The organism is Blastomonas sp. AAP25 (genome assembly GCF_001295965.1).
GTDB classification, from domain to species: domain Bacteria; phylum Pseudomonadota; class Alphaproteobacteria; order Sphingomonadales; family Sphingomonadaceae; genus Blastomonas; species Blastomonas fulva.
In genome coordinates this window covers 1-56,605 of record NZ_LJHP01000047.1, presented here as the reverse complement: position 1 = coordinate 56,605, position 56,605 = coordinate 1, and the positions used below count along the sequence as shown (strand labels likewise).

Below are 56,605 nucleotides of genomic sequence, written 5' to 3'. Positions count from 1 at the left end.
AATTTGCGTATCGATGCACTGCACTTCGAGACCCTTAGAGCGCAGCCAGGGCAGCGCCAGATACTCGTTCACGAACGCGTGGATCGTGCCAACGAAATGCGGGTAGCGGGTCAACGAGATTCCTGCAGCCGAATTGCCGAGCTTGACACCGATTTCGTTGCGCGCCGCATTGGTATGCGAGAGTACGCAGATTCCTTGCTGCCGGTGCGGCCACCTCGTTGCCAACACGGCGAGCTTCGCAACCAGAAGCGTGGTCTTGCCACTGCCAGGACAGGCCTCGAAATCGATCGTGTCGAGATTGAGCATTGCCCGGAGACGGCTATCGTCATCACCGACCGGCGCGAAGCCGTCCGGCCCAAGTCCCATGAGCTCGGCCGCCCAAGCCACGTCCTGCTCTCGGATAAGATCGTCGAACATCGGCTTCAGGCCGCCGCCGTCCCCGCTGCCGCAGCGCCGTTCGGCTCGGGCGCGGGAAAGGCTGCTGTGACGTGGGCGATCGCTGCGACGACATAGGGCGGCAATAGCTGCCGCAACGCTAGATCGGTGAGGGTTCCGGCTTCCAACTCCTTCTCTAGCAGCTCCGCGAGATACTGGGCGGCGATCGCCTTCGATGCCCTCTCGACCTCGAACAGCGCATAGACGTGCGAGCCAAGCGTCTCCGGGTCATGACCGGCATCAACCAGTTGCTGATAAGCCGCATCGGCCCCTGCGAGCACTTCGGCTTGCGCTGCGCGGTCGGCCGCGAGTGCTTCGTCCTTCAGCGCGAGCGTAGCGGCGCGATAAACTTGTTTGCCAAGCCCGTGAAAGGCAAGGTCATATTCGAGCGTCCATTCGTCGGAAACGAAAGTCTCTACCCGCTGGCCCGAAGCCCTAGCGCTTCGTTCGACACGGCGCTGCGCAAGCTGCCCTACAGGAAAGTCCGCCTTTATCCGCCATTGCCGAAGCGAGGGTGGTCTTGCAGGCACCTGCTCACCGGGTCGGAGCTTTCCGACGATCCATGGAGCGACGTCTGGCATCACGTCCATGTCGGTGACGCAGGCGACGGGGATGCCGATCTCGCCCTCCGTTTCAGGGTCTTGGCGGAGGAAGATCCGCGCATAACGCCCCAACCCGACGCCCCCAACGTTGACGAGCGACACCCCATGTTCATGAAAATCGCGGCCAAGCAGCTTGGCGATGACTGGCATGAGGATAGTCTCGGCATCGCCTTCGACTATCATCACCGCGCGCGCGAAGAACAGGTTTGCCTTGGTCACATCGAGAAAACGCTCGAGAAAGCGATAATCTGTGCCGCTGAGTTGGGTTTTGCCACGACACAAAGGGAAGGCCCGCCCGCCTTCGATCAGCGCCAGATTATTGAGATCCAGGTCAGAGGCCAGATTCGGGCTGTGTGTCGTGACGATGATCTGGATTTTCTGGCCATCAGCGCGAGGCTTGCTTGCCTGTGCCTGCAGGAACGACATGAGCCGAAGCTGACGCTGCGGATGGAGATGCGCCTCGGGCTCCTCGATCAGTAGCAGCGGAAAGCCGTCGCTTTCTGCCGCGAGCAGCAGCAGCTCGCAGGCCATGAAGAGTAAATTGTTCGATCCGAGCCCGCGGCTGTATGCGGTGTCCGCGTCGGCCGATCCTGTCAGGGCCAGCTCAAGCTTTTCTAGAACCTGCCGTAACCTGACATTGTCTTCCTGCGCTTCGGCGACGCCGATGCGTGCCAAAAGCAGATCATCTGCGAACGACAAGGGTGCAAGGTATTCCTCATTGAGTCGCTTGCGCGCCTGCTTGATGCCTTCGTTTTCGCCGAACAGGTAGGTCGCATAGTCGCCGAGCCCGAGGACACTTAGGTCTTTGGCCTCTACCGGAGGATTGGCGTTGCGGTCGAAGCCGACGCCGGTATTCCGGATCTCGGCGGTGTACTGGAGGATCTGCGACAGACGCGATCCCCGCCCGGCCCTCATAGCGCGCTCCGCATCGCGCAACGGACGCAAATACGTCGCGGTCAAAAGCGATCGCGCACCCAAGTCCATAGTGGGACCATCGCCTTTGGCGCCGGTGCGCCACTCGGGCGGAAGCACACGCCGTGAGCTACCTTCTTTTGCATTGCGCTTGGCGATCCAAGTGATGATTAGCACGGTCTCAACCTGCTCGCCGATCATCTCGTAGGTGAGGAACTCGGCAAAGGCGGCCCGGTCGGCGACCGTGAGGCCGCGGAACGTCAGTCCGATGGTAACATGGTCGGCGCGCTCAATACCCGGCGCGCTCTGATGGAAATCAGCGAAATCGACACGCAGCATATCCTGATCTCGCGTACCGAGTACGAGACGGAGCGCGTCTATGATCGCGGTCTTGCCTGCGTCATTCTCGCCAACGAGCGCAGTCAGGCCGGGATTGAGTGGCAGACGGAAAGCGTGCTCGCCCGAACCGAACAGCCTAAAGTTCTCGATCTTGATTTCAGCGATGTACACGCGAGGCCCCTTCGCCAGCAAGATTAGCAGGCAATTAGTCCGCTAGATATAGTTTCCCTGATGTGGGAACGGTTTAGCGTCCTAGCATTCCTCCTTGCCGAGAAAGATTTGCAAAATTAGAGCGTCCGTTCACGCCGAAAGCCGTCATGCAAGCGGTGCGCAAGGCTCCTCAGGTTTGGCCGAAGAACTACCCAGCTGCCGACCCAAGACCAGTCGTTAGATCAACCACTGCGAACATCTGCTTCTAACGGAAAGTGTCGAAGAGGCGTTCAGAAGCGGATTGGCAGGAAGACGCCTCAAAAGTCGCCGTGCGGAGCGTACCGACCGTTTCCCGTTAGCTGCCTTTAGCAGTAGCATGACGCATCTCACTTCAATATGCGTCGCCGACATGCCGAAGCTCAAGAAACCTAGCGCCCCAAGATATGATAAGCGCATAATCCTCTTCATCGATTTCCTTGGGTTCAAGGAAGTAGTCGAACGCACAAAAACGGATGTCGATGAATTCTCAAGGCTTATTGATGCGCTGGAATCGATAGGTGTTGCCGGAGAGCTTACGACCAATGCGAGCCAGCAAGTAACGCAGTTTTCCGATTCCTTGGTGATTTCCTATAAGGTTAGCGAAACCTCGGGCGTATTCTGGATGGTAAATGCGATCGCGTTGACACTGATCCAGCTCGTTGGACAAGGCTATCTGCTGCGCGGCGCGGTGACGATTGGGAAGCTCTATCACACCCAGCGTCATCTGGTCGGCCCCGCTATGCTCACCGCCTACGAGATGGAGTCGAAGGTCGCGTGCGTCCCGCGCGTCATTTTCGACCCAAAAATCATTAAGGCCGCGCGGCGCCATCCTCAGCCCGGCCACACACCGGACGAGGAAGAATCCTATGTACGGCACTTCGTCAAGACGGATCTCGACGGGCAGCTCTATCTGGATTTTGTCACTTGGAAGAGTGTTGTAGAAGTCGCGGGATTGGATAGCGATGCCTATCCCGAATATCTCGCGAAGCTCGCCACGCTCATCGAGACAGGTCTCAACCATGAAGACGTTCGTGTGATCGAGAAATATCTCTGGCTCCACCGCGCCTACGCCGCCGAGCGTGAGCGCTTCGCGGCCATGCCAGCGCAATACGTGCACGATCCCGAGTATGTCGATGCCATAACGGCGCTGCCGAGCTTCAGCGTTCTGGCGACCAAGGCTCGCAAACGCCTCGGAGCCGCTAAAAATTCGTAATATCTCTCTCAAGCGCGGGCAAGCGCCCGCCGTTGGATAGACAGACGCGCGCAATTCTCCAGCATTAGGAAAGGATTACGGCACGTCAGACGGAACAACCGGACAGCCCGTCTCACGTCTCAAAACCCTCCCTCTACGCGCCAGCGGGCGATCAGCCGATGTGGCAAAATCGCTTGAATTCAAAGGCTCAAAGACGCTTGGTGCCCATTGATACGGTCTTGACACTGGGCCTGTAGCAATGCGACCGAACAAGCGGTCGAAACGAGAACCAAATGGCAAACTACGACGACGCCCTGAAAGTAATGGACGCGGTCGCAAAGTACCGTGAGGACGAGAGTTTGCCCGACGACCCGCACGAAATCGACCGCCTCTGCGAGCGGTTGTTCACCGACGATGGATTTGACGAAGTCGCCATCGCATGGAAGCGTATTTCGAAATACGAGCGTGAGGTACACGGAGGCGATTGGCCAAAGGCCGATTGATGAGAATTGCCGTCATGCTACTATTACCGCATGGCGAAACGGATCGAGCTCTACCAGGAAGCGTCCAAGCGCATGGCGATCAGCCCTGACGCTTGCATTGAGCGGATTCGACGCTGCAGCATCAGTACCAAGTTCGGATATGAGAGCACTGACCCGGCGTCGCTAGCCGCGATCGTGGGATTGGACGAAGACTGGGGTGCCACCGCTTTTGCGGAGCTGCGGAGCACGGGCTTCATCAATACGGACTGGTCCCGTTTCAAATGGTACCAGCCCAGCGGCAAGGAACTCGATGATAAGATAGCCGAGCTAGCGGCAATCGAAGCCGCGGCAATCATCAGACTGTCGTCCATGGACTGCGCGCCGGCACTACCTGCTATCCGCGCCTTGGTTGAGAACTTCCTCGAAGAAGCGGATGGCGGGGACACGATTGCGACGAGCCTTGCTCATAACAGGATGATGCTGGCGATCGTCAGCGCCACCGGCGAGCTTCGCCTCATGGAAGATTACGTCAAACATGCCAGTGTGGCGGTCGCCTATGCAGTTGCGGCTCGACTTGAGGCTGCCGACCTCGATGGCATGAAACGTTCAGCTAATGTCATTGTGGACCTCATCGGGACGACCGAACCGCGGGACTGCGCAGCCGAAGCTGTCGCCATGCGGCTCCACCCGAGAGAGCCCGTGAACGCGTAAGGCATCCCACTCAGCAAAGCGGCAAAGCTGCCTGACCGACCTCCGTAAGAGGCTCGATGATCGGCGAGAAAGTGCGGGAGCTGCCCGCATAGGTTGGATACCCAGCGATGTTGTCCTCGATCGTCTGGAATCCATCCTGGCGGTCATTGACCGGATAGATGCCCTCGCCCATCTTTTCGATGAGCGTCTGAAGCGAAGGGGCGATGCCATCGAAGAAGATCCGGCTAGCTGCGCGAACGCCCGCAATATCGCCTGTCCTGGCGGCATCAAGAAACCGGTCGCTAGCCTCCACCAGAAATCCTGTGCGGACAGAATAAGAGTCTGCCATCCAAAGGAGGCGGAAAAACGCCTGGGGGATGAACTGCGAGACAAGGTTGGCAAGGGTGCTTTCCTTGCCACCCAGGACGATATGCGTGAGCCCCATTGCACCGAGAAAAAAGTCCTCGTGTTTCACAGGGACGTTTCGAATGCGTTCGTCGATGAATGCCGCGAGTGGGCCCAGAGTTCCGCCCCCGGACTGCGCCAACCGGACTGCCCCGATCTCGACGATTGCGCCCAACGAAAGGCGCCATTCCTCAACTTGGCTCTGCGAGAATGTTGAGATGACATAGGACGTGCCCGAGCGGGTAAGATAGCCGCCGACCTTCAAGGCGACCAGCAACCTGCGCGCCATATTGATATGAAGCCCGTAGTACGCAGCCATGTCCTGGGCAGAGTACGGCGCTCCAGCCTTGAGCTCGCCAAATAGAATGCGCTCGCGAAGATCGAGATATGTCGCGTCAGTCTTCGATAACATGCTCTCAACGGCTCGCTTGAATTCAGCGTAACCGCTCCCCTTCTGGTATGATTCTGGCACCCCACGCAATCGCTGATACAAATCGAATCGGCAATCGACTCCTAACCCCTCGCAGCGTTGAACCTATGATTGTCTTTTTGGCGTAAAAACGCTACGGAAAGGCTAGGAGAACGCCGATGGACGATTTCAACAACAGATCGAACATGGATCCGATCACTTATGCTGTCGTCACTGGCGATATCTCACGCGGCGCATCCCCAACTGATCTCCCTGGCCGTTTCGGCAACCCTAGGATCCCGGAAGAGTATCTCACCTACGGAGGGAAGCCTTCGAAGGGTGGTTCGCTGATTGCACTGGCGCTTTCGATTGCCTTCCTCATCGTGGCCGTCCTTAGCTGGTAGGCTTTCCGGAATAGCGGTCGGGTTCAAAAGGTCACCGCTGATCACGATCATAGAAGCGCTCATTGAAGCGATCGTCGGCACTGTCCTCGCCTTTGCGATCCTGCTGAAAATCCTGACGGCGCTGGCCGGATCGCGTGACATTGGTCTCATAACGCTGCCCGAGAGACTGACCGCCTTCCTCAATTCTATCGCCGATCGTGCTGTCTGATGACCCCTCGACAAGATTGCGCGGCGATACGGCTGAACGACGGGGCCTCTGTCCGCTTAAGTCTGTCTCGGTAAATGAGCCAGGACCCGAGACATTGCCGACAAGCGAACCGGGCTGCGGGATCAGATCGTTGAACGGCGCCACTCGCTGATCATAATAGTCGGCGATGATCGCCCGCGCGACCACTTCAGCAGTCGCCTGCTCCTGGGGGCTAAGATCAGTACGTGCCAGACTGGGTGCTGTCAGACCCAGATCGGCAGCCTTTTCCTGGTACCGGCTTGCGATAATCTGGCTGAGGTCAAAGGAGAGATTGGACCCATAGCCATCCCTGCTCGAGGTGTTGCTGCTGAGGGATTTCGAGACCTCGTCGATCGCCGCAATGCGCTTATCAATCCGCCGAACGTCCTCAAGAGCCTGTTCCCGGGAAAAGGCCGCCTCCGAGTACCCCTCGCTCCGGCTGAAGCTGCCGCTCTGCGAATAGCTGCCGCTGTCCTGCGTTGCGTTGGATCCATTCGAACGATTGTCAGATGTCGATGAGTCGAAGCCTTGGCTCTGGTTGGCTTCAGTTCCTCGGGTAACCGAATCTAGCCGCGAACGGCCGCCACTAATCCCCGCTTGAACGTTGCCGCCAATGGCACCATTCGCCCCACTTCCGCCCTCGCCATTTGCAGCGCGATTACCGCCGCGTCCCGCTGAACCACCAACGCTCAGCGAGCCACCCTTGGTTGTTTCGAGGCGATCCGTATTGCTTTGCTGGGCACCCTGCGAGGAACTTACACGATCGCTCTCCGAGACCGTGTCGCGTGCATCAAGCGACTGGTTGTCAAACCGCTGAAGGTTCTCGCCCGACCGGAACCCTGCAGAACTCTCGGAACCGCTGGAATTGCGGGTGCCGGTCGTTTGCCGGCTCGACGTTCGATCAGCCAACGATAGCGCGCGGGAACGCTCTTCGCTCAGCGTATTGCGTGCAGTTTCCAGTTCGGACAGCGTCTGCTGGCGCTCAGCATTCGCGAATTGGCTGACAGAGGATGCAAACGCGAGGCGGCTCATCGCAGGTGAGGTATCGTAAACCGTCGACCCATCTGATGTTGTTCGGGTGATCGCGGCATTCGCACCTACGCTCGACATGATCGGCGCGCCCCCCGAGAAAGATGGCGCCGTGTTCCACTGGTCAGACTGCCGGTTGGAGCTCGAGAGGTTCATGTAGCTCTCGTTGCCGTAGGCATAATTCCCGGTCGTGCGCTCCACTGCGGCAGCCTCGGCCGCAGACTGGGCAGGCGCCAACATCGAAGTTGCCTGAGACGAAACCGCCATCGCGCCTTTGGCCATGCCCGCAGCCAGGAACGGGATCGACATCATCAGGAAGCCAGCAATCGTTGCCGTATCCGTGTTGACGGCATCGATGCCTGCCATCCCGGCCATCGTCACCCCGCCAGGCGAGGTCGCGTTCATCGCATCAGCCGTCCGGTCCATGATGAACATGTGCAGGACCACGTAGAGCGGTCCCCAGGCGGCCAGATAGAAGAAGCCGGTAAAGTATCCCTTCAACGCAGGCGTGCCGCTGCGCGGGATGAGGAAGAGCGGGAAGATCACCGGGAACATCGCATAAAAGACGACCGTCAGGACGATGTTGAGGAGCGGGACCCAGGTCATCGCCTGCTCCGCTATCGACGTATAGGTGTTGCGGGCCTGCTCCTCGGCACGCAGGACAGCGAAGGTGTCACCATCGGCCGCGCCGAGGTTGGCGCGCGCCTGAAGGAAGGCGTTGACGAGCGAGCGCTGTTGGAAAATCTGCTGTGCGGTCTGCGAACTGCCATGGAAATGGTTGGCGACAATCGGAAGGTCCGCAATCAGCTTCGAGCGCGCGAGCGCAGGGGTTAACCCTGGGAAAATCTTGCGACCTTCTTCCTCAAGTGCCGTGTCGGAATAGGTCGTAACGCCGGTGGCGATCGCCGTATAGCCGGCCTGACATGTGATGATGGTGGGAGCACCGCTTTCGGGGATGAACTTCATCCCCCGCGCAGGCGAGCCCGGTCCCATCTCCGTCAGAATATCGTTGGAGTTCGCGATCGTATCGAAGGATTTGAAGCCGAGCAGAATGTCGTAGAAGAGGCACTGCTTCATGTACTCTTCAAGATTGGCGCTGATGCGGGGATCGCGGATCCGGAAGTCCTGGGTGCGGTCCCAAAGGCGCGCGCCGTAGATCATGCCATTGCTCGACATCTGCAGCGAACCTGGCATCACAAAAACCGTCTCAGCCGTGCGCGTGAGCCAATCACCAGCAGTCGAACTAACAGAGGCTATCATTGCCAGTCCCAGAGGGACGTTTGCGACCGTAGCGGGTGCCAAGGATGGATTGAGGCGGTCGGTAACCCTCACCGTCATCGTAGGTACGATGAGGGCACCGTACATGAGCGTCGCCCCCAGGAACCAGTTGAACCAGGCACGCCAGTTGAGGCTGAACGCCACCACCAGCAGCGTGTAGATCAAGCCCATGACCATCACGACGCGCAGCAGCGAGCGAAAACCCCCTCCCCCTGTCCAAGCGGATACCGCGTTGAAGACATTGACGATGTATTCGCCCCCGCCGATCGTGAAGATCTCCATCATTGCACGCGGTCCCTACTGGATGCCCTGACGCGAAAGCGACGTGCTGAATGACAGCGCGGCCGACATCTGCGGCGACAGGTTGTTCCTGAGCGTGCCCTCAAGAAACACCGCTCGCTGAACCACATGCTGGGTCCGGTCGAGGCGCAGCTTCATGCCTTGCGAGTATGTGTCGAGGACCTGTCGGACCGAATTGATCTGATCGCGCCACTGCGAAAGAGCTTCTTCATTAGCGTTCTGGAAGGTCCCTACCCCGTGCGAGGCATAGCCATAATATTGCTGCGCAAGCGCATCGAGGAGATCCATAGCCACGATTTCGGCGAGGTCATTCATGTCGTTGCTGGTCATGCCGCCAAGGGTTGCGGCAGCATTGACCGTCATGATCTTGTAGAGCGGTATCGTGGTCGCCCCGAGCAAGCCGATCTCGTCACTGGTGAGCGCGGCATTGCTGCGAACCTTCGCGTTCATGCTCTCGATCATCGCCCGGACCCTCGGTTTCAACGCCTGCGATGCCGAAATCGACATGGCCTGCGTGGTCGGGTTGAGGCACTTGTCGTTGGTATCGCAATTCAGCATCGTGACCGAGCTGGTACCGTCCAGAAGCGCAGTCAAAAGGGCGCGGTCGCCCTGCCCCACGAACTGGAACCCGCGTTTGCCGCTGGCATCCCCATCCTGGTAGAAGATCACCGTTCCGACGAAAGTCATGAGGTACTCACGAAACTCGGTCGAGAAACTGGGGTAGCTTTGCTTGAGCATCTCCCACGTGAAGTTGTAACTCTGTGCAGGAATGTCGGGATCGCTGTTGGCCGCGATCGTCGAGGCACGCTGCCCCCCTGTCCCGCATTCATGGCGGCTCTTGGCCCAATCGGAGAACAGCCCCTGGCTGTTGCCGACCGACTTGCAAATCTCCGAGGACATCCGATCGGACTTGCCCCACAAGCCGCCGACGAGGTTCTGCGCCACTTCGCAGCTGTTCATGTTGAACTGGTTCATCTGCTGAACCTTCTGTGCCATCTCCTCGATGGTCGAGGCGATCTGCGGGCTGATCGACTTGATCGCGAGCTGGAAGGCAAAGCCCAGCGCGTTGTTGGCAGTCGCTTTGAGCATCGCCACGATCTCATCGGTGTTGATGAAGGAGAAGCTGCCGGAGAAGACGTCGATGCCCCCGCATCCGGCCTTGACCCCGGGCAACTGGAGATTGACCGGGGTCATGTTCTTTTGCGGAAAGCGGGTCCAGATGTTGCCGCCCGAGTAATAGCCTGCCGACTGGCCCTGATAGGCGACGGGGCCGGTGGCATTGGCAGCGGCGCCCATATCGTCGAAGAAGTTATTGAGCTCCGAGCCGACGTTGGCACTGACGGGGGCTGCAGCGAAACTCGCTGCGGCAAGTACGGCAAGTGCCGTCCCCGACGAGCGGAAGAGGCGGGCGGCAACGCCGCGTTTGGTCTGGCGGGCCATCAGTAGTCACTCCCGGGCTCAATTTGGGTGAGGTAGAAAATGCGCTGCATCACATCGTCGGCCGCCATCACGCCGTAGCCGATCGGAATCGGCTTGCGTGTCTGGGTGTCGAAAAGGACCAGGGCTGGAACAGCGCCGCCCTGAAGGCCCATGCGCTGGTATTGGCCGCTATCGACGACATAATTGGGGAACGCTTCGTTGGGCCCGCCATCCATCGAGACCGCGAGCACCTCTAGCCCGTATGTGTCGGACAGTGCCCGCATTACCGGCGAAAAGGTTCGGCAAGCCGAGCAGGACGAGGAGTAGAAATAGAAGACCCCGTAGCGCTCGGTGAGCGCCGCCATCGAGCCTTCACGCTGGGCTTTGCGATCTTCTGCCCAAGTCTGCTTTGCGAGAGTCGAAACAGGCCGTTCGAGCGTATAGTCGAGATCGGGGTTCTGCCAGATCGAGCGACCCCACACATCCGCGAATGTCGAAGCGCGGTCGAGCTGCTCGCGCTGGAACCGGATATAGCTGACGATGTTTTCTGACGTTGGCTCAAGAATGGCCCGTGCTTTGAGCTCATCGAGCTTCGCCGTAATCTGAGCCATGCGCTCGGTCGCAGGAATGGCTGGCGATGCGGGCCTTGCCTGCTCGCGTGCCTTACGCTTTGCCTCCTCGGAGTTGCAGTAAAACCAGCTCCCAAGCTTGCGCTCGTCGCAGTAGAACGCATCGCGATTGGCATCAGCCGGTGGCTGGGCGAGCAAGGGGACAGCCGCCGCCCCGAGGGCTGATGCAAGGCTCAGGAGCGCTAATCTCGTCATGGGCATTTTCCTTTTTCAAGGTCGAGCATCTGCAAGAGGAAGGCAGTCTTGAAATAACCGCGGCCCCGGTCGATCATCCGGATCATTCCCCCCGACAGGGTGGTGGTCGCCTCCACACCTGCTGGCGTGAGGCAAAAGTCGAAATCACCATCACTCATCCGAGTGATGGAGCCGCGATCAAGAAGACGCTTGATCGATGCTGCGAGCTCACCGACCGTCGCAGGCCGCAAGAACCAGTCTTTGATGAGTGCGAACATCTCGGTCTCGCTGCGCGCCAGATCACGACCGATGGCGACGCTGACCGCGAGATCGAGCACCTGCGCGGGCGGAAACGGCTCGCTATGCGGGAAGGCAAGAATTTCAGCACTGCTCATGGGTCAGGTCCCACCGTTCGTGTTGTAGTAGCTTTGGATTTTCTGCTGGATCTGGATCGACATATCGATCTCGTCAGGCAGCTTTGCCGCATCAACGAACTCGGCATAAACTTCCCGAAAATCCATGCGGCTCAAGTCAAGCTGCTGGAACTGGGCGATCAAGAAACCTTCGCAGTCAGGGCGCTGCGGCGTCCCCCACCGCATCCCAAGCTGCGCCTTGCCTTGCTCATTCAGAATCCGGACGAGCTTACTGCCGTAGCAGCAGTATGACTGCTTGCGGGTCACGCAGACGCCGAGCACGCGGGCTGAGCAATAGGTCCCGATAAAGCGGCACAGACCCTCATCATCCCGCTTGTCGACCTCACGGTCCTCGCGGTCGCAAAGGAACGGCGTGAGAAGCGGCACGCCCTTGCCGCTGCAGCAGTTCGAAAGGCCAAAGACCTTGCGGGTGCAGCGCAAATGCTCGCCGCTGAAGATCTTCAGCCGGTCGGGATCAAACCCGTCCCGCAGCTCGCCCATGACGTTCATGGCGACCATGGCGTCCTTGAACTCGGTCGATGCCTCGCGCTCGACCTGAGTGCATTCCCCATTGATGCAATAGAGATCCCCTGCACAGACATAGGCCGGCGGGGGCGGCGATCCCGCGCCGGGAATGGCGCACTGATACCAGCGATCATGGACGTTGCAGGTCACACCATCTGCGTCAAAACTCAGGCACTCGTCATGGCTGAACCTGCAATCGCCACGCGCTTCAAGGGCTCCACAGTCATTGGCAGGAGCCACCCCTTCACATTGATAGGTACGCTGCCACTCCCAGCAGCTGCGCGTCACCGAAAGACCATTGATGACCCGCGTCTCTCCAGGCGCAGTGCAGACCTCGCTTGCAAGCGTGCAGGTGGCACCATTCGTGGCGCTCTGGCAGGCGGCCTCGTCAACGCTCTCGCCGACGATCCGCGAGGTATTGCGTTCAATCCCCCCCGGTACGCCGCTTAGCCGAGAGGGGCATTGCCAGAACTGGCGGAAGAAGGGCTCACCCGGCTCAGCACACCACCTGCGACCAAATTCCTCTTCGACCCACTGCAGGCACCTTTGCCCTACCCGAACGGTGCGCTCGAGAGTGCAAGAGCTGGAGCCCGGTGCTTGCGCAAGCATCGGACACATCTCATTGCGATCAGCAAACGCTTCGGTTTCGCAAGAATACTCCCAGGTGCGTCGTCCCTCGGTCTGGATCTGCAACGACGCATTACAGCTGCGCGCCTCCGCAAAGGGCTGCGAGCCGGCATTGCAGCTTTCGAGATAAGTCGTGGTGCCCGTCCCTCCAGGAGGCAAGGGGTTGCAGGCTCCCGCGGCTCCTCCGGGCCCACCACCAGCGCCTAGGTAAGCGTCAGGGTCAGCTTCGATCAGACGACCGGCAGACAGGTCGACAGTCCCCGGATCGAACCGGGTCCTGTAGGGATCGACGATTACGCGGTACTCATCGCGATACCGCTGCGCTTCTCCCGCCGCCGTCAGCCCGACCGGATCGTCGACATAATCGCGCGAAGGAATATCCGTGCCCTGAAAGCCTGGCACGTTTGCCGCCGAACCATTGCCAAGAATGCCCGATGACGTGGTGTCACGGACACCCTTTGCGATTGCTTCGCCTTCTACCCTCGCATCGCTGGCTGCCATCTGAGCGTGCGCAAGATGACCGCAAGCCGCAAGCGCAAGGGAGACCGCAAGGATGCGCAGGCCATTCACCTTTTCCCCCTCAGATTGGCAAGAGCGAGACGGGCAACCGGGGCGCCCGGCCCGCCCGCCCCGGCGAAGGTCTCGAGCACATAAGCCACACTGGTATTGCCTGAGATGCGATCATGCGGCGGCGGCGCGGTCACACAATCGAGCTGATCGCAGGGCTCGAAATCGGTCGCGAGAGCCACATAGGTCGGAACTCGGTCGACACCGAAGGATCGAAACAGCCGCGGATCGATTGCCACATTGCTTGCGCCCGACTGGTCGACAACCTTGCGGATACCGCTGATGAAGGTCTGCGGATTGCCGGTGGAGAAGCCGCGGAAAACAACAACGCCGCCTGCCCTGGTCGTGTCAGCGATCATCTGTGCGAGCGCCTCTTCGGGCATCGACAGGCTCGCGAATGCCACAAACAGTGGCGCACCCTTGGGGCGGGCCATGCCGGCCCTGGCGCCAGCCACCATCTCGTCGAAGTCGATGGGGCCATCTTTCCCGGCGATTTGCGACACATCCAGGCCTTCAACCGCCTCATAGCCTTGCGCGACAACCGTCTGCGCCTCTTCGCCTTGGGTTTGCGCGTTAGCGGTAGCGTAGTCGAAGAGCGCTTGGGCGTCGGCCTTGAATGTATCGGCCCGCGCCTCGATCGCTTTCGGGTCGAAGTCGGTCAAATCCTGAGCAACGACGGCAGTCACACCAAGCAGCAGGCTGGCAGCGAGAGCGGGGAAGAGTCCTCTGCGGTTCATTGGCGCGACCTCACAGCATGCAACAATTGCGTTTGCGCCAGAGGAGGAAGCCGACATCCTCGCCTTTGACGGGATAGACCTGCCCAGATTTGGGCAAGATCGTGGTCGCTCCAATCGGAGAACAGGCTTCGCGGCCACTCACCATGGGCGTCGGATTTACCTGCTGCATCCGGTACTGGCTCTTCTTGAGGATCGGCATGATGTACTTGGAACACAGCGCTTTCGATCCGCTGGTGCCCCAGGCGAGACCCTGACGGTGGAGCTTGTAGACCATGCGCTCGGCCGCGAGCCGCGCTGACTGCTTGATGCCGATATTGGCACCAACATTGCCGTTCATCGGATACATCGAACCCTGGCAACCAGAGCACCAGAACAGCTCGTCCATTGGCAATCTGGTCGTTGCCGAGATGCAATCGGCCGAGCACGCGGCCTGTGCGATGACTGAGGTGAAAAGGGCGGCCTCGGGATTGAGGAGAGATGCCAGCTCGTCGTCCTGCCAAAGCGGATCGATCTCGCTCATATAGGCAACGTCGAACGAGCTCGCCTCGAGACACAGGAAATCGGTCACCACTTCGAGCCAGTACAGAAGCGGGTAGATGTAATAGTGCACGTGGTATTTGGCGGTGCGCTGGGACTGGCCCCCTAGCTGCGCGCCGTCCGAGGCATAACCGTTACCGATCGGAAAGCCGGGGTCGAGCTTGATGCCGCCAAGGTTCGGAAAGCACCACGGCTTGGTCGAGACATCAATCAGCCGGACCGGCTCCCAGAACCCGATCGCAAGGCCGATGCGCGGCACAGGCGTGCCGCAGGCGCAGATCGGAAGATCCGGATTGTCGGTGTCGGCACGCGATGATGGCCAGATCTTGAGCGAGCCCAGCGACAAGGGGAACATGCAGCCCCAGCACACATCGGTCACCGGATTGACGAAACTGCCTGAGCACCGACCAGGCCCGCTGGGAAGACCCTGAGCCAGAACCGGGGGAGCCAGCACGGATATCGCCATGAACAGGGACGCAAAGCCCAGGAGGAGCGCAAGGAGCCTAGAGCGCATCGTCTCTCTCCCTCATCAACCAGGCATCATCCGCCGCGTTTTTGGCCCGGACCCAAAGGACCCCCTGAACCAGAGCGAAGGTCGTAGCGCCTGCGAACAATGCGAGAGCAAAGATGCCGGTTAGCGCCCGAAGTGCCCCGAACGAGACGATGAGGGCAGCGACCAGAAAGAGCCCTGTCATCGTGCGCAAACGTGCCGCCTTGAGCGCGCGCGTTTCGGGGGCAGCAAGGGGTGCCGGAACCAAATTGCGCCAGGAGTTCATGCCCCCCTCCCCTTGCGCGCAATGGCTTGCTCAGTGACTATAAGGACGTCGCCGCGCTGCTCGACCAGCGCCGGGGTCCGGCGTATCCCGAAATAGCTGGTAAGACGGCCGTCCTGATCAAAGTAGAACCGGCGCTGGTGAACCTTCATGAGCCCGAAGGGAGAGCCATCAACGAAGATGATCTTGGCGCGCGCATCGCCCCCGTGCTTCATCGCCCATTCGACTTCTGCCGGGTCATCACCATCAACAAAGAGAAGTTTCTTGCTAAGCGCGGCGGCGGCAAGAGGATTGACGCGCTGACCCGCCACAGCAATCAGGTTGCCCTTGTGATCACGGATGTCTTTGTCGATCCGGATCGACGGATCGAACTCCCAACTCCGGGTCTCTTCCGCAGGCGAAATCCCGGAGACCGGGAGCGGGCGCATCACCCTCGCCTTCACCTTTTCGGCGAACTGGCGATTCATCTGATCGAGTTTTCCGGTCGCAGCCGCATGGTCGAGCCGCACCTTGATAACGCTCAGGAGATCTGGCTCAGCAATGGGCCATGTCTGGCCCATCTGCCCGTGGTCGACGCGTTGCCCCGACACTGCCCCGCCGCTCGAAGCCGTCGCTGACACCGCAAGTCCGCCAGCAACGAGGAAGGAGAAAGCGACCCTCACAGGATTGGCTGCCCGGTGCCGACAAGCCGGTCGCGGCACACAAAACCGATATGCGCATAGCGGCTGTCGAACCCGTCCTTGTGAGGTGTGCCTGCAAAAATGCAGCCTTCCGGCACAACCCCGAGCGGGCCAGCTGCAAGACGATCGCCCCGCTTTGTCATTGGTTTGATGGTCGCCACGCGCTTGCCATTGACGTGCACATCATTCCCGATGCGCGTCACCATGTCGCCCGGCAGACCAAGAGCGATCTTGGTGAAAGCCGCCGGTTTTGCCCCAAAGTACTTGACCGTAATGGGATCATGACCGGGATGGAAAACCACATAGTCCCCGCGCACCGGAAAACGCCTGGCTTCGACCATGAACGCCCAGTTCGGGAGCGAATCCGTCACGTTGATCATCAGCGCGTGGTTCTCGCTCCACTTCGAAGCTGCGCTGAGGGCACCTGCAACGAGACAGACAGCAGCGATCGCCATAAGCCTGCCGCCGGTCGAAAGGCGTCTGGTCCCACCTGTCGTAACAGGAGGCTCGCCGTCCGACAAAAGCCGAGCAAACCCCTTGCGCTGAGCCGAATGAAGGAGCGGATCAGGGTTTGCCATCGCGCTGACGTCCCTGATTGGCAGCCATAAAGGCCTGCATCTCTTGTTCAACGCGGGCCGCTTGCCCCTGAGGAGCAGCGCCGAGCGCCTGCGCCGGTTGGGGACGCGGAACCTTTGCGTAAACGGCAGTCTTCACGCTCTGCGTGACGTCGGGAACTTCGCCCCCTACAATCGCCTCATGAACGAGCACGACTTTCCCGGATCTCGATAGGCCGGAGACAGTCTCATCCAGCGCAGCCATGAAAACAGCGGTTTGCCGTGCTGCGGTCTGCTCGTCGGCATTCGAGCGTGCCTGTGCCTGGAGATACTCCCCAATGATGCCCTGCAGCTGAAGCTGGACGAATTCCTGCTGCCCTGACCCCTGTGCGGCAACGCTCTTGGTCACCCAGGCCCCCCACACAAAGGTCGCCGCAGCGCCAGCGAAAAGGAGGATTTCGCGAGCCGACAGCGCAGCAAAGCGACTGCGAGGTCTGACCTGCGAGGCCTTTGTAGACGCGGGTGTGGCAGGCGCCGCCATATGGTCGAAAAGGTCCGTCATTGGTCATCTCCAGCTACAAGGAAGGCTGAAATCAGGCTCGCGCGGCGGAAGAAGCCAATCAGCACAAAGCCTGTGAGCATGACGCCAAAGCTGATGGCCGCGAATTGATCGCGACGCGCCGTGTCAGCCGCGACGAAGCGCGAGGCGAAATTGTCCAGCTGAAGCATCAGGCCATCGAGCGTGAAGCCACCAAGGACAAGGAAGAACAGGGTGGCGATGCCGAGGGTCGCAAGCGCGCTGGTGGCAAGCCAACCGCTGAGCCGAAGGGCAATAACGAGAAGATCCTGAGCGGCCTTCTTGCGGCGCGCAGTGGCCGAGTGACGCATCAGGGAACGGCCAAGGGGACAGGCCAAGGGACGAGAAGGCGTGCTCATTCCGCAGCCTCCCACATCGGAAGATATTCAGGCACCTGATGTTCTTCAGGGAATGCGACTGCCTCGATCGCATCCTGCATCCGGTAGCCACGATGCACATAGTCCTCGATCTGGGCGAAAACGTGCGGGCTCGATGAATAGAGCGTGCCCGAGAACCGGTCGAGGACGAGCCGAGCGACGCATTCGGTTTCTGGACCCCGGATGAAGATGTCCGAATAGTCGGTGCCGTTGCGCTTCAGTGACCGCAGCAAAGCCTCGGTCATGTTGTCCATCTCGAACCGATCCGAATTGCGGAAATCCGAGATGGTCTCGCCCTTCTGCTGGAGGATGAGGAACCAGTCGGAGTTTTCGAGGGCGGCTCGCGAGCCTTCGGATTTGTAGTAATCGTGGATCGACTGCGTCGCGGTGATCAGCGCGCCGCCATATTTGCGGCAGGTGCGCGAATAGGTCTCGACGAAGTCGGCCATCGCCCCGCCCTTTAGCATCTGCCAGGCCTCATCGATGATCAGCGGTTTCGGGATCGCGCGGTCCATCCGGCGCATAACCTGCGAGGCAATGAACATGATCGAGGTCAGAACGACGCCGCGCAGCTCCACCCGGGTCGCAAGGTCCGAGAGCTCGAACACGGTAAGATCGGCTGACAGATCAAGGTTGGCATCGCCAAGGAAGAACTTCCCGTAGGTGCCCTTTGCAGCGAACGGCAGCAGCGAGGTCGCCAGATCATAGGCTTGAGCGTGCTCGTGGCCCTTGAGGGCCTGCATCACGTGATCGATTGTGCCGTCCCGCCCATGGGTGTCCCACACAAGATTGACCGCCTGGTCGATTAGCCCACGCTCCGTGTCATTGAGCCGGGTCTCATTGCGCGCCATCTGCGACACGATGGATTTGAGCATCGCAAGGCAGTCGACCAAATAGTCGTCGTCACCTTCGGCAAGGGTCTCGTCGATCATGCGAAACGGGTTGATCGAAATGCCCGAAGACAGCTTGAACTCGGTGAAGGTCCCGCCCAGCGCCTTGGCCATATGCTCAAAGCTGCGGCCGTCATCGATCACGATGGTCTTGGCCCCCACCCCTGCAAAACTTGCCGTGAGGTCCTGTAGCAGCACCGACTTGCCCGAGCCGGACTTGCCCGAGATCGCGACATTGTGGTTGCCGGCACTGTTCTGGAAGGGTGACCAGAATTGCGGCTGCCCCCGGCGTCCGATGAAGAGCAGGTGCGGGATGTTGCCGCCGATGTATTCGCCCTGGATCGGCGCAATCGCGGCAAGGTTCGCCGAGCGCATGGTGCGCATGCGCTTCATCCGCTTGAGGTCGCTGTCTAGCCCGTCAGCCAGCAGCAGCGGAAAGTGCGCCATGAAGGCGGGCAGCTGGATATGGGTCTCGTCAATCAGATCCCACCCGCTCGCCTTGTAGAGAGCCTTCAGCGTGCGCTCGCAGGGCTCGCCCCGGCCCTTCGGCGCGATGATCGTGACAGCGTAGTAGCAGGACACGAGCTTCTCGCCCTGCTTGACCCGGTCGGCCACGAACTGCCACTCAGCCGCTTCGGTGCGCAGCTTGGGCACAAGCTTCACGCCCTTGCCTTCCGCAAGCGAGCTGGTGCGCACGAACTTGTAGCCAGCCTTCGCTTCGGAAGACTCCTGATTGGGGATCACTCCACAAGCCGTCTGCAAGACGGGACAGGGCAGGGAGAGCTTGGGGTTGAAGATGTCCCCAATCACCTTCTGGCTATCCCAGGGTGCCCAGCGATCCGGAAAATTGCGCACCGCCATGGTGCGCACATCGAAGCGCTCAGGCACGTAGTCTTTCAACTCGGGCACGCCATCGACTGATGAGCCGGTTGGCCGCAACGACTGTGCCTCAAGCACGAGGCGGTCACGCCCGACATGGGTGACGAGATCCCGCCTGATGCATTGCTCATTGATGGGATCGAACCGGTTGTATCCCGGCACTTCATCGCCAGCGCCAGTGGACGGGGCGAGGATCTCATCGAAGAAGCGGATGAGGTCGGTCGGAGCGAATTCCTTGACCGGGACATCGATGGAATCGAGGGCAGAAATGATCCCCTCGCGCATGGTCATGAGGTCATCGGTCGAAAGGCCCGAACCATCACTTATCCCGACTGCCAGCAACACGCGAAAGCTCCGCACAAAGAACGGGCCATCGCTGGCAAGCGTGGACCATGCTCCATTGCGCAACTTGTCGACGCGGTGGCGGGCGAGCGTCTGGAAAACCCCCGAAGCCTTGTAGCGCGGCAACGCCCAGGTCTGCAGTTTCTCGGCAACGCGCGGGCTCGAATAGTTCGTGACCGAGAACTTGGTGCCGGGCAGAAGAATGTCGGAGAAGAGCGACCCGATCACGTCATTGACCCGGTCGTTTGCACCGACAAGCGGGGCGAGCTCGATGATGAAACCCTTCGAGCGGACCTGATGAAAGATACGCTTCTCCTCATCGAACGAGCGATATCCGAGGAAATGTGAGAGCATTGGAACGCTGGCAGGCCGGGCGTTCTGCTCAGGCTTGCGAGCATCGCCGGTTACCAGATCGATGATGTTGGTGAAGGCCTGCAGCATGGCGCGTTACTCCGGCGTTGCAGGGAATGAGGCGGCCTCGCGCCTCGGCAATCGCTGCTGTGATGCGAGGCGCTCGGAGACCTTCGCCTCGATCTCAGCGATCGGGTTGGCAGGCTGAGAAGCCGCTTGCTGGGCTGGGGCCTGCTGGATCGGCACCGGGGTCTTTGGAAGATTGGACGCCATGGCAGTCTCAGCGCCCACAGAACCCGGCTGACCGTCATCCAAGATGCCAGGGGCAATCGCCATGAATTGCGGTGCGCTCTCGGCGGCCGCCAACAGCCCCTGAGCACGCGCAGGCTTTGCACCTCGTAGCGCAATTGTCTCGAGAGCATCGCCCCGGCCCGGGAGTATCGCCTTAACTGGCACCGCGATGCGGGCATGGGCTGTGCCTGCGGCATCCGTGTAGCCCGGAAACACGACAGACAGCTCGTAACTCGGCGACGAACGCGCAACGAGTGCTTCGGAACCGAGCGACCGGCCCCGCACAGGCGCGGAGATCCCGTCGTCCATCCGGAATGGACCTGCAGGGTTCAGAAGATCCGCCGAGGTCGTTTCCTCGATCCGCGCAATTGCGCTGTCATCGATCACCAGCGAAGGCGCGCAGATACCGTCTGCAGCCTCGCAGCGGAACTTGCCGCTGACATTGGTACCGAGCGTCGTACAGGCCGACAGGGCGAACGTCACAGCCGCGATTGCCATTGCCCCTTTGGTGTTCATGACACCTTCTCCTTCAGCCAGGTTTCGAGGAATTCGCGAGGGCGGAAGCCGTGAAGGACAGCGCCATCGTCGCGCACAATGACCGGGGTGCCGGTGAACCCATGCTTCCTCGCAAAGGCCTCATTGGCATCGAGGCCCGAGGTGTCGCAGCGCCGACCGCTCGTGATCGCGCCTCCGTCATAGGCTTCGTTCACCGCGCGGCGCTTGTCGCTCGCACAAATGACCGCCTCTGAGATTGGACGGGTGCCGAGAACCGAAATCGGGCGCTCAACGACCTTGACGTCGAGCGTCGCGAGGGTTTCGTGGAGGCGTTTGCAATACCCGCACCGGAAATCGCTGAAGACGGTGAGCGTCCGGCCACCCTTACCCATCACGACGCTGCCGCTCGAGGGCAGAGCTGCGAGCGCTGCGGGATCGATACGTGGCAGTGGCTGGGTGCCGCCCGCATCTGCCTGTCGTGCCAGTGTTGGTTCGGCCGCGTCCTCTTGCTCGCCAGCGCCCCCCGCCCCAACCAGCATGTCCGGGTTCATCTCGAGCAACCGGGCAGCTGTGAGATCCTGCTTCGTCTCCATGTCGTAGACACGGCCAATGATGAGGTAGCGCGCCGAGCGGTCGATGTAGAAGAGGTTCTGGCGTGCCTGAACTTCACAAACGCCCTCGATCTTGTCGCAGTCGATCGTGGTGATCTCGGTCTTGGGGAGACGTTTGACCAGCGCTGCCTTGATCGTCGCAGCGTCGTCTGCCGCCGCGGCATGAGCGGCGGCTGCAATTGCAGCGAGGGAGCCAGTGAGCGCGAGGGCGGCCCCTGCCACCTTCCATGTGGTCCATTTGAATTCCATAACGGGCCTCAATTCCTTATGAAGGTGCCGTCGAGGAACACGACCTCGACCGCAGCACCGGTGGGCATCTCGACGACCGGCTGATATTGCTCGGCCCGTTCGATCAGATAATCGGAGAGAGTGTTCCCGGCGTTCGCCGCGCCGCCGCCAATCGCCTGAATGCCGACATCGGAAGCTGACGGGAGCACGGGATCTTGGGAAATCCGGGGGATCTGATTGGCGCCCTGGAAGGCGTTGCCCACCCCGCTTACCAGCCCTGCGAGAAACGCTTGCGTGGTCAGCGAGCCTTCACGGCTGACAACCCGTCCGCGAACGCCCACTTTGCCGCCAAAGGCAATGAAGCCCTTGACCTCTGACACCGCAAAGCGCCCGCCGGGCTGCGCGCAGGTCATGCGCTGCAGCTTCACATAGACCTTTTCGCTGGAGAGATCGCCGTAAGCCGCACCATTGACCATGCACCCCTGAACGCGGGTCGCGAGCAGCTTGCCGTCACCATAGACCGAGCGCGCAGGCCCAGTGATGCGCAGAAGAACCGGCAGCGGGTCACTCTGGCTGCGGGTATTGGTCGTCGCATCAACGCCGACCACCACGGTGGCATTCGCGATCGAGTTGGGCGGGAGGTAGTTCGGGGAGTCGGTGTAAACTGCAGGGGCCTTGGCCGGATCAATGCGCGAGCCCGTCCCGCCCGCTTGCGCGAAAGACACCATCTGCACGTCGTTGCCGCGGCGGGGCAATGCGGCGGAAGATGCGCCGGACGCAGCCGGCGAAGGCACGCCCATCTCACGGGCAGCCGCTACCGGCCCGGGGGCAGTCGGGCGGGGGTTGCCCCTGGTGACCTGCTGGCGCAGTTGCTGGTTCTCACGCTCATAAGCCTCGAGCACCTGCTGCCCGTCGCGCGCCATCGCGGCATTTTCACCGCGCAATGCCTGAATCTCGCTCTGCAATTGCGCAACCTGACCGGCCTGCGCCTCTACGCCTTTGAGGCGCTGATCCTGAGAATTGACCTGGCCTTCGTAGATGGCCATCCATTCCTGATCGACGCGCTGGCGGTTCATCAGGGCATCGGTTGACACCTCGGTCTCGTGCCCAGGCTTGGTTGCCTCTTCGACCACGGTTTCGGTCCGCAAGACATACATGGTCGAAGCCACGACCGCGACACCACCGAGCCCGAAAAACAGCATTCTCTGCCGCTTCTGTGCCCTGTCATTGTCGATGATCGAGCCCGTTTCATCGACCGCATCGCGGCCATCGGCCTCGGCGCCATCCAGATCCTTGGGCTTGCGCTTGAGAAAATCCATGAGGCTTACCTTCCTGCAGGCACGACCACGTAAGCAGCAGTCGCCTGCCCGCTTGCGAGGTTGGGGTTGGAAATTGTGACGGCGATTGCGCCGTCACCGGCAATGAGCTCTTCACGAAGCGCGATCGGTGAGGCGCTGGTATTCTCGATGCGCAGGACCTTTCCGGTCATCGTCGGACTGCGATACTCGGTGAGGAGCTGAACTTTCATGTCCCCGACATTGACCGGGGCACGGGCCGCATCGCGGATCTCAAAGCCGGTCACCGGTCGCTGTTCGAACATCGCCCTGACGAGCCCGACAGCGCGATCCTGCAACGAACCCGATGCAGTAAGGACCTCAGGCTTGGCGGACGGATTTTCGATATCGGCATTCGCCACGAAAACCTGCACGGCGCTGTCACCGCCAATCTGGCAGTCGAACTTGTAGACAAGGCCCTTTTGCGTCGTCCCGAAGAAGGAGATGTTCGGCTTTGAATAGGCTTCGGGGACCGAGATGTAGATATCGCCGCGGGTGGGTTCGTGGACGATCGAGAAGTCTTGGCCCTCGACGCCAGTTTGCACTCGGGATACCGACACGAACCGGTCATCCTTCAGCGAAATGCGCGTCAGGTCGGCCTTGGATGCCCGGCAGCGAACCTCTCCATTATCGACGGCGAGGATGTTTTCGTCAGCAAAAGCTGGCGTGGCCGCCATGACGAATCCGACAGTGAAAAGTGCAGCGCCAAGCCCGCGAAGAAGATGGCTGTCGATGCGGAAAAGCAGCGGCGCGCCCGAGGCAAGGCAGAGCGTCGAGACAGAGAAGGTCATTGGTTGGCTCCTTCCTTCTTAACGACGACACCAAACCCCTTCAGGCGCAGCGACACGCCGGTGTAGGTCCAGTGAAATTCGAAGATCTTGTGCTCGCGGCGCACGTCCTTGGATCCGACGATGGTATGAAGGACGCCGCCGACCTGGCTGGTGAGGTTTTCCGGATCGGTGCGGATCCAGTTGATCGTGACAAACTGGGTCACCTGCGACCCCTCCTGCTCAGCCACGATCCGCAGGAGCTTGGCCTTGAGAGCCCCGCGCGCCTCCGGCGCGGAAATGGCCACGATGCCATCAAGCCAGTACTGGAGTGTTTCGGGCGAGCGGTTGAGCGCGAGCTGCGCGGTGTCGCGCGTCACGGCCTCAAGATATTCGGGCGTGAGCGCCGCAGAGCTCAGCGTCATCTGGCTGGGCAGGATGGGCTGCAGCACGACCTCGCGGTCCCGCGTCGATGCCGCGGTGAACATAACCACCACGAGAATGCCGAGCACGACACAGATGAGCGCAAGCAGGTTGCGCTGCTTGAGGGTCCGCTGCGACGCCTCATGAGCAAAAGAGATTTCCATATCAGCCCGCCATCACACGAAGATGAGATGGCGGAGCGACCTTCAGACCGAAGAATTCTCCCGGCAAATGCCAATAGGCAAAATGCAGGACCCAATGCATCGAACGCCCAGCTTTGACCTTGCGATAGCCGAACCACGCAGCCAGGGCCAAAAGGAGCCCGATGACAACGTGCTGAGCGAGAATTCCCCAGGTGAAGGGTATGACCATCACGAGGAATTCATCGAGGGTCCAGAACCCGATCAGTTCTGGATCGTCGAGATGTTTTGGGATCGAATACTGGTCCAAGGATCAACTCCGCCAAAGAAAGGAAAGGAGCAGCAGCCCGAAGCGTGAACTGCGGTGCCCTTGCCATCATGAAGCGATAGGGCTGCGTTCAGACCGTGCCGGTCACCGAGGCGGTGACGATCGGAATGCCGGTCCCGGCGCCGACGCCGACGCCCACCGGGATTGCGACCTGACCGAGCGAAAAGCGGCCCGACGCCAGCGCAACGATGCCGCCAGCGAGCGAGAGCACCGTGATGATCCGGCCACCGGAGCCTTCAAGGAAGCCGGTGAACTGGGCGAGAGCGGTATTGAAGGTCGTGTCGGCTCCCGCCATCGCGGCATCAGCGCCGAACACGCTGGCGGCTGCGAGCGCCGCAATCGCAACAGCAAGCGTGCCGCTGCGATTCTTCAGGTCGAGTCTTGTCATTGAGATTTCCCTTTCGGTTGGATGCTGGCGTCTGCCGCCACAGCCAAAATCCGCCCGAGGAGAACCTTTTCTCAACACCGAAGTGTCAGGATTTCGAAGGAAATGAGAGATTGGGGCAGAATTGGACCCCGCCCAGGATTCGATTCGCTCCCAGCCTGGGAATGAGAATTTCCCACCGTGGTCCAATTTGCGACCCACACCGGGGATGTTTGTGCCCCACAGAGGGTGTAAATCAGCCCCACGGTGGAGAGGAATTTGCCCCAGGCATAAAAAATCCGCAGAAAATGGTAACCGTGGCTGTCCACGATTGCAGGATGACGAGCTTTAGCAGCGTCACATCAAGGCGAGGGAGGTCGACGTGAGCAAAAGTACGAATGTAGCGCATGAGATTTCCATCAGCGCCCGCGCCTTCCAACACATCATCAGGGCAATAGCCGCACTCAGCTTAGAGGAGACGCGCTTTGTGACGTTCAAAGACGTCATTCTCCATGCGCTGGAGCGGTACCCAGCCCTCAAAGGTGGACATTCCGCGGCGCTGGAGACCCTGCTTCCTGTGGAGGGACCCGTTCGGATCTACGTCCGTCTCAATTCTACGGACAACGCGGCGGTTGAGCGGCTGAAAGGCGAGCTGAACACTGCTACCAAGTCTCATTGCGGGGTGCGCGAAACACTGATTTTCTGCGCAATGCTGGTCGCAGAAGGCGAATTTTCCACTTGCAAAATACAAATGGACAAAGTCAAACTATGAAACTGCATGGAGTGAAGTAGATGGGATCGCGGAAGTACAGATGTGCAAAGGGACAGAAGATGGAGTCGCCAGCAGAGCTCACAGCGTAAACCAACTGTATGCAGCGCTCATCAAGGAACAGATGAGACTGCAAAATACAAGCTTGCGCAAACTGACCGATGAAGGCGTGATCAAAGAAAGTCGGCGCAAAAAGTTCTTCGAAAAGGTCGAAGAGGGAAATCTGACGATCGACGAATTCCAACGCGTCCTGCTCCATCTCAAAATCGATCCTATCCGCGCAGGCCTCGTTTTGCTGTGTTACGAAAGCGCGAGCTCCTACGAAGATCCTTGCTGCGAGACGACGGCATTGGTTGCGGTCGCACTTGCGGCCCGGCTACCAAGCGAACTCGCAGCCTGCGAAGGGCAGTTCGAGACCATCCGTCAAAGCCTGTGTGACACGATCGCGCGGAAGACATCGTCGGCCATCGCCAAACACCACATGTCGCTAGAAAGCCGGCATAACGGCGGCGGGTTTGAACATGCGTATGCCTGAGCCTTGTGCGACGAAACGAGCCCGCGCTGCATGCCGTACCGCGTGACTGGTCACGGCCAGCCGACTTGCCCCCAAAGCGAAGAGCAAGTTTAGCGCCGCTCCCCGGAAGCCGGGGCCGTCACCCCGCCTTGCGCTGATCGTGGACAGCATCGTCTTTACTCGCCCCTGCAACGATTAAGGCGTTGCTCCCATGATAATCCCTGGTGACGATCCTGTGAGTAAAGGGGGTTCAGCGCTCTGTGGGTCTCGCTGGCGCTGGCAGGCGCAGGGATTAGCCGCCCGAAGTGAAGGGATGGATTGTCGCGGTGTGCTCGCCTGGAGGCGAGCCGGTCGGCGGAATGCACTGCATCCGTCACAGATCTACGGATGGCTTAAGGAGTTGGCTCGGCAGTTCAAGAACAAGACTGGACGTTTCCTCATTGGAGCCAGAAGGTGCTGCCTTTGTCCCAGCGGTGGTGTGCTGCCATCGGTCTATTGTCTTTCTGATCTCCGCCAATGCCCGCATCATGTGATACTCAATGCACTGAGTGCCGACACCAAGTTGCCGTCCCACCTCGCGGTATGTCATGCCCTTCAACCGTTGCATCAAGAATATGCGTCGAGTTCGCCGGGGCAGTGCCAGAAGCGCGCGCCGATATGATGCGCGAAGTTCCATAGCCTCAATGCCCCACTCCTGGTGCGGTGGCAGCGGTGCGTCACGGGCTTCATCCAGCGGAAATATGATGCTTGGATGCCGCTGCCGCTTCCGCGCCAGATCGATAAGCAGATTCTGAGCCGTTCTGGTGAGATAGCCCTGCGGATTGTCCAGCCGATCAAATGCACCGCTTTGCCAGACGCGAGCAAAAGTTTCCTGCACCAGGTCGGAGGCATCATCTGGACCAATCTTCCACCTGAAGAAGTTGAGCAACCGTGTCCGTTCCGTCCGGTAAATTTCTTCGAACGCACGATGGGGAACAGCAGCGCTCATGGCCGGTCTCCCAAGCCATGTGTCGAATGAAGGTCGGCATCGCGTGAAGCGCGATAAAGGGTGATCCCTGCCTCGATCCGATCAAGAATGAACGTGTCGCGCTCGGCTTTGGCAGCCCGGATGTCGGATTTGGCGTAGATTTCGACATCCACGGCACACCGATTGCCGAGCTCTCTGTCGATGGAAGCTCGTGCACGGTGCCAGCAGCGTTCATCGGTAAAGAGGGGATGATTGACGACAACCCAGATCTCGTAATCGGAAAACTCGATCGTCCGGCGGTCTTCATACCATGATCGCCGGGCGTAGGGTCCGATCAGGGTAATGCGCTTGATCCTGCCGGGCTCAGGCGCGAGCACCGGCGCTGGATCGAACAGGCTGCGCAGCATCCGGGTGATGCGTTCGATTTCGCGTTGCTTGCGCCGGATGAGATGGCCAACGCGCGCCATCACGACTTCGCGCGCGTAAACGTCGTTCAAAAGTGGGGTAATCATTGTCAGCTCGCACCACGGCGGTCCGCGCAATACTGCACGGATGGGCAAGCGGTGTTCGCTATGATGCCGCTGGAGCGGCTGTCAGCAACCGTCCGACGCGCAGCCGGACCTACATGATGCCTGGCAGGGTAATCCCCGGAATGGCCGCCAGTCGTTCCATTCCGTGACGCAGGTTATGCCAGATACAGGGAGTCCCGGCAAGTCACGCGGGTTCGGGTCCTAACTGCGGGCAGCGATCTCAAGCTCGGCGAGCTTGTCGGAGCAGACCTGATGCACAACACGGCCGAGTTCCTCGACGCGTTCGCTCAGCCAGGTGAGCTCTTCCTTGCTGATCCTATAATGCTTCGAATAGCGCGCCTTGGTATAAGCCTCCTTCAGCTTCTGGAACATTGCGCGTTCGCGATGGGTGGCGTGTGGCCATATACCATAGAGTCGGCGATCCAGCCCCTCTGCCAGCGAACGCAGGAAAGCAATGTTGTGGTTGTAGGGCGTGTAATAGGTAAGCGTTAAAAGGAGGCAGGAGTAAAGGCGCTCGGTCGTTTGATGAAAATCAAATGCGGCGTCTTTGAGCAGTCCTTCCCCCAGTGCGTACCTTGCCAGTTTTTGGCGCGACATCGCGCCCGCCATCCCGTCTTCAAAATATTCACGCGCTGCTTTCAGAGCCTCGCCTGACGTCTTCGGCTTTGGTCTCGCTAGCTCGCGATCCTCCGCCTCGTAAAGTGCAATGCCATCCTTCGCTAATTCCATGAAGAACACGCGGCCATGCGAAAGGCCCTCGTTGACCTCATGCAGGCTGTGGACGATGAAGTTGACCGGCGTATGGAGCGTCTTCTCGATCGTATAGGCCCGGATCAGTCGTTCCTCGGCCTTGGCCCAATGGGCGGCGCGGTCGGTCAGCTCCTTTTGGCTGACAATGATCAGGATGTCATAATCGGATTTGTACTGGTTAGCCGAGAGTGGTGCATCAACCCAATCGCCGCGCGCATGACTGCCAAAAAGAATGATCTTGAGGATGCGCGCGCCTTTGCGCGGTCCAGTCGCATTCTCGATCGATCCACGAAACTCGTCGAAGATCGTCTCGACGACGCGTTCAAGCTCGCGCTGTTTGGCGGCGGGAAGATGATCGAGATCGGTGCGCATGTCTCAAGAATCTTCGGGAACATTCCCGGCTTTGGCAAGCTCAAAAGCCCGGTTGCAAAACGGGACCGCAATGGTGTGGTCAATCAGAAAAAATTCGCCCAGGTGCAGAATGTTTCTCAGCTACTCGCTGGGTGATCTCCAAGGAGCCGCGGCAGTGCTTGCCGAAGCTCTGGCTCCGCTGGCAGCTCAACTATCTGAATTGCGCCCCAGACATCATAGTAAACAGCCCGAACTATGCATGGGCTGCTGGGCCCTCAGTGTTCTGGGAGGTTCGATCGTCCTTCGAACGAGGCAAGTCGTACCCGGCGAAACGGATTGGCGGCAGGAAGCCTTGCCGAGGCCTGTGACACGCCGCCGGCCGAATTCGAATTGCCGATCGAGCCCATGATCGAGCGCACATAGTTGCGGGTCTCACGAAACGGCGGGATACCGCCAAATTGGTCCACACGGCCTGGGCCGGCATTATAAGCAGCCAGCGCAAGCTCCCATGTGCCAAAGCGATCGAGCTGCTCGCGCAGATACCGCGCACCGCCGACAAGGTTTTGCCGAACATCCCAAGGGTCGGTGACACGCAGATATTGGGCCGTGCCGGGCATCAGCTGAGCCATGCCCATCGCCCCGGCGCTGCTTCGGGCGAAGGGGCGATATCTGCTTTCCTGCGCCAGCAAGGCGTCAAACAGAACAACGGGCACGCCGGCATCGCAAGCAACGTCGACTATCAGGTTGAAATAGGCTGTCCGGCGAGCCTGGGCATCCCTGCTGATACCATATCGCGGGAAAAAGCTGCGGGACTGGCAGAGTGGGTCATCTTGCGAAGGGCGGAAGGGTGAAGAATCAGGGCCCGTGATTGATGCGCCTGCCCGCATCCACGAAGGAACAGCGGGACGCGCGGCATAGGGATTGATCGTGAAGCTGTGAGGGACCAACTCAAAGTCGCCGTTCAACTCTGGTGAAAACGCATCCACTGGAGCCGGAGGCGGTTCCACTGATTGCTCGAGATCGACCGTCCCGCGCAACTGTGGGGAGAGCACAGCGAAATCCGGTTTTGCCTCTGGCGAAAACACGTCGAGAATTGCTTCGCGCGCCGATGATGGCGTCGGCGTCAAAGCGACCAGCAAAAATAGCAGAGTTTTCATGACCACACCTTTCGGCGTGGTTCGGATATCGCCCCATATTTTTATATGAGGAGGTCGTGCTTGGCAACCGCCGAACTACCGAGGGAATGGGCGTCGGCCGTCGCGAGCCGTGCTGGAGAAGGTCTGGCCGATCCGAAGGGGAAAGATGGTGAGGCTTAGCTGAGAGGAACGAGTTTATGCTGATTGCGCTCAAACCCACCCAGGAGACTATCGACATCGTCGCTGCACTGAAGGGTCGTTGGCACGGTTCCTACGCGATGTGCATCTGCCCCGCGCATGCAGACCACACGCCGTCGCTTTCGGTCCGACAGGGTGAATGGGGTATTCTGGTTCATTGTTTCGCGGGCTGCCGCAACGAAGATGTCCTGCGTGAAATCAGTCGGACCAAACCGATCCTGAATTCCCCTTCCCCGAGCTACCGGCCAGAAGGAACTGCGCCCAATGTCAGAAGGATATGGGAGCAGGGCACAGAAATCCGCGGGACGCTCGGCGAAGTCTACCTTCGATCGCGGCGACTCCCTGTCGATCTCCCCGACTTACGCTTTCATCCACGGTGCCCATTCGGTCGCAAGCCCAAAACCATCTTCCGGCCTGCGGTGCTGGTCGCTGTCAGAACCGGGCGCCAGATGACGGCGATCCAGCGAATCAGGCTTACGGATGACGGGGCGTGGCATGAAGGAAAATTCATGCTTGGGAAGCCAGGACAGGCCGCGTGGGCACCGAAGTTCGAGGGCGACGTGTTAGCCATTGCAGAGGGCATGGAGGACGCGGCGAACTATACACAGATCAAGCAAATCCCGTGCTGGGCAGCGCTTGGTAATGAGCGTCTCGCGCTGATCAAGGTTCCCGAGCATGTTAGCACACTTTACATCGCCGAGGACAACGATGATCCAGGCAGATGCGCCGCATTGGCGGCAGCTGAGGTCCACAACATGCCAAAGAGGCAGATCATGCGGGATGCACCTCCAAGCCATTGCCACGACTGGGCAGAAGTTGGGAACGATGTGACCAGTCCTACGGGTTGATAAGCATGAGGAAGAACAGCCCCACCTTGGGCAGTCGACCATTCGCGGGCATTTGGTGGTTGAGGGATGAATATCTGGTAGGGGCAGCCCTCTTTCCTAAATCGCTGGGTGCTGCCCATCACAAATCTTGACATGAGCCTGGTAATAAGCGACATATGTCGCCTTGGAAGTGACAGGAGTCGCATAATGACGGATACTGCAGCCGCAGCCGGCACCGAAACCGGCATGGACCGGATCGTCGATCTGCTTGGCGGCAAGTCCGCTTTCGACCACCCCTTCTCGACCGCGCTCGAGGCGCACGAGAACATCCAGCTCGGCTTCCCGGCCAAGTCGCTGATGGTCTTTCTCAACCAGTTCCCGACCATCGGCCGGGTGGACACGATTGATAAGGTCGTGGGTGTTAGTCTGCGCACATTCCAGCGCCAAAAGAAGGCTGGCGCCAAGCAGCGGCTGAACCGGGAGCAGAGCGGAAAGCTCTACAAGGCTGCCGAGATCGTTGCAAAAGCCGTGGATGTGCTCGGCTCGCGTCAAGCAGCCGAACGGTTCCTGGACGAGCCAGTTATGGCCCTCGAAAGAAAACGCCCCATCGACCTCCTCTCCACGCCGGCCGGCGCGGAGCTTGTCGAGAGACACCTCGTGCGAATGGACTACGGCGTGTACACGTGACACCGTTGCCGGGCGCGCTGGGGGGCGCCGAGCTCGTCGGTTGGCGGCTAGATCGCGACAAGCACTCAGCCACTTGGGACAGCGGAGAGGGCGCGTTTCAGGTGGGCGGTCGCTGGAACAGCGCGGGCGTTCGCGCGGTCTACTGCGCGTTTGACCCGGCGACGACCATCTTGGAGGTCGCCGTACACAAAGGCTTCAACGTGCTCGACACCGATCCCCACACGCTGACCAGTCTACGCATCCACGACGCTGCGGATATCCATGTCGTCAATGCCGCTGCGGTGCCGAATCCTAACTGGCTGAGGCCCGGCGTGCCGGGCGCGGGCCAGCAGGCCTTCGGTGACGAACTACTCGCAAACCACGCCTTCGTCGCGATCCCGAGCGTCGTCTCGAGCCATAGCTGGAACCTAATCTTCGTGGCCACGCGGGCAAACGGCCACTACAGCCTTATCAACCAGGAACGCTTCGCGCTCGACGCCCGGTTGAACCCTGTCAAACCCTGAGCTCTCGGCGGACGCGATACCAGCTAGCAGAGAGCACACCTCCACCACAAAGCCCGCTGCGACACGCAAAAAACACAATGGTTATTCAGAGCGTCAGCGATTTGGCCGAAGCGAAACAACCGCGGAACCCATCGCCTTGATACAAACGCCCGGAAGGGCGGATATGCCGACCGACGGCATTCGCCGGTCGGGCGGCTAACAGCGGCAGTCGACCAGATGGGGTGTTCGTGACCGCCGAGTTGAACCCCCGGTTCCGCCCCAAGCCGCCATGCTACATTCAGCATAGTCGAGCAGGCGTGCCTGTGCATTCATGCTTCATGTTAACTGGGCTGCTTTGGTTTCTGCGCCTTGGTCTGCTTCGGTCGGATGTCGATGCTGGGCAATAATCAGTACGAGAATGGCGGATTGTGCCAGTCGCTCCTCGGGGCTACGCCCCCTGTTCCCAACAGACATACGCGGAAGGCGTCCTTATTCGTGGGAGGGGCGGGACGGTTATCGTGATCTGTTGGGCTAACCACCCAGCATTATTCGAACCATCTTGAGGCCCATCAGCTGACGGAAGAGGCAGCAGGCCAGCCCATCAAGCAATCTGGCCATGGCCGTAACATACCGGCTTTGACATCAAACAGACATTTGGCCACCCGCCAGTATGACCGCAACACTGCAAGGCGGGTGGCAAAGTGTAAAATTACGGGCAACGACGCGATAAACTCTGTTGGCCGTTCGCATCCACCGTACGCATGGTGTTTTGATCGATGCCCCAGACCGACAGAACCGTAGCAACATTATTGGCGAAGAACGTCAGCTGATTGCCTGCCAGTGACCAATTGGTTGACTGGCCAGTGTTGCCGACGACAGTTCCGTTTGGATAGAATGTGCTGGTCACAGAGCAATTGTTGACATCAGTCCAGCGCCCGAGAAGATAGGATGGCGTAACGGCTACCGCCTGTTGCCCACCTTGCGGCGTATAGTACATGTTCTTTGCAATCTGAGGCGTAGGCGAGCAACGGTAGAGATTGCCCGCCGTGCCACGATTGTCGCTGAAGTACATGGTGTCTTCATCAACCGGGCTCGTGGTGATGACATACTGGCCGCCCGCTCCTGACAGAACAACCTGATTAGCACCGCTCACTGAGTACCCAATGAGATTGGCCTCGGCGACCATCACCGAACCGCTGACATCAAAAGCAAACTGCGTCTTGCCGAGGCAAAGAGCGTTGTCCTTCCAACGGCCTTCCAGATAGCCGTTGGTGACCCCAACTGGCTGAGCTACAGCGGGTAAGGTATTGACTGTCATAATCACAAAAAGAGCGGCACAAGTCAGGCTGCGGTTAAGTCTCTCAAGCTCCACTGATTCTCCCCTTTCACCCAGTCGAGTTAACACAAGTTAATGGGAAGTCCACCCCTTGACGACCCCATCAGTTCAGTTTCGCGATCCTCTCCCTTCTGCCTGGACTGGGGCGCCCCCCGTTCCGGGAAATCCAGAATCACCCAAACGGAACGCAAAGTCATAAGACAAGCGGTTCTCGATCATGCCGGGTGATACCTGTAAGACCGGGATTAGTTGGACCCCACGGCGACAGGTATAGTCTGCATGCAATTTTGCTCCAGAACCTCGCGATGGTCCGCTAAAGAGTTGGTTTCGGAATTTCGGCTCTTTGCCGAAGCCGGGCCGAAGCTGAATGACCGGTATTGGTTATCCTAGACATTCAGTATGCCGACTTGGTACGGCAGCAAGGTTGTCTAATTGATTCAGGAATTGCTCATTCCTGTTCCCGTTCGCCAATGGTTGTCTTCGAGGTCATCGGACGGCTGAGGCAGCGTTTTGTCCGAGCCTTCATGATCGCGGCCGAGCGGAATAGGTGGACGTCTCTGAGTCCCAACCGAGGTTTGGCCCTCTACAAAGCTGACGAGATCGTCCGGGTATGGCTGAGCGGGATAAGGAACGCCGGGATCAGGCCCAGCGAAACTCGGTCTCGTTCAGCCAAAGCGAGTGGAGTAGTGCGGCGAGCTTTCGGGCGACAGCCGTTCTGGCACGCTTGGCGCCTTTGGCCTCGGCGATTTTCCTGCCCCACTCCTGAAGGGCAAACGGCCGCTTGACCTGGGACAGCGCGACATTGGCGGCCTCGTAAAGCGCTTTGCGCAACATGGGGTCACCAGCCTTGGAGATATGGCCGCTCATATCGCGTTCCCCCGATTGACTGCGTCGGGGGACAAGCCCCGCATAGGCTCCGACATCCTCGCTTCTGGCAAAACGACGCGGATCTTCGATGGTCGAGGTATAGGTGAGCGCCGTGATCGGTCCAACGCCAGGAACAGTCATCAACCGGGTGCAGACCACATCGGCCTTTGCCCGGTCGTTTAGCAGGCGATTGGACGTGCGCAGCTGTTCCTCAATGGCTTCCATGGATGCAATGAGCGGGGCGAACAGAGCCTTCAAATCCGGACGCTGGGCATAGAAGGCTGCTAGGCGTTCAGCGCGTCGGCCCGGCGTCCTGGCGGTGCCCATGCGAAGGCCGAAAAGCTTCAAAAGTCCACGCAACTGGTTAGCCATGGATGTCCTGGCTGTAATCAGCTGGGCACGGATGCGCAGTGCGGCCCTGTCGATATGCGTGGCAGATGCCTTCATATGGACACGCTTGTACCAACCAGTGCGGGCCAGCTGCGCGAGCCCCTCCGCATCGTGGACATCGCTTTTGTTCACTCGCGTGGAAAGGACACCCTTGGCATGCCGCGCGCATATGCACTCGACCGCGACATCACGTTCGATCAGCCCATGGTAAAGGAATGTCGATAGCATTCCCGTCTCCAGCACCACTCGAACGATATCCGGGCAATGCCGGTTGAGCCATTTTGCCAGGACATCGGGATCGCTGGCGACAACATCGCGCCGCAATACCTTGCCGTCGACATCGACCACGCAGATATGCGTCGTCTTGTCACTCACATCCAATCCTGCATAATTCGACATCGGTCATCCTCCTGCATTGAAGCGCTAACGCGACTTCGTACCATGCATGAGGGTGGCTAAATCAATTACGCGGTGTCCCACTTGAAGACATTGCGAACCAGCGCCGGTGGTCCTGAGGGAAGCATGCTTCTCCAGAATTCCAAGATCCTGCTATAAAAAGCTCTCACCAGCGTGGTTCTCAAACAGCGCAGCATCACGAACGTAGCCGAGCAGCACCTCGACCTTCTTCTGCCGAGACACCTCCTGCATCTTGGGCAGTGATGCACCAGCCTTGGCTGCCTCGGTCAAGAATCCAGACCGCAGCGAATGCGCCCCGACCGCCGCAGGATCGAGTCCGACCTTATCGGCGTAGCGCTGGATCAACCGAGCAACCGAGCGATCAGACATGGGCTCCTTGGTCATCATTCCTTGTGCGTCAGTGCGGAAGAACAGGGGACCTGCCCCCCCTCCCCTGACGCTGAGCCATTCGTTCAGCCGCGCACCGGGCTTGAGCACTTTGCCCGAGGGCACCGCGATCACCTGCCCTTCCCCTTCCTGATCGGTTTTCGAGTGCCGGATCGTCAGCTTGAGCCCCTCCCGCACGAGCTCAAGGTCGGCCAGCTGCAGCGCGACCAGTTCTGAACGCCGCAGCGCCGCCGCCAGCCCAAGTGCCATGACCGCCCGGTCGCGGATCGCACGCGGGCTTTGCCCTTCGGCAGCTGCAATCATCCGCGCCAGATCAGCTGCCAGAATTGCGGTCTTCTTGCGGGTCGGCCGCGCGCGCTGCTCGCGCCGGATCCCAGCAAGTGTGTCGCCAATCACATCGCGCGGGTCCCGATGCTGGGGTGCGACCTGTCCCGCCTGCTTGTGGTGCCAGGCGATGGCCGCAAGGTGTCTCCCGATGGTGCTGTCCGCCCTGCCCGCCTGCGCCAGCGAGGCAAGGTACGTGGCAACTGCCTCCGGCATGGCCGGCATAGGCTCAAGATCGCGCGTCCAGCTCCAGTCTTCGAACTGCCGCCAGTCGCTGCTATAGGCCCGGACAGTGTTGGCCGCCTTGGAGCGCGCCCGGTACGAGCGGGCCGCTTCGATTTCAGCCGCGAGCTGCGGTGCGATCGCATCCCCCAAAGGAGCAAGCGACGCTTCATCCGAAAGCCTCAAGGCGTTGCTGCTGTGATCGTCCAAAGCGCCACTCCTGTAAGCTCGATGCTGCTGGCGTTATCCCAGGTCGCCCTTCTGGGCGCGGGCGAGATCGCAGCGAATTTCGTCCCCTCTATATAGATTAGCGTGTTGTCCGTGAAGGGCTCTTATCGGACAGCGAACCCACCGTACAAGCTGGGTATACTTTTTATGCCATTTATATACTATCTGGCCGATGGTATCCGCCCCAGCACCCTGGCAACTGACGCTTGCCCGCATCGAAGGCGCCCTCCCCTTCATCTCACCCGAGCTGTCCGAATGCCTTGCACTGGCTTCACTCCGGCGCCTCTGGCGCGTGCATGTGCGGGATTATCCGTTTGATAATCTTGGAATTGAACACAATCCGGGGCTTGAGGCCGACGAGCTTGTGCGCTCGTGGTATTCCGAAGAACGCCGTCAGTTCTTGTCGTGGATCAGCCGGCGAGGTCACCCTCCCCTCGCCCATGCCGCCAAGCTGGTCATGGCCGCCAAATGTCACTCTGAAGGGTTCAGCGAGGCCTACTTGCCCGCCGATCGTGCGCTCGAACGGCTCGATGCGGTGCTGCCGACCCGTGATCCGATGGGGACCCTGCTTGAATGGTTGGCGGAGCTGCGAACTGAAGAAATCGACTTTCTCGAAGGCGGCAGCGAGATGCTTCAGGTCGGTGGGTTCGCGGTCACACGTTCGGCGCCGCGGGGGGCGGCCTGGGCTGCGTCGCTTGCGGCGGCCATGCGGCCACACTTGTTTGGGCTGGGGTCGGCTCCAATGGCGCTTGCTGGGGTCATGCCGCGTGCTGTGTTTCGTGAACTCCATGAAGAGCCGTTGCCCGTTGTGCTTCGCGCGGCGCTCCAGGTAGCCAGCGAAAAGGCTGAGGTCGATTTGCGCTTCCTGCGAAGGGCTGTCGTTCAGGCCGACGATGTACTTTCTGGGCTGTATGCCTCTTCGACTGCTCCGCAAACCTGGCGAATGATCGTCAGCTTGGGCCCACTTACCCGAGCTGAGCTCGCTCGAGGACTGGGTGTAACGAAGCGCACCGCTTCTCAATCGGTAGCTTCGCTTCAGGAGGCAAGTTTGGCGCTCCTTCGGCAGACCGACGGCGCTATATTGCCGGCCAGTGCTGATCTAGAACGGCGCGAATAGCCTCTTCCGCTTCCTGCCGTGTCGCGCCGCCCTTATTCAGCAACGTGACACGGACGCCCTTACGGTCAGCCCCATCGATCCGAAGCACTGGCTTCCCACTAGCACTGGCCACGGTTTCAGGCTTTCCTGACTTCTTGGGGGATCCTGACTTCTTGGGGGGGTCTGCCGCGAGAGCGAGCGCCTTGATCACCTCAATCACAGACATCGACTTGCCAGTCTGCTCGCGCTCTGCAGCAAGACGTTCCGCCTCACGGAAGGCGCGCTCCAGTCGATCCTCAGGCTTGAGGAGCGCTTTGAGCGCAATCGCATTGCGAATGCCAAGCTCCTGCGGATTGGCAAATGCCCTGGTCAGCCCATCTGGCAGCCGTGCCAGATCGAGATACCGTGTTAGCCAGCTTTCGGAGACTTTAAGCCTTTCCGCCATCGTCTTCTGCCGACCATCGTAATAGGCCGTCAGGGCGCGCAGATAGTCTTTTGCGCGTTCGAGATCGGTGAGATCATCCCTAGCCCGGTTTTCAATGTCCGCGAGCCTGAAGGCCTCTTCATCGCCCATCTCGCGTACGTCGACGAGAAACTTGAAGTCTGGATAGTTGTGCGAGCGCAGCCAGCTGATCGACCAGTGTCGGCGCGCTCCGCAAATGACCTCAAACTCAAACCCGTCATCTCCGGAAAGGCGACGGACGATCGCGGGTATCTCCTGCCGCCCTTGAGCCTTGATACTCTCAATAAGGTCCGCGCAGCGTTCCTCATTAAGCAGAGCATAGTCGCGGTTATGACCTGCCCACATCCGACACTTTGCTGGGTCAACAAGCTCATGTGTGCGAGAAACAATCGCTCCCGACGCCAGGTCAGCAAGACGGTTTGAACGCCCCGTAAGCACGTTTGAGGCAATGCTCGATCTACGAGGGGCAGCAGTATCCTCGGTCAGGTCAATACCTGCCGCCAGATCGGCCGCGAAACCACTGTTCTTCCTACTCATGCAAGCCTCCCATTAGCAGAATTGCACGCGTGCAATTTTCCAGCGGCTCATACCAAAGCCTCCTGACGGAGGCGCTTCTGATGGCTGGGCCACATCGATCGAATATCAACTTCGATTTCCGAATTCACGCCATCAAGATAGTTCAGGCAACGGTTGCGAACCGCCGAACTCGTGGCAGGGCCATCAAGCTCATACACTGTCATCAGCCGCGCTGTAGCATTGTCGATCTCGGCCGAGTCCTTGAGAGGCGTGCGAACCATCGCATGCCCGAATAGCGTCCGCATCAGCTGCAACAGCTCTTTCTGCATCGATTTATTCTCATCGACCTTGGACGCGACAAAGCGGAGGAACTTCAATTCTGGAGCGAGACCACGGTCTGCCAGCTGCTCAATCGTTTCATCTAGCATCGAGAGGAATGCAGCCGTCGAGGAGAAATCCATAACAGTCGGCGGTACCGGCACGACCAATGCGTTAGCGGCCCGCAGCACGGACAGCGAGATCGCCCCGAGGGCAGGCGGCGGATCCATCACCACGACATCGAACCGATCCGATATACTCTCGATTCCCTCCTTCAGTCGGTCAAGAAGCGCGCCGTTCCCCTGTGCCATCCGTGCGGCTAGTTCGTATTCGGAGTTGAACAAACGAAGGTTGGCGGGAATGAGCTCCAGACCGTCGAAGTGAGTCTTGCGGAGCGCGTAGTCCAGAGATGATCGCTCCCCCTCACGAAGGAACGGATAAAGGGTATCATCTTCGGTGAGGTCGAGATCCGGCACATACCCAAAAAGGGTCGTCGCCGAGGCTTGGCTGTCGCAATCGACGAGCGCAACACGGTAGCCTCTGATGGCCAGATACTGAGCAAGGTGAACGGCCAAAGTCGACTTACCAACACCTCCCTTGAAGTTCTGAACGGCCACGACACAGCAGGGATCGTTTGGAGCCCGATAGGGTCTTGTCCCGAACACGCCGCGCATGTCGTTCAGCTGGGCAAGCGTATATCTCTCTCGCCTGTTGTTGTCGGTCCTCGCAGGCTCTGGCAGGCGGCCGTCCTTTTCCGCATCACGGATAGCAGCCGGTGTGCGGCCCACAAGTTCGGACGCTTTCCCGATTGTAAAGGTTGGCTCGCGCCGGTCATCTGCCCTAGCGCTTCGCGCGGAATCTCGGAGCTTTTCGAGTACCGAGGAGGTTCGACTGGCCAGCGTCGCGACCGAGACCAAACGCTCGGCTTCTTCAATCTGAAGTCCGTTAGACACATGCCATCCTTTCGCAATTCCGCATATGCTACACCGACTTGCGCTTTTCGGTCAAGAAAATCGGGAATTTCGAAAGTTGGAGCGCGTAATCGGTCAGAAATCTGGGTCGCCGCGCCCTATCCTGACTCGGTGGGGGCTTAGAAAATTGCACGCGTGCAATTTCTGCCGTTCAGGGTCGGCCCCGGCGATTGAACCACCCCTCACAGAACCCTTTCCAGGCGGCGATCAGCTTCGCACCGCGAAGCTTCTCCAAACGCTCACCCATATGCTCGCGAAAGCCGTTGGCGATCAGATCTACGTCCCAACCACCGCCATGCTTACGGCCTATCTCAAGGAGGTCGTCATGACCAAAGCGCAGCGTTCCCACTGGAAATGTCGCCTCGGATGGCTTCTTAGCTGAGACTGCTCCTCGCGGTGCCGGAATAGCCCCCTGCCCCACTGTAACGCTCTCTACAGCCCCATCACGCCTCGCCTGGCGTCCAGCTGAATGACGATCAAGCTCGTCGACAGTCTCGAGCACCTCTGGCGCGCCTTTGGGCTCGAACCGGAACTCGATCTCCGTGACTGTTCGACCCTGCCTGATTTCCCGCCACTCAACACGGAAGTGAGCAAGCTGGTCAATTTCGGATTTCGCCTTCTCCAGAACTTTGCGCCGAAGTTGAGCGAAGTCTGTGTAAACATCTGGTGGAATACCCAATGCTGCGCGCAGCGCCTGCATGTCTCCCCGCCAAGTTGCTTGTCGACGATGAAGCCGAAGTGCCCCCAGCTCATACAGCTTCAAGGCGTAGTTCGAACGAAAGCCAAGCACCGCTTGCCGATTGAGCACAGCATAGGTTTCGGATGCCTGGATGAGCTTGCGAGCATCTGGGGTGAATTCCCACTCGATCCATCCAGTTTCGCCGCCCTCCTCATCTGTCTCCTCCTTCGACCGCGAGATCAGGGAGAACAGGAGCGTCGCCTTCTTTCCCCGCCAGGATTTGTCATCGACGGCAAACAGCGTTCGGTGCAGTTCCTGAAGCATGTCGGTAATCCGCTCATTGCCCTTGTGGCCTCGCCGAATGTCCGCCTTACGTATGCGGTGAGGGCGATCCTCCCAGGCGTCACCCCCAGCTGTGAGGATCATGAGAGCGAGTAGTCGCGAAGCTGTCAGACTGAGAGATTCGCCTTTGACAAACTTGATTTCGATGATGCTGCCTGGCTTGGCGAACTCGTCGCCGCCCTTTGCCTTCAACGCGGCAGCAACCCGCATCGCACGGCCAGGGGATCCTTCCTCGGGCTTCTCTTCAGGAGCCTCGGCTATTGGGCTAACATCCGTTTCCATGCCATATTGCGATCAAAGCTTGATTCTTGATGTGCTGATTGCTGCCTGACCTGACCTCATCAGTCAAGTCAGGTCAGGATCAAGAGATGGCCGCAGCCCCCAAGAAGTCAGGATTGAGCCGGTCGGATATCGGGTGTGAATCACCCAAGAAACCGCGAGTCGCTAGGTTCTCCAGCAGGGCTTAAAATCGCGCTTGATTTTGATGCATGCGAGACCCAAAAATCCGGCCAAGCGGGCGACGGATCAACATCTAGACGGCTGCCCCCAAAAGGTCAGGAAGGCCCCAGAAGGTCAGGTGAGTTCCCCCGGCAAGTCAGGGTTAAGCCCCCGGCAAGTCAGGTAAAATCCCCCAACTGGTCAGGCAAGCCAGCGTAGGCAACTGATTTCACTACCAATTTACGCTCCGAATCTGAATCTTTAGAATCATGAATCCTTCCGCTGCAAGCAGCGGCGTTTTTTTATGATTGTTTTTGGAGATTGCGCGACGTCGCGAGGAGCATTCTCGGCTCAGACCAACCAAACGTCCTTGCACACGTTCTAAAAGTCGAGGCAGTGGTCAATCGCCTCAATGAATCACAGATGCTCCTGTGATTCAGATTTCCAGTTGGACCGAATGCTCAGCGTTCTGCCACCGGTTTCATATGGAGACGCCGAAGAACCAGTCGTGGCATTGGCAAGCAATAGACCCGTCCCGCAACGTCGCGCGCGACTATCATCTCTGGATTGAGACCGATCTGTTTGGCTGGACAACCGTTGAGCGGCGCTGGGGACGAATTGGTACGAAAGGGCAGGGGGTGACCACCAGCTTTCCGGACAGAAGACAGGCAGACACAATCGCACAGCAGATCCGGATCCGGCGCGAAAGCGCATTTAAGCGGATTGGTGTTCGCTACCAGGCAGTCGAGTGACTCCCCTCAACATTTAGGCGGATCTTCACAGCTGAACACTTCTCCATAAAACTCCCCAGTTTCGCTAAAGGCAGAGGGGGAAGGCCTGATGCGGTTCAGCATCAGGAGCAGACCGTGACCGACCTTTTTGAACAATCCAGCCAGAAGCTGGACGCAGCAATCACCGAAATCCAGCACGCCATCGCCACCGGACTGGCGAACAAGCAACGCCTGTTTGAGACGATGCGCCAGCTTTACGGGGAGGGCTCCGCAAACGGCGCATGGAGCCAGAGGGACGCCTTTGACCTGCTCGAGGCGGCATTGACGCGCCACATGGCCGGACTGCTGAACAAGCCTCAGATGCTGCACCAGATTTCGGAGATCAGTGCGCTTATCGAGGCACTGCCGACACATACGGTCAGAAGTGAAGACCAGATCAGGTTCCAGCAATTCTCGACGCCCGCAGACCTTGCAGCGCTTTGCGTGATTTTGGCGCAGCCGCTTGCAACCGATATCGTTCTTGAGCCGAGCGCCGGACATGGCGCTCTGGTGGCAACTTTGCCCGATGTCAGCGCATTACATCTCAACGAAATCGATCCGCGCAGGCGTGAAAAGCTGGCTCTGCTGTTTCCCGAGGCCACCATGACAGGGATCGATGGAGCCATGCTGGCTTCCCATCTCGACGCGGCAGTGCAGCCAAGCCTGATCCTGATGAACCCGCCATTCTCGCGGTCAATGGGACGAGGGGCAGACGAGTTCGCAGCGGTGCGTCACCTGCGCGCTGCCATCACGCGGCTAGGGAAGGGGGGGCGGATCGTCGCGATCATGCCGGACTGGTTCACGACGAGCGCAAAGCTTGCGAAAATCTACGAAGACACCTTTGCCTCTTGCACGGTCCGCACATCCATCCGGCTCGATAAATGCTATCACAAACAAGGCACCAGCGTGGCCGTGCGCTTGTACGTGATCGACAAGATCCCGGGGCAAATCAGACCAGCAGTTTTGGCGCGGGAGACGGTTGCAGACATTGCGTCTGCGGTTCCAATCATCAAACGCGTGACAGCCGAGCCCGACTGCGAACCGCGCGCGGTGCCGCCGAAAGCAAAGCCGGGTGCGCTCTTCAAATCCATGCGGGCAACGCCGATCACAAAGCCCGTCAAAGCGAGGGAAGCCCAAACCCCCAAGATCGAAGCACTGGCGTTCAGTACCTTGGAGAAGCCGCGCGTTCTCGGTGAGCAAAGCGGGGTCTACATCCCGTACCGGCCAAGCCGGGTCGACATTGTTGGCGCACGCGAGCATCCGACGCCGCTCGTCGAAAGCGTGGCCATGGGCTCGATCCCGGCACCTATCCCGGATTATGTCCCGGCGCTGCAGGACCGGGTCCTTCAGGAAAGCCTGCTCTCCGAGGCCCAGATCGAAACTGTCATCTATGCCGGGAACGCGTGGCAGCAGTGTCTGCCGGGCCTGTTCGTTCCGGCTGAGGAAGGCGTTGGCCTGCAACTCGACGAGCAAGGGCGTGCCTACCGCAAAGGCTATTTCCTCGGCGATGGCACGGGGGCGGGGAAGGGCAGACAGATCGCCGCCTGCATCCTTGATGGCTGGCTTGCTGGACGCCGCAAGGCCATCTGGGTCTCGAAGAACGAGAGCTTGCTTGAGGATGCGCGCCGCGACTGGAGCGCCATCGGCGGCCTTGCGGCCGACGTTCAGCCGCTTTCCAACTGGAAGATCGATCAGGCGGTTCCGTTTCGCGAAGGGATCCTGTTCGTCACCTACCCGACCCTTCGCAGCCAGCGTCAGGACGCCACCCGCCTGAAGCAGCTGCTCGATTGGGCGGCCGAGGATTTCAACGGTGTCATCGCCTTTGATGAGAGCCACGAGATGGGCGGTGTTGCAGGGGGCGAGGGCGCCCGCGGCACGAAAAGCGGATCGCTGCAGGGAATCGCCGGCGTGCTGCTGCAAAACAACCTGCCCGATGCCCGGGTTCTTTACGCCTCTGCGACTGGGGCCTCGGAGGTCAACAACCTTGCCTATGCCGTGCGGCTTGGTCTGTGGGGACCTGGCACCGCGTTTGCCAACAGGGAAGATTTCATCAGCCAGATCAGGGCAGGGGGCATCGCTGCGATGGAACTCGTGTCGCGGGACCTCAAGGCACTGGGCCTCTATCAGGCGCGCGCGCTTAGCTTTGCAGGCGTCGAATACGACATCCTGAAACATGATCTGACCGCCGAACAGATCGCCGTCTACGACACTTATGCCGACGCCTGGGCGATCATTCATCAGAACCTTGAGGAGGCGCTGGAGCTGACCGGTGTCGTCGATGAAATCGACGGCGCAACGCTCAACAGCGGTGCGAAAGCCGCAGCGCGAAGCCGGTTTGAAAGCACCAAGCAGCGGTTCTTCAACCAGCTGCTGCTGTCGATGAAGCTGCCCACGCTGATTGCTGCCATCAATTTCCATCTGGACCGCGATGAGGTGGTTGTCGTCCAACTGGTTTCGACCGCCGAAAGCATCCTCGATCGCCGTCTCGATAGCCTCTCGCCAGAAGAGCGCGCGGAGCTCGACCTCGATCTCAGCCCGCTCGACGCCGTAATCGAGTACCTCGAGCGCGCCTTCCCCACGCAACAGATGCAGGTGTTCGCCGATGATACCGGCACTCAGCGATCGGCACCGATGTTCGACGAGGAAGGCCGTCCAGTCCACAACCAGACTGCGATCGCCCGCCGCGGCGAGATGATCGAGCACCTGTGCGCCATGCCGCCGATCAAGCCGGCGCTGGACGGGATCATCGAGCACTATGGACCGGAGAAGGTCGCCGAGGTGACCGGGCGCAGCAAGCGGCTTATAACCCAGAGCGACGGCCAGCAGCGGATCGAGACCCGCTCGCCTCGGACGAACCAGTCCGAGACAGACCAGTTCATGGATGGCAGGAAGCCGATCCTTGTCTTCAGCCACGCGGGCGGCACAGGGCGGTCCTATCACGCCAGCCTTGACGCAGATTGCCAGAAGCGGCGCATCCATTTCCTGCTTGAGCCGGGGTGGCGAGCCGACCGCGCCATCCAGGGGCTGGGCCGAACGCATCGGACCCATCAGGCCAGCACACCGCTGTTCCGGCCTGTGACCACCAACTGCAAAGGGGAACTGCGGTTCACCAGCACCATTGCGCGCAGGCTCGACAGCCTGGGGGCGCTGACCCGGGGCCAACGCCAGACGGGCGGCCAGAACCTCTTTGACCCTGCCGACAATCTCGAAAGCGAATACGCCAAGGCCGCTCTCTCTACCTGGTTTGCCTTGCTGGCGGATGGCAAGCTGAAGAGCGCGACGCTGATCGATTTCCAGCGCCGTAGCGGGCTCAAGATTGTCTCCGACGACGGCATTCTCGAAGAGGACCTTCCGCCGATCCAGCGCTGGCTCAACCGCATCCTCGCGCTGCCGATCGGAATGCAGAATGCGATCTTCGAGGAATTCCTAGGGTTGGTGGAAGCGCGGGTGTCGGCTGCGCGCGAGGCCGGTTCGCTCGATGTTGGCGTCGAGACCCTGCGGGTCGAACAGGCCGAGGTTGTCGAAGACATAGTCCTGCGGACCGACGAGCGAACCGGTGCCACCTCGCATTTGCTGCAGCTGGCTCTCAAGACGAGAGCGCGGCCGATCTCCCTTGAGCGTGTCCTTGAGCGCCGCGACTACGCTGACGGCTGTATTCTGCTCCAAAACACCAAGAGCGGGAAAGCAGCCCTGGCCGAACCTTCGCGGCACTTCATGACTGAGCAAGGCGAGCTGATCAGGCGAGTTATCCTCCACCGTCCCCTGCGGCGGGAATACCACCACTTCGATGAGCTGGCGGAATCGGCTTGGGAGGAGGCTACCCGCCAGACCTTCGAAAAGCTGTGGCAAGGCGAAGTGGCAGAGCTTGCCGAACGGCTCACCACAGAGACCGTTTACCTCGCGACCGGACTTCTCCTTCCGATCTGGTCGAGCCTGCCTATCGACTATCTGGAGGTCCGGCGCATCGTGGACGAGGAGGGCAGAAGCTGGCTTGGCCGCATGGTCCACGAACTCGATGTGGCGAAGCTGCTCGAGAAGTTCGATATTGCCTCCACCGTTGAACTGAGCCCGGATACGATCATCAGGGCGCTCGGCGAAAGCCGGACAATCCCGATCAAGGAGCCGTTCGAGGCGACCATCAAATGTTCGCGCGTAGCAGGCGAGCAGCGCTATGAGATCGTGGGCGCACCAGTCAATCAGCTGCCTTGGCTGAAGAGCATCGGATGCTTCACGGAAATCATCTCGTTTCGTACGCGGGTGTTCATTCCGACAAAAGAAGCGCCGTCGGTCATCTGCGCGCTGCTTCGAGCATGTGGAGCAGCAATGCCTGAGCCATCGATGCCGGCTGTCTCGGTTGAGCACTAACGCCCCACAATTTTTCCTCTTGGTATGCACCATCTGTGCAGCATGGAATGGCGAGATGTGGGATAAATCTGCCGTACCCACATGCCGTTGAGGTGGCAAGGTGCTGAATGGCGTTTGCAATGGATTGCCCCGTAAGTCGCCTTTCTGCTTTGTGAACAGAGTAGCAGTCGCCCCACCCGTGAATAGGTGGATTGTTCATTATGGTAATCGCTGACAGCTAAACGCGAGCGCTGGTCCTTTTCATCTTTTCATAAGTAGATGACTTCTTGCTTCTGTGGCAGCTCATTAGCTGGGATTGAGGGTGGAAGGACAATACCGCTAAACCGTTTATGACCTCTTTGCCTCAGAATGAGCTTCGCGCACAAAACCCACCGCTGGGCCGCTCGTGTAGCCGCACGGGCAAAGCTTGGTCTTCGCGCCCGCTAAGTCGCTGTGGGTCATATCACTCGGGATCTCATATCTCCTGCCTGATGTGAAGCGAAGGTCAGTTCAGGATATATCGGCGGACGACCAGTGAATGTGTACGATACGCCATTGCCCATTCACTTGCCGGAGCATCATCGTCTCGACTGACCGGCTGTTGATCGCACGCGTGCGGTACGTTCCGGTCACCGTTTCGACACTCATGACCCAAGCCATATCGCCCTGCATACCATGCGTGCGACTGACCAGGGTTCGCGGCACTGCGGCGCTGAAGGCAGCGTCGGCTTCCAGATGATGGCCGGCATATTCGGCGCGGCTGTTTTCAACGCCGCCAGATTCGAAAATAACGACGTCTTCAGCGAGGTGCATCAGCGCCGCGTCGGTATCGCCGCTGGCAAGTGCAGCGTGGAAGGCCATGACAGTTCCGACCGGTGTTGCCGCGTCGATAGTGGCGCTCGGCGCTCCCGAGACCGGCATTCGCGGCGCATCGTGCGCCCCGGGATGCGCAGCCGTCAGACTTAGCCCGACCGCTAACATAGCAGCCAGACGCGCCGCGCGCCGCCCTGCCAATTGACCCACTTCACCCTTGAACATGACCTTGTTCCTCCCTGTGTCCCGTTTGCATTTACATCATCATTGGCGACATCGTGCCCAGCACCGCAATCAGACCGATTACACCGACGGCCAGCAGCAGCTCGCCTGCGAGGCTTCTGCGAAGGCGTGACAATGCGTTATTGGGCTCCGCAGTCTCGCGGCGTTGGTCGAGAACCTCCCTGCGTCCGATCGAGGCGTTATGCGCGCCGAACGCCAGCATCATGCCAACCAACGTGACTTTGGCGATCAGCAAGATGCCATAAGTCGTGCTCAAAACCGCCACGCTGTTCTCCAGTCCAAAGATCAACTGCGCGTTGATCACGCCCGTCAGTGCAGCTGCAGCGACCAGGCCGACGCCTAGCGGCGCGAACGCGTGCATCACGCTAAGCAGCGGCAAAGCAGGGATGAACTCGCGCTGCCGATGGGCTTTGAATGTCAGGAACAGGAACCAGCAAATGGCACCCAGCCACAGGCTGGACGCCATCAGGTGGACGCCATTGTTCAATCGGTGGAACAGGCCCAATCCACCTTCGGTTGCAGCGGCATGGCCGCTCCAGCTGAGCGTCAGCAATGCGCCACCGAAGCACAAGGCCGCGATCAACGAAGTTGGCCTACCTGCTCGGCTTGCCAGCAGTGCGCAAAGGCCGACAATCAGCAGCGCAAGACGTATCAGAAACGCCATGCCCATTTCGGTGCCGATGATCATCGCTTCGATCATCGGCCAGTCCAGCGAAGCAATCGGCGCGCCCATCATTGCTGCAATCGACACCAGCATCAGCGCGACTGATAACAGCGGCGCAGAAACAGCGACTAGGGTCAGGGCAGCCCTGCCCTCATCCTGCGACACCCACTCGATGTGCCGCAGCTTCAGCAACCGGAACGCCGTCCAACCGAACAGGCAAAGCAGCGCGCCATAATGCGCAAGTCGCAACCCCTGTTCGGCCAGACCCCCCACGCTGTGCTCAGCTGACGATGAAGTTGACGGTGCCGTTCATGCGATGCCCATCAGCTCCCGCGGCCTGCCAGCGCACCTCATAGGTTCCGGCGCGCAGCTGCTGCCGCAGATTGAGCGTCATGGTCTTGTTGCCATTGCTCCAGGCCGTCGTGAAATTGCGGATCACCATCTCGCCGTGGTTCGCCATCCCGGGCATCGCGGTCATGACGATGCTGGCGGCGGCGGTCGGCGGCAACAAAGCTTCGCTGAATGTGAGGGTCACCGCCCGCGGGCGCGCAACGGTTGCGCCCTCAGCAGGAGTCGAGGCCACGACGCGCGTATGAGCAAGCGCGATCGACGGGGCCGCAAGCGGCGCAGCGATCATGGCAATTGCGGCGAGGAGAGATGCGAATTTCATGGGGTATTCCTTTACTTCAAAACCAGAAACGGATGCCGACGAGATAGTTGGTGACGCTGGGATCCTCGCCGCGTGCGCGGGCGTAATCGGCGCTGCCGCCGAGGCGCCAGCTTTGTTCGATGCCGATATAGGGGGCAAACTCGCGGATGAATTCGTAGCGCAGCCGCACGCCGACCTCGACCGAGTCGATCCCTGAACCGATGCCGAGGCGCGGAATGTCCTGCGCCGACAGGTTCACCTCGGCGCGCGGTTGCAAGATCAGACGCTGCGTGATCCGCTGGTCAACTTCGCCCTCGATCCGCGCCGTGAGATCGCCGCGCTGTGATAGAAACAATGCGGCGTCGACTTCGAACATATAGGGCGAAAGCCCTTGCACGCCGATCACGGCATGTGTGGTGTCGGGTCCGCCGAGGTCTTGCCGCACGCCCGCCTGCAGATCCCAGAACGGCGCAATGGCCCGGGCGTAAAGCGCCTGAACCTCGGCTTGTTCAATCGGTTCGCCGAACGTGCCTTCACCTTCGCTCTTGAACCACAGTCGGCTCGTCGGGCCACCATAATAGCCCTGAAGATCCCACAGATAGCCCTCACGGCCGTCGCGCACCTGCGTCTCGAAACGATCTCCCTGGAACCAGAAGACCGGGAAATCGCCATGGGTGCGTTGCAAATCCTCACGCGAAGCCCGCATCGCATCGGCACCCCAAATGGCATCGGCAGCTCGCGGTGGACCGCTTCCGGCTTCAGGTGGCGGCGGGGTTTCCATGTTAGGTCCAGGCGATGCCGACGCTGCGTCGTCCATTATACCATGATCCATGGTGCTGTGGTCCATGCCAGCCATCGGATCGGCAGGCGCAGCTGCCTCACCCGTCATGTCATGGCCTGCGTGAGGGTCGATTGGCTCAGGGCTCGCAGGCTGCTCAGGCATGACGTGCCCCGCGTGCGGATCGGCCGGATCAGGCGCGGGCGTGGTCGGCGCGGCCGGCATGCCGTGACCGGCATGGGGATCGACGGGCGCTGGAGCAGGTGTCGGCGCTGGCGCTAGCGCAGGCATTGCATGCCCTTGATGCTGCGCGAAGGCCGGAACGGAGATCAACGCGCTCCCGAGCAGGGCCGCTGACAGGACAGACCGCACGCTCATGTCCCGCCACCCGGACCGACCACGGTCACCGTCTGCATCATTCCGCCATGCATGTGATACATCAGGTGGCAGTGGAATGCCCAGTCGCCGGGCTCGTTGGCGGTGAGATCAAATTGCGCGCTGGCGCCGGGCTGCACGATCACAACGTTCTTGCGCGGCTGATGCGCAGCGCTATCCCCGTTGACCAGCTCGAAGAACATGCCGTGCAGATGGATGGGGTGCGCCATCATCGTGTTGTTGATGAGCTTCACCCGCACCCGCTCGTTCCAGGCAAAACGGATCGGCACATCGCTGACGGCCGAATACATCCGCCCGTCGAACGACCACATGTAGCGTTCCATGTTGCCGGTGAGGTGGAGTTCGAGCAATCGCGATGGCTCGCGCGTGTCCCGGTTGGCCTCAAGTGCGGTGAGCATTCGATAGTTGAGAACCCGGTGCGGCATATCGCGCAGTCCAAGGCCCGGATCGCCCATTTTGTCCGTCGGTGCCATCGACACCATGTCGATCCCTGGACCGATCGCAACGTCAGGCGGTAGCAGCGTGGTGTCGCGCATCATCATGCCGTCCATGCTCATGCCGTCCATAGCCATGCCCGCCATCGCACCATCGGCGGCGTCAGCAGTCGCGGCCGGATCGCCATGGCCCATGGCTGCGTGATCCATCTCGCCCGCCGTAGCATCTGCGGCGCCGTCGCCATGATCCATCATGGTGTGATCCATGCCATCAGAGCCGTGGTTCATGCCCATGTCGCCCATCGTCAGCAGCGGCGGATCGCGCAAGGCCGGAACCGTAGCGCGCGCACCAGGCCGACTCGCCAGCATCGCCAACGCCATGCCGGAACGATCCATGGACTCAGCCACGATGGCATAGGCTTCGTCCCTGCCCGGCGTAACGATCGCGTCGTAGATCTCGGCAGTGCCGATCTGGAACTCATCAACCTCGACCGGCCGCACGTTCTGGCCATCGGCAGCGATGACCGTCATTGGAAGGCCAGGGATGCGAACATTGAAGAAGCTCTGCGCCGATCCATTGATGATGCGCATCCGCACGCGTTCTCCGGCGCGGAACAGATATTCCATCCCCTCGGTGGGACCGCGTCCGTTGGCAAGGAAGGTGTAGGTCGGCGCGCCGATATCCATGATGTCGGTCGGCATCATCCGCATTTCGGCCCACATCCGCCGTTCTTCGCCCGACATCGGATATTGATCGGTCCAGGTGCTGACCTGCCGGTTGAAATAGGCTTCGCCGGTGCGCAACCGGCTCATGATGAAATGCGGGTCGAGCACGGTGAAATCGCTCAACAGCAGGATGTAATCGCGATCAAACTGCACCGGTTCTGCACCGGCGGGATCAATGATCATCGGGCCGTAATGGCCCGATTGCTCCTGCAGACCCGAATGGCTGTGATACCAATAGGTCCCCGACTGGCGGATGGGGAATTCATAGGTGAAGGTCTGGCCCGGTTTGATACCGGGAAAGCTGATGCCGGGCACCCCATCCATGTGAAACGGCAACAGGAAACCGTGCCAGTGGACCGATGTGTCGGTCTCCAGATTATTGGTGACATTGAGGCGGACATTCTGCCCTTCGCGCAGCCGGATCAGCGGGCCGGGTACACTGCCGTTCACCGCGATGCCCGGGCCGCGCCGCCCTTCGACAATGCGGTGGCCGCTGCCAACGGTCAGGTCGATGACATCGCCACTCAGCTCGCCAAAGCCTGCAGGAATACGCGGGCCGCCGCGCCCATGGCTGCTGCTGCGGTGGACGCTGTGACCCTGCGCCCAAGCCGGCATGGCAGCGAAGGCTGATCCTGCGCCAAGGGCGGCGATCAGGTGACGTCGTGTAAGGTTCGGACTGTTCATACGCTTCTATACGCGCGCGTCCGGGCCACCCCTCATAATGCCCACCAATTTTTGACGCGCACGGTAAAGCCGCGTCTCGACCGCCTTGAGGCTAATGCCCAGCGTCATTGCGGTCTCCTGCTGACTCAGACCCTCGATCGTGCACAGGATCAAAACGTCTTTCAGGCTGGCCGGTAGCTTGGCGATCGCGCGGGCGGCCGCGGCGAGCTCGGCGCGGTCAGCGGCAAGTGTTTCCGCTGAAGGCGCATCATCGGCAATCCAGTCCGCGGCCTGTTCCGGCATTGGCAGGCCAATGAACCGCCTGACGGCGCGGCGACGAGCCCAGTCGCGGCATTTGTTAAGCGTGATGGCGCTGATCCAGGCCTTGAACGATCGCTCGGGGTCGTAGCGGCTCAGCGCGCCAAACGCGGCGACGAACGCCTCCTGCGCGATGTCGAAGGCTTCCTCGGAATCGCCCGTCGCTGTTCGCGCAAGCCGGTATACGGTCTCACGGTAGCGTTCGACCAGCGCACGTTGCGCGCCGCTATCGCCAGCCCGTGCTCCGCGTATGAGCGCCGCATCCAGATTGTCAGGGGTCACTGCGGCTGAGCAGCGAGGCTCTTACTAACCACCGCATCGAACCGCGCCTGTTGATCGGGGCGGAGAATGGCCCGCATCGCGAAAACATGTTCGAGCGTCGCCTTCTGGAGATCCCCCATCGCAGCATGCGTATCGTCCACCGCCGCAGAAACGCGGGAACCATATTCATGCTCAGCGGCAATGGCGTCACCAAGTAGTGCATTGCTGCGCCTGAGCCGGTCTTCGAGCGCATCGCGCCGCGCTGCAAACTGGCGCTCCAATGCAGTCAATTCACGTTCCTGCGCCGGGTCAAGGTCGAGTTCGCCATGGATCAAGGCGTGGAGTTCAGCCCCCCCATGCGGCGGTGCAGGTTGAAGCATACGTCCGAGCCACACCCCGACCAGCGCAAGCGCAATGATCAGCCCTGCCGCCAAGGCAATTCGACGAAGGTTCATTCCTGACCCAGTGCAATCAAGGGTGTAAGCGAAGCCGGCGGACCGAAGGCCGCAAGGGGCACCTCGGCGCGTGCAGGCACCTGGAGCCCGCCAACGACACCCATCCCAAGCGACACCACGAGCCCTAGTCCGAGCATAGCCCGCGTCTGTCTGACCTCGCCCTGCGCGCGTAGCGCCAGCCTCCCGCCATCAATACCGGAAAGATCCGGCACCGGAAGTCTGGCCAGTCGTGCGAGGTTCTCGTCAAGGTCCATCATGCAGCTCCTTCGAGGTTACATACGCAGGCGCTGCAAAAACCCTTCATGTTGCTTCCTACTATCCTGCATTTTCCTGCTCAAAGCTGAAAGCATCGATGATGGGACAGGGTCCGGATTGCTCCGACGCGCAGTCATTGGCGAGCCTCACGAGGGCTCCCCGCATGGTTTGCAACGTGGCGATTTTCGCATCAAGCGCCGCGATCCGAACGCGCGCCAGATCCTGCGCAGCTGTCCGGTCGCCAGCATCCAGAGCGAGCAGCGTAGCAATCTCGTCAAGCGTGAACCCGGCGGTCTGCGCCGAGCGGATCGATTGCAAACGGCCAAGATCGCTGCGCGTGTAGCGGCGTGGCCCCTCATGCCGCGCAGGCTGCGCCAGCAATCCGCGCCGCTGATAATAGCGGATCGTCTCGACGTTGACTCCGCCTGCGCGGGCAAGTTCACCAATTTTCATTTTAGCCCTTGATCCCGTACCATGGTACGGAACCTATATGGGCCGAATTGCAGCGATTCAAAGGAAATCACCAATGCCCTCACCCGCCAAAACCGCCGTGCTCCACCGCATGGTCATGCCCAATCACACATGTCCTTATGGCCTTAAATCAAAGCATCTGCTCAAAACGCGCGGCTACAAGGTGGATGATCGGCACCTCACCACGCGCGAACAAACCGATGCCTTCAAGGCTCAACACGGCGTTGCGACCACCCCCCAAACCTTCATCGGTGGTGAGCGTATTGGAGGTCATGACGACCTGCGGCGATTCTTCGGGATCAAGGTCCCTGATCCCAACGCTACCAGCTATCGTCCGATCATCGCGCTCTTCGCCATGACCGCAGCGATGGCAATTGCGGCCGGCATCGCGGTCGATGGCACGGCCCTGAGCATTCGCGTTGCCGAGTGGTTTATCGCGTTCAGCATGTGCGTCTTGGCGCTGCTCAAGCTCCAGAACGTCGACAAGTTTGCGACCATGTTCCTCAATTACGACCTCTTGGCAAAGCGCTGGGTGCCTTATGCGACCCTCTATCCCTTCGCCGAGGGCCTGGCCGGTGTGCTCATGGTTTCAGGCCAGCTCCATTGGATCTCGATACCGGTGGCGCTGTTCATCGGCACGATCGGTGCGATCTCGGTCTTCAAGGCAGTCTATATCGATAAGCGCGAACTCAAATGCGCTTGCGTTGGCGGCGACAGCAATGTGCCGCTCGGCTTCGTCTCATTGACAGAAAACCTGATGATGATCGGCATGGCGCTGTGGATGATGACGTAGGGTAGAAATCGCCAATTCAGCGATGCATTGGCGTTTCATCAGTGCACGGCACAGCTTCTGTCTGGATCGTCACATGATGGATCGCAAACTGCGCTTTCAGCATAACTGTAACGGCGCGCCGCACCGCTTCTGCATCCTCCACGCCGCCAATCGCAACATGCGCGGTTAGGCTGGCATCGTCGCCCGCGACTGACCACAGGTGCAGGTCGTGAACCCCGTTCACGCCCTGCATCTCGGCCATCGCAGTGCGGATGGCTATGAGGTCAAACCCGCGTGGCACCCCTTGCAGGAGGATATGGGCATGAAAACTCCTCAGATCGACGTCAGACTGCGCGAGACCAAGGCAGCCACACGCAGAAGCCATGCAAGTTTAGGGGACGGCGCCGAAGCGGCGGAGCCTACGCCAAAGATCTGAAGTTGACGTCACATTGCACCCACTGGCGCGGCGGATTGCATCTGAGAGACTGCGGCGGAGCCCCAGGTAATCAGGAGCGCGGCAACTAGCCGCCAAAAAAGGCCAAAGGGCGTCATTTGGTCCCTCGCAACTCGCTGCGAGCCTCCCTGATGATTTGCCAAGCTGAACGAAGGAAGATTACGGCGATCACTAGAGCTACAATGATGTCTGGCCATGCACTGCCGAGCCAGAAAACGAGTCCGGCAGCGGCGATCACAGCCACGTTGTTGATCGCATCATTGCGGGAGAATAGCCAAATCGCTCGTGCCTGAGCATCGCCCCCTTCCCGGAAACGAGCCAAGATCATTGCAGCGGTCACATTCACAGCAAGCGCAGCAATGCCGATGCCTCCCATAAGCTCAGGCTCCGGTGGAATTGCGTAAAGCGTCCGCCAAATTGCCATTCCCATAACTGAGATGCCAAGAGCGCCGAGAAAAAATCCTTGAGTAAGCGCGATCTTGGCTCGTGTAGTCCCCGGCCAGCCGAGAGCTAGTAAGCCCACGAACGTGATCGACCCGTCACCCAGAAAATCTAGGGAATCGGCCTTCAAAGCTTGGCTGTTCGCAAGAAATCCGCCTGCGATCTCGAACAAACCAAAGCTGACATTGAGGATAACGACCCACCAGAGCGCTCGGCGGTATGCCGGGTCAACTTCGGCCCGCTTGGCGTCACCGGTGCAGCCGCAACCATCTGATTCGTTCACATCCATTCGGAGATATTACAACCTCCAGCCGCTGGAGGAGCAAGCTCTTTGTAGACAACGCGAAAAAGATTCGCTGATTAGAATGGCAAGTGGTCCGCGTTAGGTGGCATCTGAATGGCGCTGCATCGAGACGCATCTAGCCAGATCGGGCCAGGCAATTTAGGTGCTCCAGCCAATGGAGGGTCAACATGGCATCTGAAAAAAACCTCATGATCGGCGACTTAGCGTCGGCCACAGGAACAAAGGTCAACACCATCAGATATTACGAGGAGATCGGCCTCATGCGAACCGCAGTTCGAACTGGGTCAGGGCGGCGCACCTTTCTCCCAGCGGATCTCGAGCGCCTGAGATTTATTCGACACGCGAGGAAACTTGGTTTTCAAATAGATGAAATTCGATCGCTGCTAGCTCTGAGCGATAATCCGGTACAGCAATGTAGCGATGTTACCCTGATCACACAAAAGCACTTGGCCAACGTGATTGAAAAGATTTCGCAATTGGAGCTATTGCGGGATGAGCTCGATCGGATCGCTGGATCATGTACTGGCGGCGTTGTGACCGAATGTCGTATCTTAGAGGCCCTAAGCGCTGAGAGTTCGATCATCGCGGTGCGCTGACAACGAGACCTAGAAAGAAAGATTTAGCCCATTTGCCGAACACTAAGCGCTTGAAGAAGTTTCGCGGCCATCCGATAAACGAGTTGATGCCGAAGCATAGACAATAGAGTTGGGATCGGCCCTGTGCCAAAACGACGAAGTTCGCAAGGATGAGCAATTGTTGAAAGATTGGGCTCCTACCTCCGCCCGCGCGGACAATGGCTAGCTGCAATGATCATCGGGCGCGTCTGTCGTTTATCCACCACTAGTATCAAGTCGTATTGTTTCAATTGAAGGCGGCCACGTCCTGTCATGATCGGCCTCGATCATCATGCCGGTCAACTGCGAATCGAAGATCCTCCGGGATTGGTATCCGCGCAAAAGCGCTCACATTTGATCGCCCGGTGTTACCTTCTGGTGGCCGCCCAGTCACCGCGCCAAGTGGGGCCAGAATGATCCTGACCAACTGCCCCAGAACTTCGCTCCATTCGTGCCGTCGCATCGCAATCGCCAGCATTGCACCGTGACTGGCGAGATGCGGGCCAAGATAGGGCTGCGAAACGATATGCACCCGCTCCAGGTGGTGCCACACAAGATCATCGTCGCCCGCTTCGACCGCTGACCGGTATGCCGCCATTTCGGCCGCGATCACCCGTCGCGCAGCAACGCTCTTGGCAAGCCCCCGCCAAC

60 protein-coding genes (1 of these 60 cut by a window edge) are annotated in these 56,605 nt (G+C 59.8%); 15 read left to right on the top strand and 45 right to left on the bottom strand.

Annotated features, from left to right (window positions below):
* Positions 1-417, bottom strand: partial view of a UvrD-helicase domain-containing protein gene (locus IP68_RS19495; protein ID WP_054136689.1) — the start only. It extends 1,560 nt beyond the left edge of the window; the window shows 417 of its 1,977 coding nt (coding positions 1-417); the start codon lies at positions 415-417; the stop codon falls past the left edge of the window.
* 5 nt (positions 418-422) lie between these two features.
* Positions 423-2,459 (bottom strand): ATP-dependent endonuclease, encoded by a 2,037-nt coding sequence (locus IP68_RS19490; protein ID WP_054136688.1) that lies wholly within the window; start codon positions 2,457-2,459, stop codon positions 423-425.
* Between the two features lie 388 nt (positions 2,460-2,847).
* Here IP68_RS19490 and IP68_RS19485 point away from each other — a divergent pair, with 388 nt between their 5' ends.
* The 3 genes from IP68_RS19485 to IP68_RS19475 all read left to right on the top strand — a co-directional run bounded on the left by IP68_RS19485 (position 2,848) and on the right by IP68_RS19475 (position 4,862).
* A complete protein-coding gene (locus IP68_RS19485) occupies positions 2,848-3,690 on the top strand; it encodes a hypothetical protein (protein WP_197275876.1) in 843 nt (280 codons plus the stop codon).
* A gap of 272 nt (positions 3,691-3,962) precedes the next feature.
* Positions 3,963-4,172, top strand: a complete 210-nt coding sequence (locus tag IP68_RS19480) for a hypothetical protein (protein ID WP_054136686.1) — start codon at positions 3,963-3,965, stop codon at positions 4,170-4,172.
* Positions 4,173-4,202: 30 nt separating this feature from the next.
* Complete coding sequence (locus IP68_RS19475; protein ID WP_054136685.1) at positions 4,203-4,862, top strand: hypothetical protein; 660 nt, start codon at positions 4,203-4,205, stop codon at positions 4,860-4,862.
* A gap of 10 nt (positions 4,863-4,872) precedes the next feature.
* Here the strand turns inward: IP68_RS19475 and IP68_RS19470 are convergent, their stop codons facing one another.
* Positions 4,873-5,658, bottom strand: coding sequence for a hypothetical protein (locus IP68_RS19470; RefSeq protein WP_149037829.1), 786 nt, complete (start codon positions 5,656-5,658; stop codon positions 4,873-4,875).
* Between the two features lie 176 nt (positions 5,659-5,834).
* On the opposite strand from IP68_RS19470, the gene IP68_RS19465 reads away from it, so the two are divergent.
* On the top strand, positions 5,835-6,059 hold the full coding sequence (locus IP68_RS19465; protein WP_054136683.1) for a hypothetical protein: 225 nt from the start codon (positions 5,835-5,837) through the stop codon (positions 6,057-6,059).
* A 31-nt stretch (positions 6,060-6,090) separates the two neighbouring features.
* On the opposite strand, the gene IP68_RS19460 is transcribed toward IP68_RS19465, so the two are convergent.
* The 20 genes from IP68_RS19460 to IP68_RS19365 all read right to left on the bottom strand — a co-directional run bounded on the left by IP68_RS19460 (position 6,091) and on the right by IP68_RS19365 (position 24,948).
* Positions 6,091-8,877 (bottom strand): conjugal transfer protein TraG N-terminal domain-containing protein, encoded by a 2,787-nt coding sequence (locus IP68_RS19460; protein WP_054136682.1) that lies wholly within the window; start codon positions 8,875-8,877, stop codon positions 6,091-6,093.
* Between the two features lie 12 nt (positions 8,878-8,889).
* Complete coding sequence (locus IP68_RS19455; RefSeq protein ID WP_054136681.1) at positions 8,890-10,332, bottom strand: conjugal transfer protein TraH; 1,443 nt, start codon at positions 10,330-10,332, stop codon at positions 8,890-8,892.
* Entirely contained in the window at positions 10,332-11,135 is an 804-nt protein-coding gene (locus tag IP68_RS19450) for a conjugal transfer protein TraF (RefSeq protein ID WP_054136702.1), read from the bottom strand. The genes IP68_RS19455 and IP68_RS19450 overlap by 1 nt, the downstream gene beginning before the upstream one ends.
* Positions 11,132-11,509, bottom strand: coding sequence for a hypothetical protein (locus IP68_RS19445; protein WP_054136680.1), 378 nt, complete (start codon positions 11,507-11,509; stop codon positions 11,132-11,134). Before IP68_RS19445 ends, IP68_RS19450 begins: the two co-directional genes overlap by 4 nt.
* Positions 11,510-11,512: 3 nt before the next feature.
* Positions 11,513-13,249, bottom strand: a complete 1,737-nt coding sequence (locus IP68_RS19995; protein ID WP_197275875.1) for a conjugal transfer protein TraN — start codon at positions 13,247-13,249, stop codon at positions 11,513-11,515.
* Positions 13,246-13,983: a type-F conjugative transfer system pilin assembly protein TrbC gene (gene trbC / locus IP68_RS19435; RefSeq protein ID WP_054136678.1), complete on the bottom strand. Its 738-nt coding sequence runs from the start codon at positions 13,981-13,983 to the stop codon at positions 13,246-13,248. Before trbC ends, IP68_RS19995 begins: the two co-directional genes overlap by 4 nt.
* A gap of 10 nt (positions 13,984-13,993) precedes the next feature.
* The gene (traU, locus tag IP68_RS19430; protein ID WP_054136677.1) at positions 13,994-15,034 is read right to left on the bottom strand and encodes a conjugal transfer pilus assembly protein TraU; all 1,041 of its coding nucleotides are present in this window, start codon (positions 15,032-15,034) and stop codon (positions 13,994-13,996) included.
* Positions 15,024-15,296 carry a hypothetical protein gene (locus IP68_RS19425; protein WP_054136676.1) on the bottom strand — a complete coding sequence of 91 codons (273 nt, stop codon included), beginning with the start codon at positions 15,294-15,296 and terminating at the stop codon, positions 15,024-15,026. The genes traU and IP68_RS19425 overlap by 11 nt, the downstream gene beginning before the upstream one ends.
* Positions 15,293-15,913: a type-F conjugative transfer system protein TraW gene (gene traW / locus IP68_RS19420; protein ID WP_231684193.1), complete on the bottom strand. Its 621-nt coding sequence runs from the start codon at positions 15,911-15,913 to the stop codon at positions 15,293-15,295. The genes IP68_RS19425 and traW overlap by 4 nt, the downstream gene beginning before the upstream one ends.
* Before the next feature lie 38 nt (positions 15,914-15,951).
* Positions 15,952-16,428, bottom strand: coding sequence for a S26 family signal peptidase (locus tag IP68_RS19415; protein ID WP_054136674.1), 477 nt, complete (start codon positions 16,426-16,428; stop codon positions 15,952-15,954).
* A 109-nt stretch (positions 16,429-16,537) separates the two neighbouring features.
* A complete protein-coding gene (locus IP68_RS19410; RefSeq protein WP_054136673.1) occupies positions 16,538-17,089 on the bottom strand; it encodes a TrbI F-type domain-containing protein in 552 nt (183 codons plus the stop codon).
* Positions 17,086-17,463 carry a hypothetical protein gene (locus tag IP68_RS19405; protein WP_197275874.1) on the bottom strand — a complete coding sequence of 126 codons (378 nt, stop codon included), beginning with the start codon at positions 17,461-17,463 and terminating at the stop codon, positions 17,086-17,088. Before IP68_RS19405 ends, IP68_RS19410 begins: the two co-directional genes overlap by 4 nt.
* Positions 17,460-20,033, bottom strand: a complete 2,574-nt coding sequence (gene traC / locus IP68_RS19400) for a type IV secretion system protein TraC (RefSeq protein ID WP_054136671.1) — start codon at positions 20,031-20,033, stop codon at positions 17,460-17,462. The genes IP68_RS19405 and traC overlap by 4 nt, the downstream gene beginning before the upstream one ends.
* Before the next feature lie 6 nt (positions 20,034-20,039).
* On the bottom strand, positions 20,040-20,750 hold the full coding sequence (locus tag IP68_RS19395) for a hypothetical protein (RefSeq protein ID WP_054136670.1): 711 nt from the start codon (positions 20,748-20,750) through the stop codon (positions 20,040-20,042).
* Positions 20,747-21,589 (bottom strand): DsbC family protein, encoded by an 843-nt coding sequence (locus IP68_RS19390; RefSeq protein ID WP_156318309.1) that lies wholly within the window; start codon positions 21,587-21,589, stop codon positions 20,747-20,749. Before IP68_RS19390 ends, IP68_RS19395 begins: the two co-directional genes overlap by 4 nt.
* Positions 21,590-21,597: 8 nt before the next feature.
* Positions 21,598-22,770: a TraB/VirB10 family protein gene (locus tag IP68_RS19385; RefSeq protein WP_231684191.1), complete on the bottom strand. Its 1,173-nt coding sequence runs from the start codon at positions 22,768-22,770 to the stop codon at positions 21,598-21,600.
* 122 nt (positions 22,771-22,892) lie between these two features.
* Positions 22,893-23,693, bottom strand: coding sequence for a type-F conjugative transfer system secretin TraK (locus tag IP68_RS19380; RefSeq protein ID WP_054136668.1), 801 nt, complete (start codon positions 23,691-23,693; stop codon positions 22,893-22,895).
* Complete coding sequence (locus tag IP68_RS19375; RefSeq protein ID WP_054136667.1) at positions 23,690-24,256, bottom strand: type IV conjugative transfer system protein TraE; 567 nt, start codon at positions 24,254-24,256, stop codon at positions 23,690-23,692. The genes IP68_RS19380 and IP68_RS19375 overlap by 4 nt, the downstream gene beginning before the upstream one ends.
* Before the next feature lies 1 nt (position 24,257).
* Positions 24,258-24,542, bottom strand: a complete 285-nt coding sequence (traL, locus tag IP68_RS19370; protein WP_054136666.1) for a type IV conjugative transfer system protein TraL — start codon at positions 24,540-24,542, stop codon at positions 24,258-24,260.
* An 88-nt stretch (positions 24,543-24,630) separates the two neighbouring features.
* On the bottom strand, positions 24,631-24,948 hold the full coding sequence (locus IP68_RS19365) for a hypothetical protein (protein ID WP_054136665.1): 318 nt from the start codon (positions 24,946-24,948) through the stop codon (positions 24,631-24,633).
* Positions 24,949-25,306: 358 nt separating this feature from the next.
* Here IP68_RS19365 and IP68_RS19360 point away from each other — a divergent pair, with 358 nt between their 5' ends.
* Positions 25,307-25,696, top strand: a complete 390-nt coding sequence (locus IP68_RS19360; protein ID WP_054136664.1) for a hypothetical protein — start codon at positions 25,307-25,309, stop codon at positions 25,694-25,696.
* Between the two features lie 142 nt (positions 25,697-25,838).
* Positions 25,839-26,228 carry a hypothetical protein gene (locus IP68_RS19355; RefSeq protein ID WP_054136663.1) on the top strand — a complete coding sequence of 130 codons (390 nt, stop codon included), beginning with the start codon at positions 25,839-25,841 and terminating at the stop codon, positions 26,226-26,228.
* Positions 26,229-26,580: 352 nt separating this feature from the next.
* Here IP68_RS19355 and IP68_RS19350 read toward each other — a convergent pair whose 3' ends face one another.
* The 3 genes from IP68_RS19350 to IP68_RS19340 all read right to left on the bottom strand — a co-directional run bounded on the left by IP68_RS19350 (position 26,581) and on the right by IP68_RS19340 (position 28,826).
* Positions 26,581-27,195 (bottom strand): RNA polymerase sigma factor, encoded by a 615-nt coding sequence (locus IP68_RS19350; protein WP_054136662.1) that lies wholly within the window; start codon positions 27,193-27,195, stop codon positions 26,581-26,583.
* The gene (locus IP68_RS19345) at positions 27,192-27,671 is read right to left on the bottom strand and encodes a hypothetical protein (RefSeq protein ID WP_231684189.1); all 480 of its coding nucleotides are present in this window, start codon (positions 27,669-27,671) and stop codon (positions 27,192-27,194) included. The genes IP68_RS19350 and IP68_RS19345 overlap by 4 nt, the downstream gene beginning before the upstream one ends.
* A 234-nt stretch (positions 27,672-27,905) precedes the next feature.
* Entirely contained in the window at positions 27,906-28,826 is a 921-nt protein-coding gene (locus IP68_RS19340; RefSeq protein WP_054136661.1) for a nucleotidyltransferase and HEPN domain-containing protein, read from the bottom strand.
* On the opposite strand from IP68_RS19340, the gene IP68_RS20395 reads away from it, so the two are divergent.
* Positions 28,806-28,961: a hypothetical protein gene (locus tag IP68_RS20395; protein ID WP_156318308.1), complete on the top strand. Its 156-nt coding sequence runs from the start codon at positions 28,806-28,808 to the stop codon at positions 28,959-28,961. The genes IP68_RS19340 and IP68_RS20395 overlap by 21 nt on opposite strands.
* Positions 28,962-29,080: 119 nt before the next feature.
* Here IP68_RS20395 and IP68_RS19335 read toward each other — a convergent pair whose 3' ends face one another.
* Positions 29,081-29,962, bottom strand: coding sequence for a lytic transglycosylase domain-containing protein (locus IP68_RS19335; protein ID WP_231684186.1), 882 nt, complete (start codon positions 29,960-29,962; stop codon positions 29,081-29,083).
* 176 nt (positions 29,963-30,138) lie between these two features.
* On the opposite strand from IP68_RS19335, the gene IP68_RS19330 reads away from it, so the two are divergent.
* The 3 genes from IP68_RS19330 (at position 30,139) to IP68_RS19320 (ending at position 32,156) form a co-directional block, all read left to right on the top strand.
* A complete protein-coding gene (locus IP68_RS19330; protein WP_054136659.1) occupies positions 30,139-30,987 on the top strand; it encodes a toprim domain-containing protein in 849 nt (282 codons plus the stop codon).
* Between the two features lie 186 nt (positions 30,988-31,173).
* On the top strand, positions 31,174-31,653 hold the full coding sequence (locus IP68_RS19325) for an antitoxin Xre/MbcA/ParS toxin-binding domain-containing protein (RefSeq protein ID WP_054136658.1): 480 nt from the start codon (positions 31,174-31,176) through the stop codon (positions 31,651-31,653).
* Entirely contained in the window at positions 31,650-32,156 is a 507-nt protein-coding gene (locus IP68_RS19320) for an RES family NAD+ phosphorylase (protein WP_054136657.1), read from the top strand. Before IP68_RS19325 ends, IP68_RS19320 begins: the two co-directional genes overlap by 4 nt.
* 688 nt (positions 32,157-32,844) lie before the next feature.
* On the opposite strand, the gene IP68_RS19315 is transcribed toward IP68_RS19320, so the two are convergent.
* From IP68_RS19315 to IP68_RS19305, 3 genes are all read right to left on the bottom strand, one after another.
* The gene (locus IP68_RS19315; RefSeq protein ID WP_156318307.1) at positions 32,845-33,507 is read right to left on the bottom strand and encodes a hypothetical protein; all 663 of its coding nucleotides are present in this window, start codon (positions 33,505-33,507) and stop codon (positions 32,845-32,847) included.
* A gap of 603 nt (positions 33,508-34,110) precedes the next feature.
* The gene (locus tag IP68_RS19310; RefSeq protein ID WP_054136655.1) at positions 34,111-35,127 is read right to left on the bottom strand and encodes an IS110 family transposase; all 1,017 of its coding nucleotides are present in this window, start codon (positions 35,125-35,127) and stop codon (positions 34,111-34,113) included.
* Positions 35,128-35,277: 150 nt separating this feature from the next.
* Positions 35,278-36,288 carry a site-specific integrase gene (locus IP68_RS19305; protein ID WP_082382518.1) on the bottom strand — a complete coding sequence of 337 codons (1,011 nt, stop codon included), beginning with the start codon at positions 36,286-36,288 and terminating at the stop codon, positions 35,278-35,280.
* A gap of 190 nt (positions 36,289-36,478) precedes the next feature.
* Here IP68_RS19305 and IP68_RS19990 point away from each other — a divergent pair, with 190 nt between their 5' ends.
* Positions 36,479-37,423, top strand: coding sequence for a hypothetical protein (locus IP68_RS19990; RefSeq protein ID WP_082382517.1), 945 nt, complete (start codon positions 36,479-36,481; stop codon positions 37,421-37,423).
* On the opposite strand, the gene IP68_RS19295 is transcribed toward IP68_RS19990, so the two are convergent.
* The 3 genes from IP68_RS19295 to IP68_RS19285 form a co-directional block, all read right to left on the bottom strand.
* A complete protein-coding gene (locus tag IP68_RS19295) occupies positions 37,383-38,402 on the bottom strand; it encodes a ParB/RepB/Spo0J family partition protein (RefSeq protein ID WP_054136653.1) in 1,020 nt (339 codons plus the stop codon). The genes IP68_RS19990 and IP68_RS19295 overlap by 41 nt on opposite strands.
* A 47-nt stretch (positions 38,403-38,449) precedes the next feature.
* Positions 38,450-39,652, bottom strand: coding sequence for an AAA family ATPase (locus tag IP68_RS19290; protein WP_054136652.1), 1,203 nt, complete (start codon positions 39,650-39,652; stop codon positions 38,450-38,452).
* A gap of 169 nt (positions 39,653-39,821) precedes the next feature.
* Positions 39,822-40,901 (bottom strand): replication initiation protein, encoded by a 1,080-nt coding sequence (locus IP68_RS19285; protein ID WP_054136698.1) that lies wholly within the window; start codon positions 40,899-40,901, stop codon positions 39,822-39,824.
* Positions 40,902-41,560: 659 nt separating this feature from the next.
* On the opposite strand from IP68_RS19285, the gene IP68_RS19280 reads away from it, so the two are divergent.
* Entirely contained in the window at positions 41,561-41,881 is a 321-nt protein-coding gene (locus IP68_RS19280; protein WP_231684183.1) for a WGR domain-containing protein, read from the top strand.
* 114 nt (positions 41,882-41,995) lie between these two features.
* A complete protein-coding gene (locus IP68_RS19275; RefSeq protein ID WP_054136650.1) occupies positions 41,996-46,264 on the top strand; it encodes a strawberry notch family protein in 4,269 nt (1,422 codons plus the stop codon).
* Between the two features lie 489 nt (positions 46,265-46,753).
* Here the strand turns inward: IP68_RS19275 and IP68_RS19270 are convergent, their stop codons facing one another.
* The 9 genes from IP68_RS19270 to IP68_RS19230 form a co-directional block, all read right to left on the bottom strand.
* Positions 46,754-47,281: a nuclear transport factor 2 family protein gene (locus tag IP68_RS19270; protein WP_082382516.1), complete on the bottom strand. Its 528-nt coding sequence runs from the start codon at positions 47,279-47,281 to the stop codon at positions 46,754-46,756.
* A 31-nt stretch (positions 47,282-47,312) separates the two neighbouring features.
* A complete protein-coding gene (locus IP68_RS19265; RefSeq protein WP_054136648.1) occupies positions 47,313-48,236 on the bottom strand; it encodes a CopD family protein in 924 nt (307 codons plus the stop codon).
* A 7-nt stretch (positions 48,237-48,243) separates the two neighbouring features.
* Positions 48,244-48,600: a copper homeostasis periplasmic binding protein CopC gene (copC, locus tag IP68_RS19260; protein ID WP_231684181.1), complete on the bottom strand. Its 357-nt coding sequence runs from the start codon at positions 48,598-48,600 to the stop codon at positions 48,244-48,246.
* A 49-nt stretch (positions 48,601-48,649) separates the two neighbouring features.
* Positions 48,650-49,393: a copper resistance protein B gene (locus tag IP68_RS19255; RefSeq protein ID WP_369814881.1), complete on the bottom strand. Its 744-nt coding sequence runs from the start codon at positions 49,391-49,393 to the stop codon at positions 48,650-48,652.
* Between the two features lie 371 nt (positions 49,394-49,764).
* Complete coding sequence (locus tag IP68_RS19250) at positions 49,765-51,630, bottom strand: copper resistance system multicopper oxidase (RefSeq protein ID WP_082382515.1); 1,866 nt, start codon at positions 51,628-51,630, stop codon at positions 49,765-49,767.
* A gap of 6 nt (positions 51,631-51,636) precedes the next feature.
* The gene (locus IP68_RS19245) at positions 51,637-52,209 is read right to left on the bottom strand and encodes an RNA polymerase sigma factor (RefSeq protein ID WP_054136644.1); all 573 of its coding nucleotides are present in this window, start codon (positions 52,207-52,209) and stop codon (positions 51,637-51,639) included.
* The gene (locus IP68_RS19240) at positions 52,206-52,643 is read right to left on the bottom strand and encodes a Spy/CpxP family protein refolding chaperone (protein WP_054136643.1); all 438 of its coding nucleotides are present in this window, start codon (positions 52,641-52,643) and stop codon (positions 52,206-52,208) included. Before IP68_RS19240 ends, IP68_RS19245 begins: the two co-directional genes overlap by 4 nt.
* The gene (locus IP68_RS19235; protein WP_156318306.1) at positions 52,640-52,897 is read right to left on the bottom strand and encodes a hypothetical protein; all 258 of its coding nucleotides are present in this window, start codon (positions 52,895-52,897) and stop codon (positions 52,640-52,642) included. Before IP68_RS19235 ends, IP68_RS19240 begins: the two co-directional genes overlap by 4 nt.
* A 61-nt stretch (positions 52,898-52,958) precedes the next feature.
* A complete protein-coding gene (locus IP68_RS19230) occupies positions 52,959-53,351 on the bottom strand; it encodes a MerR family transcriptional regulator (RefSeq protein WP_054136641.1) in 393 nt (130 codons plus the stop codon).
* 73 nt (positions 53,352-53,424) lie between these two features.
* On the opposite strand from IP68_RS19230, the gene IP68_RS19225 reads away from it, so the two are divergent.
* Entirely contained in the window at positions 53,425-54,162 is a 738-nt protein-coding gene (locus IP68_RS19225; RefSeq protein ID WP_054136640.1) for a MauE/DoxX family redox-associated membrane protein, read from the top strand.
* A 16-nt stretch (positions 54,163-54,178) separates the two neighbouring features.
* Here the strand turns inward: IP68_RS19225 and IP68_RS20390 are convergent, their stop codons facing one another.
* Positions 54,179-54,403 (bottom strand): hypothetical protein, encoded by a 225-nt coding sequence (locus IP68_RS20390; RefSeq protein ID WP_150126406.1) that lies wholly within the window; start codon positions 54,401-54,403, stop codon positions 54,179-54,181.
* 286 nt (positions 54,404-54,689) lie between these two features.
* Positions 54,690-55,325, bottom strand: a complete 636-nt coding sequence (locus IP68_RS19215; RefSeq protein WP_369814880.1) for a cation transporter — start codon at positions 55,323-55,325, stop codon at positions 54,690-54,692.
* A 182-nt stretch (positions 55,326-55,507) separates the two neighbouring features.
* On the opposite strand from IP68_RS19215, the gene IP68_RS19210 reads away from it, so the two are divergent.
* Positions 55,508-55,936 (top strand): helix-turn-helix domain-containing protein, encoded by a 429-nt coding sequence (locus IP68_RS19210; protein ID WP_054136638.1) that lies wholly within the window; start codon positions 55,508-55,510, stop codon positions 55,934-55,936.
* 289 nt (positions 55,937-56,225) lie between these two features.
* Here the strand turns inward: IP68_RS19210 and IP68_RS19985 are convergent.
* Positions 56,226-56,605 (bottom strand): DUF3703 domain-containing protein (locus IP68_RS19985; protein ID WP_369814879.1); only part of this gene is annotated, 380 nt, incomplete at its 5' end.

Coding starts and splice junctions, on each gene's coding strand:
- IP68_RS19485 (WP_197275876.1), top strand. CDS start 2,848: ATGCCGAAGCTCAAGAAACCTAGCGCCCCAAGATATGATAAGCGCATA.
- IP68_RS19480 (WP_054136686.1), top strand. CDS start 3,963: ATGGCAAACTACGACGACGCCCTGAAAGTAATGGACGCGGTCGCAAAG.
- IP68_RS19475 (WP_054136685.1), top strand. CDS start 4,203: ATGGCGAAACGGATCGAGCTCTACCAGGAAGCGTCCAAGCGCATGGCG.
- IP68_RS19470 (WP_149037829.1), bottom strand. CDS start 5,658: ATGTTATCGAAGACTGACGCGACATATCTCGATCTTCGCGAGCGCATT.
- IP68_RS19465 (WP_054136683.1), top strand. CDS start 5,835: ATGGACGATTTCAACAACAGATCGAACATGGATCCGATCACTTATGCT.
- IP68_RS19460 (WP_054136682.1), bottom strand. CDS start 8,877: ATGATGGAGATCTTCACGATCGGCGGGGGCGAATACATCGTCAATGTC.
- IP68_RS19455 (WP_054136681.1), bottom strand. CDS start 10,332: ATGGCCCGCCAGACCAAACGCGGCGTTGCCGCCCGCCTCTTCCGCTCG.
- IP68_RS19450 (WP_054136702.1), bottom strand. CDS start 11,135: ATGACGAGATTAGCGCTCCTGAGCCTTGCATCAGCCCTCGGGGCGGCG.
- IP68_RS19445 (WP_054136680.1), bottom strand. CDS start 11,509: ATGAGCAGTGCTGAAATTCTTGCCTTCCCGCATAGCGAGCCGTTTCCG.
- trbC (WP_054136678.1), bottom strand. CDS start 13,983: ATGAACCGCAGAGGACTCTTCCCCGCTCTCGCTGCCAGCCTGCTGCTT.
- traU (WP_054136677.1), bottom strand. CDS start 15,034: ATGCGCTCTAGGCTCCTTGCGCTCCTCCTGGGCTTTGCGTCCCTGTTC.
- IP68_RS19425 (WP_054136676.1), bottom strand. CDS start 15,296: ATGAACTCCTGGCGCAATTTGGTTCCGGCACCCCTTGCTGCCCCCGAA.
- IP68_RS19415 (WP_054136674.1), bottom strand. CDS start 16,428: ATGGCGATCGCTGCTGTCTGTCTCGTTGCAGGTGCCCTCAGCGCAGCT.
- IP68_RS19410 (WP_054136673.1), bottom strand. CDS start 17,089: ATGACGGACCTTTTCGACCATATGGCGGCGCCTGCCACACCCGCGTCT.
- IP68_RS19405 (WP_197275874.1), bottom strand. CDS start 17,463: ATGAGCACGCCTTCTCGTCCCTTGGCCTGTCCCCTTGGCCGTTCCCTG.
- traC (WP_054136671.1), bottom strand. CDS start 20,033: ATGCTGCAGGCCTTCACCAACATCATCGATCTGGTAACCGGCGATGCT.
- IP68_RS19395 (WP_054136670.1), bottom strand. CDS start 20,750: ATGAACACCAAAGGGGCAATGGCAATCGCGGCTGTGACGTTCGCCCTG.
- IP68_RS19390 (WP_156318309.1), bottom strand. CDS start 21,589: ATGGAATTCAAATGGACCACATGGAAGGTGGCAGGGGCCGCCCTCGCG.
- IP68_RS19385 (WP_231684191.1), bottom strand. CDS start 22,770: ATGCTGTTTTTCGGGCTCGGTGGTGTCGCGGTCGTGGCTTCGACCATG.
- IP68_RS19380 (WP_054136668.1), bottom strand. CDS start 23,693: ATGACCTTCTCTGTCTCGACGCTCTGCCTTGCCTCGGGCGCGCCGCTG.
- IP68_RS19375 (WP_054136667.1), bottom strand. CDS start 24,256: ATGGAAATCTCTTTTGCTCATGAGGCGTCGCAGCGGACCCTCAAGCAG.
- IP68_RS19365 (WP_054136665.1), bottom strand. CDS start 24,948: ATGACAAGACTCGACCTGAAGAATCGCAGCGGCACGCTTGCTGTTGCG.
- IP68_RS19350 (WP_054136662.1), bottom strand. CDS start 27,195: ATGAGCGCTGCTGTTCCCCATCGTGCGTTCGAAGAAATTTACCGGACG.
- IP68_RS20395 (WP_156318308.1), top strand. CDS start 28,806: ATGATCGAGATCGGTGCGCATGTCTCAAGAATCTTCGGGAACATTCCC.
- IP68_RS19340 (WP_054136661.1), bottom strand. CDS start 28,826: ATGCGCACCGATCTCGATCATCTTCCCGCCGCCAAACAGCGCGAGCTT.
- IP68_RS19335 (WP_231684186.1), bottom strand. CDS start 29,962: ATGAAAACTCTGCTATTTTTGCTGGTCGCTTTGACGCCGACGCCATCA.
- IP68_RS19330 (WP_054136659.1), top strand. CDS start 30,139: ATGCTGATTGCGCTCAAACCCACCCAGGAGACTATCGACATCGTCGCT.
- IP68_RS19325 (WP_054136658.1), top strand. CDS start 31,174: ATGACGGATACTGCAGCCGCAGCCGGCACCGAAACCGGCATGGACCGG.
- IP68_RS19310 (WP_054136655.1), bottom strand. CDS start 35,127: ATGTCGAATTATGCAGGATTGGATGTGAGTGACAAGACGACGCATATC.
- IP68_RS19990 (WP_082382517.1), top strand. CDS start 36,479: ATGGTATCCGCCCCAGCACCCTGGCAACTGACGCTTGCCCGCATCGAA.
- IP68_RS19295 (WP_054136653.1), bottom strand. CDS start 38,402: ATGAGTAGGAAGAACAGTGGTTTCGCGGCCGATCTGGCGGCAGGTATT.
- IP68_RS19285 (WP_054136698.1), bottom strand. CDS start 40,901: ATGCGGGTTGCTGCCGCGTTGAAGGCAAAGGGCGGCGACGAGTTCGCC.
- IP68_RS19270 (WP_082382516.1), bottom strand. CDS start 47,281: ATGTTCAAGGGTGAAGTGGGTCAATTGGCAGGGCGGCGCGCGGCGCGT.
- copC (WP_231684181.1), bottom strand. CDS start 48,600: ATGATCGCTGCGCCGCTTGCGGCCCCGTCGATCGCGCTTGCTCATACG.
- IP68_RS19255 (WP_369814881.1), bottom strand. CDS start 49,393: ATGGAAACCCCGCCGCCACCTGAAGCCGGAAGCGGTCCACCGCGAGCT.
- IP68_RS19250 (WP_082382515.1), bottom strand. CDS start 51,630: ATGAACAGTCCGAACCTTACACGACGTCACCTGATCGCCGCCCTTGGC.
- IP68_RS19240 (WP_054136643.1), bottom strand. CDS start 52,643: ATGAACCTTCGTCGAATTGCCTTGGCGGCAGGGCTGATCATTGCGCTT.
- IP68_RS19235 (WP_156318306.1), bottom strand. CDS start 52,897: ATGGACCTTGACGAGAACCTCGCACGACTGGCCAGACTTCCGGTGCCG.
- IP68_RS19230 (WP_054136641.1), bottom strand. CDS start 53,351: ATGAAAATTGGTGAACTTGCCCGCGCAGGCGGAGTCAACGTCGAGACG.
- IP68_RS19225 (WP_054136640.1), top strand. CDS start 53,425: ATGCCCTCACCCGCCAAAACCGCCGTGCTCCACCGCATGGTCATGCCC.
- IP68_RS20390 (WP_150126406.1), bottom strand. CDS start 54,403: ATGGCCGAGATGCAGGGCGTGAACGGGGTTCACGACCTGCACCTGTGG.
- IP68_RS19215 (WP_369814880.1), bottom strand. CDS start 55,325: ATGGATGTGAACGAATCAGATGGTTGCGGCTGCACCGGTGACGCCAAG.
- IP68_RS19210 (WP_054136638.1), top strand. CDS start 55,508: ATGGCATCTGAAAAAAACCTCATGATCGGCGACTTAGCGTCGGCCACA.